58 protein-coding genes and 2 pseudogenes (2 of these 60 cut by a window edge) are annotated in these 56,617 nt (G+C 42.5%); 46 read left to right on the forward strand and 14 right to left on the reverse strand.

Going from position 1 to position 56,617, the window contains the following annotated elements; translation table 11 throughout:
- The 25 genes and pseudogenes from C7457_RS03850 to C7457_RS03955 form a co-directional block, all read left to right on the forward strand.
- A protein-coding gene (locus C7457_RS03850) for an FAD-dependent oxidoreductase (protein ID WP_121170167.1) crosses the window boundary here: on the forward strand, window positions 1-477 show its final stretch. Its footprint begins 954 nt before the window's first position; the window shows 477 of its 1,431 coding nt (coding positions 955-1,431); its start codon lies beyond the left edge, outside the window; it ends in the stop codon at window positions 475-477.
- Between the two features lie 57 nt (window positions 478-534).
- Window positions 535-939, forward strand: coding sequence for a metal-dependent transcriptional regulator (locus C7457_RS03855; protein ID WP_121170169.1), 405 nt, complete (start codon window positions 535-537; stop codon window positions 937-939).
- A gap of 2 nt (window positions 940-941) precedes the next feature.
- Window positions 942-2,039 (forward strand): aminofutalosine synthase MqnE, encoded by a 1,098-nt coding sequence (mqnE, locus tag C7457_RS03860; RefSeq protein ID WP_121170171.1) that lies wholly within the window; start codon window positions 942-944, stop codon window positions 2,037-2,039.
- Window positions 2,032-3,153, forward strand: a complete 1,122-nt coding sequence (gene mqnE, locus C7457_RS03865; protein WP_121170173.1) for an aminofutalosine synthase MqnE — start codon at window positions 2,032-2,034, stop codon at window positions 3,151-3,153. The genes mqnE (C7457_RS03860) and mqnE (C7457_RS03865) overlap by 8 nt, the downstream gene beginning before the upstream one ends.
- Window positions 3,150-3,275, forward strand: coding sequence for a hypothetical protein (locus C7457_RS08965; protein WP_274540969.1), 126 nt, complete (start codon window positions 3,150-3,152; stop codon window positions 3,273-3,275). The genes mqnE (C7457_RS03865) and C7457_RS08965 overlap by 4 nt, the downstream gene beginning before the upstream one ends.
- A 254-nt stretch (window positions 3,276-3,529) precedes the next feature.
- Window positions 3,530-6,001, forward strand: a complete 2,472-nt coding sequence (gene ppsA / locus C7457_RS03870) for a phosphoenolpyruvate synthase (protein WP_121170175.1) — start codon at window positions 3,530-3,532, stop codon at window positions 5,999-6,001.
- A 2-nt stretch (window positions 6,002-6,003) separates the two neighbouring features.
- Complete coding sequence (locus C7457_RS03875) at window positions 6,004-7,020, forward strand: hydroxyacid dehydrogenase (RefSeq protein ID WP_121170177.1); 1,017 nt, start codon at window positions 6,004-6,006, stop codon at window positions 7,018-7,020.
- A 16-nt stretch (window positions 7,021-7,036) separates the two neighbouring features.
- Entirely contained in the window at window positions 7,037-8,275 is a 1,239-nt protein-coding gene (locus C7457_RS03880; RefSeq protein ID WP_121170179.1) for a glucose-6-phosphate isomerase, read from the forward strand.
- Complete coding sequence (locus C7457_RS03885) at window positions 8,229-9,179, forward strand: SAM-dependent methyltransferase (RefSeq protein WP_121170181.1); 951 nt, start codon at window positions 8,229-8,231, stop codon at window positions 9,177-9,179. The genes C7457_RS03880 and C7457_RS03885 overlap by 47 nt, the downstream gene beginning before the upstream one ends.
- Window positions 9,180-9,214: 35 nt before the next feature.
- Window positions 9,215-9,283, forward strand: a pseudogene (locus C7457_RS09010) (hypothetical protein); the annotation flags it as partial.
- 37 nt (window positions 9,284-9,320) lie between these two features.
- The gene (locus tag C7457_RS08915) at window positions 9,321-9,518 is read left to right on the forward strand and encodes a hypothetical protein (protein WP_245939574.1); all 198 of its coding nucleotides are present in this window, start codon (window positions 9,321-9,323) and stop codon (window positions 9,516-9,518) included.
- A pseudogene (locus C7457_RS08920) lies at window positions 9,519-10,201 on the forward strand (nucleotidyltransferase family protein); the annotation flags it as partial.
- The gene (locus C7457_RS03900; protein WP_121170183.1) at window positions 10,179-10,790 is read left to right on the forward strand and encodes a galactose-1-phosphate uridylyltransferase; all 612 of its coding nucleotides are present in this window, start codon (window positions 10,179-10,181) and stop codon (window positions 10,788-10,790) included. The pseudogene C7457_RS08920 and the gene C7457_RS03900, both read left to right, overlap by 23 nt.
- 132 nt (window positions 10,791-10,922) lie before the next feature.
- On the forward strand, window positions 10,923-11,063 hold the full coding sequence (locus C7457_RS08755; RefSeq protein WP_170137343.1) for a hypothetical protein: 141 nt from the start codon (window positions 10,923-10,925) through the stop codon (window positions 11,061-11,063).
- Window positions 11,060-12,484, forward strand: coding sequence for a glycogen synthase GlgA (gene glgA / locus C7457_RS03905; RefSeq protein ID WP_121170185.1), 1,425 nt, complete (start codon window positions 11,060-11,062; stop codon window positions 12,482-12,484). The genes C7457_RS08755 and glgA overlap by 4 nt, the downstream gene beginning before the upstream one ends.
- Entirely contained in the window at window positions 12,481-12,645 is a 165-nt protein-coding gene (locus C7457_RS03910; protein ID WP_121170187.1) for a Rho termination factor N-terminal domain-containing protein, read from the forward strand. The genes glgA and C7457_RS03910 overlap by 4 nt, the downstream gene beginning before the upstream one ends.
- The gene (locus C7457_RS03915; protein WP_170137344.1) at window positions 12,629-13,471 is read left to right on the forward strand and encodes an ROK family protein; all 843 of its coding nucleotides are present in this window, start codon (window positions 12,629-12,631) and stop codon (window positions 13,469-13,471) included. The genes C7457_RS03910 and C7457_RS03915 overlap by 17 nt, the downstream gene beginning before the upstream one ends.
- Before the next feature lie 32 nt (window positions 13,472-13,503).
- Window positions 13,504-14,430: an ACP S-malonyltransferase gene (gene fabD, locus C7457_RS03920; RefSeq protein ID WP_121170191.1), complete on the forward strand. Its 927-nt coding sequence runs from the start codon at window positions 13,504-13,506 to the stop codon at window positions 14,428-14,430.
- Between the two features lie 88 nt (window positions 14,431-14,518).
- A complete protein-coding gene (locus C7457_RS03925; RefSeq protein ID WP_245939575.1) occupies window positions 14,519-16,168 on the forward strand; it encodes an adenosylcobalamin-dependent ribonucleoside-diphosphate reductase in 1,650 nt (549 codons plus the stop codon).
- A gap of 8 nt (window positions 16,169-16,176) precedes the next feature.
- Window positions 16,177-17,835, forward strand: coding sequence for a clostripain-related cysteine peptidase (locus C7457_RS03930; RefSeq protein WP_121170195.1), 1,659 nt, complete (start codon window positions 16,177-16,179; stop codon window positions 17,833-17,835).
- Window positions 17,832-18,206 carry a hypothetical protein gene (locus C7457_RS03935; RefSeq protein ID WP_121170197.1) on the forward strand — a complete coding sequence of 125 codons (375 nt, stop codon included), beginning with the start codon at window positions 17,832-17,834 and terminating at the stop codon, window positions 18,204-18,206. Before C7457_RS03930 ends, C7457_RS03935 begins: the two co-directional genes overlap by 4 nt.
- The gene (gene thiL, locus C7457_RS03940) at window positions 18,193-19,146 is read left to right on the forward strand and encodes a thiamine-phosphate kinase (protein WP_121170199.1); all 954 of its coding nucleotides are present in this window, start codon (window positions 18,193-18,195) and stop codon (window positions 19,144-19,146) included. Before C7457_RS03935 ends, thiL begins: the two co-directional genes overlap by 14 nt.
- Window positions 19,143-19,910 (forward strand): undecaprenyl-diphosphate phosphatase, encoded by a 768-nt coding sequence (locus tag C7457_RS03945; RefSeq protein WP_121170201.1) that lies wholly within the window; start codon window positions 19,143-19,145, stop codon window positions 19,908-19,910. Before thiL ends, C7457_RS03945 begins: the two co-directional genes overlap by 4 nt.
- 9 nt (window positions 19,911-19,919) lie before the next feature.
- The gene (locus C7457_RS03950) at window positions 19,920-20,996 is read left to right on the forward strand and encodes a type IV pilus twitching motility protein PilT (protein ID WP_121170203.1); all 1,077 of its coding nucleotides are present in this window, start codon (window positions 19,920-19,922) and stop codon (window positions 20,994-20,996) included.
- Between the two features lie 6 nt (window positions 20,997-21,002).
- Window positions 21,003-22,220, forward strand: a complete 1,218-nt coding sequence (locus C7457_RS03955) for a type II secretion system F family protein (protein WP_245939576.1) — start codon at window positions 21,003-21,005, stop codon at window positions 22,218-22,220.
- Here the strand turns inward: C7457_RS03955 and C7457_RS03960 are convergent.
- Window positions 22,210-22,716, reverse strand: coding sequence for a GNAT family N-acetyltransferase (locus tag C7457_RS03960; RefSeq protein WP_121170205.1), 507 nt, complete (start codon window positions 22,714-22,716; stop codon window positions 22,210-22,212). The genes C7457_RS03955 and C7457_RS03960 overlap by 11 nt on opposite strands.
- Here C7457_RS03960 and C7457_RS03965 point away from each other — a divergent pair.
- A complete protein-coding gene (locus C7457_RS03965; protein WP_170137345.1) occupies window positions 22,682-23,938 on the forward strand; it encodes an MATE family efflux transporter in 1,257 nt (418 codons plus the stop codon). The genes C7457_RS03960 and C7457_RS03965 overlap by 35 nt on opposite strands.
- Here the strand turns inward: C7457_RS03965 and C7457_RS03970 are convergent.
- From C7457_RS03970 to C7457_RS03985, 4 genes are read right to left on the reverse strand one after another with little or no spacing between them, the layout of a single operon-like run.
- The gene (locus C7457_RS03970) at window positions 23,935-25,896 is read right to left on the reverse strand and encodes a sensor histidine kinase (RefSeq protein ID WP_245939577.1); all 1,962 of its coding nucleotides are present in this window, start codon (window positions 25,894-25,896) and stop codon (window positions 23,935-23,937) included. The two genes, C7457_RS03965 and C7457_RS03970, sit on opposite strands and share 4 nt — an antisense overlap.
- Window positions 25,889-27,502 carry an NAD(P)H-hydrate dehydratase gene (locus C7457_RS03975; protein ID WP_121170209.1) on the reverse strand — a complete coding sequence of 538 codons (1,614 nt, stop codon included), beginning with the start codon at window positions 27,500-27,502 and terminating at the stop codon, window positions 25,889-25,891. The genes C7457_RS03970 and C7457_RS03975 overlap by 8 nt, the downstream gene beginning before the upstream one ends.
- Window positions 27,503-27,519: 17 nt before the next feature.
- Entirely contained in the window at window positions 27,520-28,035 is a 516-nt protein-coding gene (def, locus tag C7457_RS03980; RefSeq protein WP_121170211.1) for a peptide deformylase, read from the reverse strand.
- Window positions 27,996-28,784 (reverse strand): sugar phosphate isomerase/epimerase family protein, encoded by a 789-nt coding sequence (locus C7457_RS03985; protein ID WP_121170213.1) that lies wholly within the window; start codon window positions 28,782-28,784, stop codon window positions 27,996-27,998. Before C7457_RS03985 ends, def begins: the two co-directional genes overlap by 40 nt.
- Before the next feature lie 63 nt (window positions 28,785-28,847).
- Between C7457_RS03985 and C7457_RS03990 the strand changes: the two genes are divergently transcribed.
- From C7457_RS03990 to C7457_RS04010, 5 genes are read left to right on the forward strand one after another with little or no spacing between them, the layout of a single operon-like run.
- Window positions 28,848-30,887: a hypothetical protein gene (locus C7457_RS03990; protein WP_121170215.1), complete on the forward strand. Its 2,040-nt coding sequence runs from the start codon at window positions 28,848-28,850 to the stop codon at window positions 30,885-30,887.
- A gap of 33 nt (window positions 30,888-30,920) precedes the next feature.
- A complete protein-coding gene (gene hisI, locus C7457_RS03995) occupies window positions 30,921-31,268 on the forward strand; it encodes a phosphoribosyl-AMP cyclohydrolase (protein ID WP_121170218.1) in 348 nt (115 codons plus the stop codon).
- The gene (gene hisE / locus C7457_RS04000; protein WP_245939578.1) at window positions 31,265-31,558 is read left to right on the forward strand and encodes a phosphoribosyl-ATP diphosphatase; all 294 of its coding nucleotides are present in this window, start codon (window positions 31,265-31,267) and stop codon (window positions 31,556-31,558) included. The genes hisI and hisE overlap by 4 nt, the downstream gene beginning before the upstream one ends.
- 4 nt (window positions 31,559-31,562) lie before the next feature.
- Entirely contained in the window at window positions 31,563-31,892 is a 330-nt protein-coding gene (locus C7457_RS04005) for a PocR ligand-binding domain-containing protein (RefSeq protein WP_121170220.1), read from the forward strand.
- Window positions 31,893-31,898: 6 nt separating this feature from the next.
- A complete protein-coding gene (locus C7457_RS04010) occupies window positions 31,899-32,774 on the forward strand; it encodes a GGDEF domain-containing protein (RefSeq protein ID WP_121170222.1) in 876 nt (291 codons plus the stop codon).
- On the opposite strand, the gene C7457_RS04015 is transcribed toward C7457_RS04010, so the two are convergent.
- Together C7457_RS04015 and C7457_RS04020 are read right to left on the reverse strand one after the other, a co-directional pair.
- On the reverse strand, window positions 32,758-33,099 hold the full coding sequence (locus C7457_RS04015) for a histidine triad nucleotide-binding protein (protein WP_121170224.1): 342 nt from the start codon (window positions 33,097-33,099) through the stop codon (window positions 32,758-32,760). The two genes, C7457_RS04010 and C7457_RS04015, sit on opposite strands and share 17 nt — an antisense overlap.
- Window positions 33,078-34,340, reverse strand: a complete 1,263-nt coding sequence (locus C7457_RS04020; protein ID WP_245939579.1) for a penicillin-binding transpeptidase domain-containing protein — start codon at window positions 34,338-34,340, stop codon at window positions 33,078-33,080. Before C7457_RS04020 ends, C7457_RS04015 begins: the two co-directional genes overlap by 22 nt.
- 61 nt (window positions 34,341-34,401) lie before the next feature.
- On the opposite strand from C7457_RS04020, the gene C7457_RS04025 reads away from it, so the two are divergent.
- Genes C7457_RS04025 through mnmH form a run of 3 tightly spaced genes read left to right on the forward strand, consistent with a single transcriptional unit; the run spans window position 34,402 to window position 37,178 of the window.
- The gene (locus C7457_RS04025; RefSeq protein ID WP_121170226.1) at window positions 34,402-35,457 is read left to right on the forward strand and encodes a DNA double-strand break repair nuclease NurA; all 1,056 of its coding nucleotides are present in this window, start codon (window positions 34,402-34,404) and stop codon (window positions 35,455-35,457) included.
- Window positions 35,447-36,160 (forward strand): class I SAM-dependent methyltransferase, encoded by a 714-nt coding sequence (locus tag C7457_RS04030; protein WP_170137346.1) that lies wholly within the window; start codon window positions 35,447-35,449, stop codon window positions 36,158-36,160. The genes C7457_RS04025 and C7457_RS04030 overlap by 11 nt, the downstream gene beginning before the upstream one ends.
- Entirely contained in the window at window positions 36,138-37,178 is a 1,041-nt protein-coding gene (gene mnmH / locus C7457_RS04035; protein WP_121170230.1) for a tRNA 2-selenouridine(34) synthase MnmH, read from the forward strand. The genes C7457_RS04030 and mnmH overlap by 23 nt, the downstream gene beginning before the upstream one ends.
- On the opposite strand, the gene C7457_RS04040 is transcribed toward mnmH, so the two are convergent.
- Window positions 37,157-38,167 carry an SPOR domain-containing protein gene (locus C7457_RS04040; protein ID WP_121170232.1) on the reverse strand — a complete coding sequence of 337 codons (1,011 nt, stop codon included), beginning with the start codon at window positions 38,165-38,167 and terminating at the stop codon, window positions 37,157-37,159. The two genes, mnmH and C7457_RS04040, sit on opposite strands and share 22 nt — an antisense overlap.
- A 110-nt stretch (window positions 38,168-38,277) precedes the next feature.
- On the opposite strand from C7457_RS04040, the gene amrS reads away from it, so the two are divergent.
- The 4 genes from amrS to C7457_RS04060 are packed head-to-tail and all read left to right on the forward strand — an operon-like array spanning window position 38,278 to window position 42,505.
- Window positions 38,278-39,285: an AmmeMemoRadiSam system radical SAM enzyme gene (amrS, locus tag C7457_RS04045; protein ID WP_121170234.1), complete on the forward strand. Its 1,008-nt coding sequence runs from the start codon at window positions 38,278-38,280 to the stop codon at window positions 39,283-39,285.
- Between the two features lie 41 nt (window positions 39,286-39,326).
- Window positions 39,327-39,785, forward strand: a complete 459-nt coding sequence (locus tag C7457_RS04050) for a YbhB/YbcL family Raf kinase inhibitor-like protein (protein WP_121170236.1) — start codon at window positions 39,327-39,329, stop codon at window positions 39,783-39,785.
- A gap of 18 nt (window positions 39,786-39,803) precedes the next feature.
- On the forward strand, window positions 39,804-41,069 hold the full coding sequence (locus tag C7457_RS04055; protein WP_121170238.1) for an MBL fold metallo-hydrolase: 1,266 nt from the start codon (window positions 39,804-39,806) through the stop codon (window positions 41,067-41,069).
- Window positions 41,066-42,505 (forward strand): hypothetical protein, encoded by a 1,440-nt coding sequence (locus C7457_RS04060; RefSeq protein ID WP_121170240.1) that lies wholly within the window; start codon window positions 41,066-41,068, stop codon window positions 42,503-42,505. Before C7457_RS04055 ends, C7457_RS04060 begins: the two co-directional genes overlap by 4 nt.
- Here the strand turns inward: C7457_RS04060 and C7457_RS04065 are convergent.
- The 5 genes from C7457_RS04065 to polX form a co-directional block, all read right to left on the reverse strand.
- A complete protein-coding gene (locus C7457_RS04065; RefSeq protein WP_121170242.1) occupies window positions 42,471-42,836 on the reverse strand; it encodes a hypothetical protein in 366 nt (121 codons plus the stop codon). The two genes, C7457_RS04060 and C7457_RS04065, sit on opposite strands and share 35 nt — an antisense overlap.
- A complete protein-coding gene (gene lpxC, locus C7457_RS04070) occupies window positions 42,823-43,746 on the reverse strand; it encodes a UDP-3-O-acyl-N-acetylglucosamine deacetylase (protein ID WP_121170244.1) in 924 nt (307 codons plus the stop codon). The genes C7457_RS04065 and lpxC overlap by 14 nt, the downstream gene beginning before the upstream one ends.
- Window positions 43,747-43,813: 67 nt before the next feature.
- Window positions 43,814-45,457, reverse strand: coding sequence for a radical SAM protein (locus tag C7457_RS04075; protein ID WP_170137363.1), 1,644 nt, complete (start codon window positions 45,455-45,457; stop codon window positions 43,814-43,816).
- Between the two features lie 103 nt (window positions 45,458-45,560).
- Complete coding sequence (locus C7457_RS04080; protein ID WP_121170248.1) at window positions 45,561-46,076, reverse strand: Hsp20/alpha crystallin family protein; 516 nt, start codon at window positions 46,074-46,076, stop codon at window positions 45,561-45,563.
- A 71-nt stretch (window positions 46,077-46,147) separates the two neighbouring features.
- On the reverse strand, window positions 46,148-47,875 hold the full coding sequence (gene polX, locus C7457_RS04085; protein WP_121170250.1) for a DNA polymerase/3'-5' exonuclease PolX: 1,728 nt from the start codon (window positions 47,873-47,875) through the stop codon (window positions 46,148-46,150).
- 42 nt (window positions 47,876-47,917) lie between these two features.
- Between polX and C7457_RS04090 the strand changes: the two genes are divergently transcribed.
- The 8 genes from C7457_RS04090 to C7457_RS04125 all read left to right on the forward strand — a co-directional run bounded on the left by C7457_RS04090 (window position 47,918) and on the right by C7457_RS04125 (window position 55,414).
- Entirely contained in the window at window positions 47,918-48,328 is a 411-nt protein-coding gene (locus tag C7457_RS04090) for a PaaI family thioesterase (RefSeq protein ID WP_121170252.1), read from the forward strand.
- Window positions 48,325-49,407: a hypothetical protein gene (locus C7457_RS04095; protein ID WP_121170254.1), complete on the forward strand. Its 1,083-nt coding sequence runs from the start codon at window positions 48,325-48,327 to the stop codon at window positions 49,405-49,407. Before C7457_RS04090 ends, C7457_RS04095 begins: the two co-directional genes overlap by 4 nt.
- Window positions 49,394-50,092, forward strand: a complete 699-nt coding sequence (locus tag C7457_RS04100) for a YggS family pyridoxal phosphate-dependent enzyme (protein ID WP_121170256.1) — start codon at window positions 49,394-49,396, stop codon at window positions 50,090-50,092. Before C7457_RS04095 ends, C7457_RS04100 begins: the two co-directional genes overlap by 14 nt.
- A gap of 14 nt (window positions 50,093-50,106) precedes the next feature.
- On the forward strand, window positions 50,107-51,114 hold the full coding sequence (locus C7457_RS04105) for a 3-dehydroquinate synthase II (RefSeq protein ID WP_121170258.1): 1,008 nt from the start codon (window positions 50,107-50,109) through the stop codon (window positions 51,112-51,114).
- A 9-nt stretch (window positions 51,115-51,123) separates the two neighbouring features.
- On the forward strand, window positions 51,124-51,435 hold the full coding sequence (locus tag C7457_RS04110; protein ID WP_121170260.1) for a hypothetical protein: 312 nt from the start codon (window positions 51,124-51,126) through the stop codon (window positions 51,433-51,435).
- 8 nt (window positions 51,436-51,443) lie between these two features.
- Entirely contained in the window at window positions 51,444-52,388 is a 945-nt protein-coding gene (gene rfaD / locus C7457_RS04115; RefSeq protein WP_121170262.1) for an ADP-glyceromanno-heptose 6-epimerase, read from the forward strand.
- 99 nt (window positions 52,389-52,487) lie between these two features.
- Complete coding sequence (locus C7457_RS04120) at window positions 52,488-52,859, forward strand: heat shock protein transcriptional repressor HspR (RefSeq protein ID WP_121170264.1); 372 nt, start codon at window positions 52,488-52,490, stop codon at window positions 52,857-52,859.
- Between the two features lie 20 nt (window positions 52,860-52,879).
- Window positions 52,880-55,414, forward strand: a complete 2,535-nt coding sequence (locus C7457_RS04125) for an ATP-dependent Clp protease ATP-binding subunit (protein WP_121170267.1) — start codon at window positions 52,880-52,882, stop codon at window positions 55,412-55,414.
- 21 nt (window positions 55,415-55,435) lie between these two features.
- On the opposite strand, the gene C7457_RS04130 is transcribed toward C7457_RS04125, so the two are convergent.
- Window positions 55,436-56,617 carry the 3' portion of an EAL domain-containing protein gene (locus tag C7457_RS04130; RefSeq protein ID WP_121170269.1) on the reverse strand. The gene runs 39 nt beyond the window's last position, so the window shows 1,182 of its 1,221 coding nt (coding positions 40-1,221); its start codon lies beyond the right edge, outside the window — the gene reads right to left on this strand; it ends in the stop codon at window positions 55,436-55,438.

Genomic DNA, 56,617 nt, shown 5'->3' on the forward strand with positions numbered 1-56,617 from the left:
GCAAGGTTAACAGTGAAGAGGGGAGGGGAGGCAGTTGTCCTTTATAGAGGTGAAGTTAAAGGGGTTAGAGCTTCTGACAAGGAAGTTAGGGACTCTTTAAAAGAAGGAGTTAAACTCTACACAGGATGTGAGCTTTTAAAGATTGAAGGGGGCAGAGCTCTCTTTTCTTGCGGCTCCTTTGACTTTGATTACATAGTTCCTGCTATCGGCTTTGATAGGGACTTGAGGTTAATAGAGTCCCTAAACGGTGACTTCGTTACAGGGGATGCTGCTTCCGGTATGACCACCGCCGTAGAGGCCATAGGTAGGGCAAGGGAGACTGCTTACAGAGTTTTAAAGAGTTTGGGCCTTTCAGATAGGGCTTGGTTTATGGAGGATTACTACGTTAAGGAACCCCAGACTATTAGTGGGGAAAACCTATTCGTTGTTTCTGAGAGTTCCCTGTGTCAGCACTGTGGGATGAAGGTAAGAAGTTAGTGGAACTTAACAAAATTAAGGCTTAAATTTCTAGTGAACGTTTAGAAAGGAGAGGAAATGGAAAGGGAAGATAAACTTGCTCCAAGGCTTGAGGATTACCTCGAAACTATTTACCTTCTGGAGAAGAAGAACAAAGTTGCAAGGGTTAAGGAAATCGCGTCTGCCCGTAAAGTTAAGATGCCGACTGTTACAGAAGTATTGAAGAGGCTTACTGAGAAGGGCTATATTGTTTATGAGCCTTACGGTTACGTTGTAACGACCGAAAAGGGAAAGGAGTACGCTGAGAAACTCTACTCAAAGCACAGAGTTTTAATTTCCTTCTTGAAGGACATTCTTGGTCTTCCTTACGATAAGGCAGAAAGGGAAGGGTGTCTCATTGAACACCACCTTTCAGAAGAAACGGTTAGGAAGATAGAAAAATTAACTGAGAAACTAAAAGAAATGGGCTTTAAAATGGAGTAGTTATGTTTGACTTTAGACTCGTTGAAGATAGAGATTTAATTCCTATAGCAGAGAAGATCCTTGAAGGAGAAAGGCTATCCTTTGAGGATGGAGTTAGGCTTTTTAGGAGCTCTGATATCTTAACGATTGGGAAGCTTGCAGATATCGTTAATAGGCGTTTAAACGGCAATTTCGTTTACTTTACTGTAAACAGGCACGTTAACCTAACAAATATATGTGTTGGAACCTGTAAATTCTGTGCTTTTAGGAAGAGGAAGGGAGAAGAGGGAGCTTATCAGCTTACTGTTGATGAGGTTTTAGAGAAAGTTAGAAATTCTGGTTTTATAAGGGAAGTTCACATTGTAAGCGGTCTTCATCCAGATTGGGGGCTAGATGATTACCTAGAATTTGTTAGGGCTATAAGGGAAGAATTTCCGGATGTGAAAATTCAGGCTTTTACTGCTGAGGAGATTGATTACTTTTCGAGGAAGGAGTCTGTTCCCTTGGAGGACGTTATAAGGGAAGTTGCAGCCTCTGGTGTTGATGCCCTTCCTGGTGGGGGTGCTGAAATCTTTTCTGAGGAAGTTAGGCAGAGGCTTTGTCCTGAGAAGCTTAGCTCTGAAAGGTACCTTTTAATTCACCGCATAGCTCACTCTTACGGTATAAGGAGTAACGCCTCTATTCTCTACGGTCATATTGAGAGTTATGAGGATAGGGTTGATCACTTGTTGAGGTTGAGGAAGCTCCAGGACGAAACTGGGGGTTTTATGGCTTTTATCTCCTTTGCTTATCAGCCGAAGAATACTCAGCTTGGAGGAAGTTATACAACTGGTTTTGATGACTTGAAGATGCTTGCCGTTAGCAGGCTCTTCCTAGATAACTTCCGTCACGTTAGGGCTTTTTGGATAACACTTGGGGAGAAGTTAGCTCAAACCTCTCTCCATTTTGGAGTTGATGACCTTGATGGGACCGTTGTTGAGGAGACTATTACCCGTTCTGCAGGTGCTGAAAGTTCATCTTACATGCCTAAGGGTAGGTTGGTAAAGCTTATTAAAGAATCTGGAAGGATTCCCGTTGAAAGGGATACCCTTTACAACGTTGTTGAGGTGATTGATGGGTAAGGTTTTAGATTTTGTAAGAGATAAGGAACTTTTACCTATAGCAGAGAAAGTTTTTGAAGGAGAGAGGTTATCTTTTGAGGATGGGGTTAAGCTCTTTAGGAGCTCTGATATTCATACTATAGGTTTTCTTGCCAATTTGGTCTGTGAGAGGAGAAGCGGTAAGTTTGTTTATTTTAACGTTAACCTTCACGTTACTCCGACGAACATATGCGTTGGAACTTGTAAGTTTTGTGCTTTTAGGAAGAAGAAGGGGGAGGAAGGGGCTTATCAATTAACTGTTGAGGAAATTCTTGAAAAGGTTTCTTCCCATAAGGAGAAGAATCCCGGTATAACTGAGGTTCATATAGTAGGGGGGCTTCATCCGGATTGGGGGCTTGGGGAGTACTTGTCAATAGTTAAGGCTGTAAGAGAGGCCTTTCCTGATGTTTATATTAAGGCCTATACAGCTGAAGAGATTAAGTATATTGCCGATAAGTCTGGTCTTTCTGTTGAGGAAGTTTTAAAGAAGTTAATTGATGCGGGATTAGGTTCTCTTCCGGGTGGCGGAGGGGAAATTTTTGCTGAGGGTATTAGGGAGAGGCTTTGTCCCGATAAGATAACTGGAGATGAGTATCTTGAAGTACATAAAACTGCTCATCGTTTAGGTTTAAAGAGCAATGCTACTATGCTTTTTGGTCATATTGAGAGTTATGAGGATAGGGTTGATCACTTGTTGAGGTTGAGGGAGGCTCAGGATGAAACTGGGGGATTTCAGACTTTTATACCTTTGGCTTTTCATCCTTTAAATACTCAGGTCGAAAATGCTAGTTATACTACCGGTTTTGATGAAATTAAAACTGTTGCCGTTAGTAGGCTTATGTTAGATAACTTCCCTCACGTTAAGGCTTACTGGATTATGCTTGGTGAGAAGATTGCTCAGCTTGCTCTTCAGTTTGGTGCTGATGATATTGATGGAACTGTTGTTGAAGAGGATATAACTCAGGCTGCTGGTGGAAGGGCCGGTCAGTATATTTCTAAGAATAGGTTAATAAGGCTTATTAAAGAGGCTGGTAAAGTTCCCGTTGAGAGGGATACTCTCTATAACGTTATTAAAGTTTACTGGGAGGAAGAATGAGTGAGAATGAGGTTTTGGGCATTTTTGTGACTATTGTTGCGATTCTTCTTCCTCTTTCCTTTGCAGTTTTGGCTTGGAAGCATACCCTTTCTGGAAAGAAAGGTAAGGGGAATAGTGGTTAGGTAAAGTTTTGTTTGGGGGCAGTTTCGTGGGAGGGGAATTTCAATTTTTATTTATTATATACCGTAAAATTTTTTAGTTAATTAAAATGTTTTCTTTTTCCTTTGTGTTTGTAGAAAGGATTGCAAATTTTTTGTTTTCCTGAGAGCTTTTGGGACGGCCGGAGATTTGGGGGATCATTCTTATTTACTATAAAATTTTTTGGTAAATTAAATTGTGAACAGCACAATCATACTAGGAAACCTTAGATATAATAATGAAAGTGGACACTAACAAAAAAGAGGAGGAAGAGGTGGAGAAGTCAGTCCTTTGGCTCGAAGAGGTAGGAATAGAAGATATCCCTTTGGTAGGCGGTAAAAATGCCTCTCTTGGAGAGATGAAGAGAGCTCTATCTCCAAAGGGGGTAAAAATACCAGATGCTTTCGTCATAACCGCCAATGCCTACAGGTACTTCATTAGGTTCAATAACCTTGAAGCGAAAATAAGAGAAATTCTTAAGGGCCTTAATGTAAACGACGTTGACGACCTTCATAGGAGAGGAGAAAAGATCAGGGAATTAATAAAGAGCGGAAAGTTTCCGGAGGACTTAAAGGAACTAATAAAAAGGTATTATAGGGGGCTCTCTGAGAAGTTTGGAGTAGAGAACGTTGACGTTGCCGTTCGTTCTTCAGCAACCGCAGAGGACCTACCAAACGCGTCCTTTGCCGGCCAGCAGGAGACCTTTTTAAACGTAAAGGGCATAGAAAATCTACTCAACGCAGTAAAGAAGTGTTTTGCCTCCCTCTTCACAGACAGGGCAATCTCATACAGGGAAACCTTTGGATTTGACCACTTTAAGGTAGCACTTGCCGTCGGAGTTCAGAAGATGGTTCGTTCAGACCTTGCCTCTTCAGGAGTCGGTTTTTCACTTGATACAGAGAGCGGTTTTAAGGACGTTGTTCTAATTACAGGTTCTTACGGGCTTGGTGAAATGGTTGTAAAGGGAGCAGTTACCCCGGATGAGTGGCTCGTATTTAAACCAACGTTAAAGAAGGGATTTAAAGCAATTATTGAGAAGAAGCTGGGTGAAAAGAATCAGAAAATGATTTACGGGGACAGTGAAAAAGAACCGGTTAAAGTGGTTCCGGTTCCTCTATCTGACAGGGAAAAGTTCTGTCTTTCAGATGAGGAGGTTCTAAAGTTAGCGAACTGGATATGTGAAATTGAAAACTACTACTCTGAGAAAAACGGCAGGTGGACTCCTATGGACGTTGAGTGGGCAAAGGATGGGGAAATAGGGGAGCTCTACATAGTCCAAGCAAGGCCCGAAACGGTCCATTCAAGGAAAGATTACTCAAAAATAGCAGTTTTCAAAGTAACAGAACCTCCGCAGGAGAGGAGGAAGAAAGTCTTAGTAGAGGGGATCGCTGTTGGGAGGAAAATTGCAGAAGGTAAGGTAAAAATTCTCATGTCGGTAGAAGAAGCAGGAAGGTTTCAGGAAGGGGACGTTCTCGTAACGGACATGACCGACCCAGACTGGGAACCGATAATGAAGAAGGCCTCCGCAATCGTGACAAACAGGGGAGGTAGGACTTGCCATGCGGCAATAGTTGCAAGGGAGCTTGGAGTTCCTGCAGTTGTTGGAACTGGAAACGCCACAGGAGTCCTAAAGGAAAACCAGTTCGTAACAGTTTCCTGTGCAGAGGGAGAAGTAGGGTATGTTTACGACGGGAAAATTGAGTACACCGTTGAAGAGGTAGATTTAAGGGAGCTCCCGAAACCCAAAACCCCAATAATGTTTAACATAGCAACACCTGAAGGAGCCTTTGACCTTTCATTCCTCCCAAACGATGGAGTTGGACTTGCAAGGGAAGAGTTCATAATAAACAACTACATCGGAATACACCCAAATGCACTCATTAACTTTGAGAAATTAAAGGAAGAGGAACCTGAAATTGCCCAGGAAATAGAGAGGAGAACGGTAGGGTACGAAAACAAAAAAGAATTTTACGTAGATAAACTCGCCTTTGGAATCGGAAAGATAGCAGCAGCCTTTTATCCAAAACCCGTTATAGTGAGGTTTTCAGACTTTAAATCGAACGAGTATGCAAACTTACTCGGAGGAAAGCTCTTTGAGCCGAAAGAGGAAAACCCAATGCTCGGATGGAGGGGGGCTTCAAGGTACTACTCTCCTCAGTTTTCAGAGGCCTTCGGACTTGAGTGTATGGCGATAAAGAAAGTAAGGGAGGAGATGGGGCTTGATAACGTAATAGTTATGATTCCCTTCTGCAGAACACCGGAGGAGGCAAAAAGAGTACTTGAAGTAATGGAGAAGTTTGGTCTAAAGAGGAGAGAAAAGGACTTGAAAGTCTACGTTATGTGTGAAATACCCTCAAACGTTATCCTTTTTGAGGAGTTTGCAAAATACTTTGACGGGTTCTCAATAGGTTCAAACGACCTAACACAGCTAACCTTGGGGGTTGATAGGGACTCCTCCTTGGTAGCCCACATATACGACGAGAGGAACGAAGCAGTTAAGTGGATGGTCTCAAGAGCAATTAAGGAAGGCAAGAGGGTCGGAAGGAAAGTTGGAATATGCGGTCAAGCTCCTTCAGACCACCCAGACTTTGCACAGTTCATAGTTAAGGAAGGAATAGACACGATTTCAATTAACCCAGACTCAATACTTGAAGTAATTAGGGCCGTTTACCAGATAGAGAAAGAACTCGGAATCCATAAGGGAGATTGAAGATGAAAGTTGCTTTCTTTGAGCTTGAAGGCTGGGAAGAGCCTATAATCAGAAGAGAACTTGAAGGAAAGGGATTTGAGATAGTTAAGTTGAGTAAAGAACCATTAAAGAGGAGTGACCTTCCCAAGTTAAAAGAAGTTGAGGCCATATCTGTGTTCATTTACTCAAGGATAGATAAAGAAGTAATTAAGGAGCTCCCAAACCTAAAGATAGTAATGACCCGTTCAACAGGCTTTGACCATATTGACGTTGAGGAGGCAAAAAGGAGGGGAATAGCCATCTGCAACGTCCCAGACTACGGAATGGAGACGGTTTCAGAGTACACGCTTATGCTGATTCTAGCCCTCTTAAGGAGACTTAAGAAAACGTTGGAGAGAACCTGCAGGGGTATCTTCTCAAGGGAAGGACTAAGGGGAAGGGAACTTGAAGGGAAAACCGTTGGAGTTATAGGAACGGGAAGGATCGGTTCAAGGCTAATTAAGCTCCTATCTGGATTTGATTTAAGAATCTTGGCTTACGATATTAAACCTAAGGAAGAGTTAGTCCGTAAGTACGGTGTTGCGTATACCTCTTTGGAAGATCTCCTTAAGGAAGCGGACATCGTAACTCTCCACGTTCCTTACCTTCCTTCAACCCATCACCTGATTAACAGGGAAAACGTTAAGCTGATGAAGAGGGGAAGTTACCTGATAAATACCTCAAGGGGAAGCGTCGTTGAGACTGAAGCTATAGTTGAGGCCCTTAAAGAGGGAAGACTTGAAGGAGTTGCTCTTGATACCTTTGAGGGGGAAGAGGTCTGGACGGAGGAGGAACTAATAATATTTAGGGGAGAAAAGGACGTATCTCCTGAAATCCTTAAGAAGGCGATTGAGAGTTTTTCGTTAACTCAGTTTGATAACGTTATCCTTACACCTCACAACGCTTATAATACAGAAGAAGCAATAGAGCGAATACTAAGAAAAACTCTCCAAAATCTAATTGATTTCAAAGAAAAAGGAAGGTGTAAGTATCCAGTATAAAACGGTTGGAGGAGGAATGGAGGTTATTTTTTCCGACGTTCAAGTTAAAAAGGAGGAGTTAGAAGAAGTTCTGGATAAAAGCGGGCTAAGGGAAATTGTTAACGAAAGGGAAATGCCCTTTACTAAGCTGATGGAAGATGGAGAAATAAAGGAAATTTTAGATGGAGTAAAAAGAATAAAGGAAAGGAGCTCTACCCTTGTAGTAGTAGGAATGGGGGGCTCTTCTAGGGGAGCAAAGGCAGTAAACGAAGCAGTAGGGAAGAACAATGGAAACTTAAAGTTCATTGATAACGTAGACCCCAATTTGATTAATAAAGTCCTGAATGAACTAAACTGGGAAGAGAGCTCCTTTGTCTTCATCAGTAAGTCGGGAAGGACACTTGAAACGGTTACCGCACTTAACCTTATTCTTAAAGAACTAAAAGAGAGGAAATTGCCTTTAGATCAAAGGTGTACCTTCATTGGAGATGCCGGAAACCCGTTTGAAGACCTTCCAAGGAAGTTCGGAGCTCCTTTCTTCAAAGTTCCAAAGGAGGTAGGAGGAAGGTTCTCAGTCTTTACACCTGTAGGGATTTTTCCCCTTGCCTTTGGCGGATACAGAGTAGATGAGTTTCTAGAAGGGGCAGAGGAAGTTGTAAGGGAACCTGAAGAGGCCCTTAAGTTGGCAGCAGCTAAGTTTCTACACTACAGAGACGGAAGGAATATTTCGGTTGCAATGCCCTACTCATCCTTCATGACTGAGTTTACAGAGTGGTACGTCCAACTCTGGGGAGAGTCGCTAGGGAAGAACGGGAAGGGACAAACACCACTAAAGGCAGTCGGGACCTCTTCTCAGCACGCAATACTTCAGCTCTTTGTAGACGGCCCTGATGACAAGTTCTACCAGCTGTTCTTCGTTGAGAGCTACGAGGTTGACCCGAAACTTCCTGAAGAGGTTGAAATCCTTCCATACCTATCGGGAAAGAGGATATCTGAGGTTATGGAAGCCGAGTTCTTAGGAACCCTTCACGCTTTAAGGAGCAGAAAAAGGCCAATAGTTACATTCAAGTTAGAGAACCTCAGCGAAAGGGAACTTGGAAGATTGATGATGTTTTACATGATAAGCGTTGTAGCAATGGGAAAACTCATGGGAGTAAACCCTTACGGCCAACCAGCCGTAGAGATAGGAAAGAGAGTTGCAAGGGAAATTTTATTAAAAGAAAGGGAAGATGGAGCTGGAAAAATGCAACTTGAAGGAGGTGGAGGAGTTAAATGAGGAACTAGTAAAAGAGCTCTTAAACGGAGCTCCTGGTGAAAGTGAGGCATCAGTTATCCTCTGGAACGGGAAAAGAGTCTGGGGGAAGGGGGATAAGTTAAAAATAAAAATTAAAACCCCTTGGAGTCTGAAAGAAGCTTTCAGAGAAAACTCAGACCTTTCTCTAGCAGAGAGCTACATCTACGGCCTGATTGATATTGAAGGAGATATATTCCTCCTTTTCCCGATAGTTGACTGGATTATTGATAGGGTTTCAAGTTTAAAAGAACGCCTTAGGCTCTGGAGGTTAATAAGGAAGCTTCCGGGGGAAGCAAAAGTAAAGAGATGCTGGGCAGAGGTTGACGGAGAGCTCCACAGTATTGAAAGGGACAAAAAGGCAATCCAGTACCACTATGACGTCTCTAACGGCTTCTACAAACTCTTCCTTGATAAAAACATGGTCTACTCCTGCGCCTACTTCAGAAGTTACGGGGATTCCCTCGATAATGCTCAGGAGAACAAAATTGACTACATCTGCAGAAAACTGATGCTGAAGGAAGGAGAGAAACTCCTTGATATAGGGTGTGGGTGGGGAGCTCTAATAGTTCACGCTGCAAAGAAGTACAGAGTAAACGCCGTCGAAATAACCTTAAGTGAGAATCAGTACAACTACGTTAGGGAAAGGATAAGGAAAGAAGGTGTTGTAGATAGGTGTAAAGTCCTCCCTACAGACTACAAGGAAGTAGATGAGTGGAACAGCTACGATAAGATAGTTAGCGTTGGAATGTTTGAACACGTAGGTTTAAAGATTGCTGGACTTTACTTTGAACAGGCCTTTAAACTCCTCAAAGAGAGGGGAATTTTCCTGAACCACGCAATAAGCTGCAACTACTACGAGTATGGACCCCCCCTTCCCGATTCATAAGGAAATACGTATTTCCCGATGGAGAACTCCTACCAATTTACCTAACTCTCAAAAAGGCTGAAGAGGCAGGATTTGAAGTAAGGGACGTTGAGTCTTTAAGGGAACACTATACGCTAACTCTAATCCACTGGGTTAGAAACCTTGAAAGGAACAGAGAAAAGGGCAGTAGAAATCGCCGGGGAGGAGCGCTACAGGATCTGGAGGCTCTACATGTCGGCGAGTGCATACCAGTTCATGACAAACAGAGTTGGAGTGTATCAGAGCCTCTTTGTAAAGCCTGATAAGAGCGGTTTCTCCGGATTTCCACTAACAAGAGAACACCTTTATGCGGGAGGATAGATGAAAGCCGTAGTAATGGCAGGGGAATTTGGGACGAGAATCCAGCCCCTTACCTACTCAAAACCAAAGTCCATGCTTCCAGTAGTAAACATTCCTATGATGGAACACATAATAAGGCAGCTGATAAGCCTAGGTATAGAGGAATTTGTAATACTCCTTTACTACAAACCGGAAGTAATAAAAGAGTACTTTGGAGACGCCTCTAAATTCGGAGTAAAAATTAACTACGTTCTTCCTGAAGCAGACTACGGCACTGCAGGAGCTGTAAAGAAGGCTGAGAAGTACCTTGAAGAAACCTTTATAGTGGTAAGTGGAGACGTTATAACCGATATAGACCTTAGGGCAGTTGTCGGTTTCCACGAGTTTAAAAAGTCTAAGCTAACAATAACCCTAACTTCAGTTCCGAATCCCCTACAGTTCGGTATAGTGATAACCGACAAGGAAGGATAGTAAAGTTCCTTGAAAAACCAGGCTGGGGAGAAGTTTTCAGCGATACGATTAACACGGGAATATACATAATTGAACCTGAAATCCTTAAGTTTATTCCTCCAAACATTCCCTTTGACTTCAGTAAAGACCTATTTCCCCTTTTAATGGAAGAGGGAATAGAACTCTTTGGGTTTAAGGCCAACGGTTACTGGAAAAACGTTGGAAACCCGGATGCCTACAGAGAAGTCCACAGATAGAGATCCGGAAACTGAACCAAACCAGCTAGGTTGGAAAGTAAGAGTAATACCAAACAAGTACCCGGCCTTAAGGATTGAAAACAGCCCAGAGAGAAAAGGCGTATGTATCTATGACACTGTAGGGGGATTTGGAGCCCACGAAATTGTTATAGATACTCCCGATCACTTTAAACACCCCCACAACTTTACCGTTGACGAAATGAAGTTGCTCCTGTTTACCTACAAAGAGAGGATGTCAAGCCTTTATAGAGACTTGAGGATAAAGTATGTACTGGTCTTTAAGAACTACGGAAGGGAAGTAGGAGCATCTCTTAGTCACTCCCACTCTCAGATTATTGCAACACCACAGATACCTGAAAAAGTAGAAAGGGTAGTTGAACAGTCAAGGAAATACTTCAGGGAGAAGGGAAGGTGTTACCTTTGTGATGAGATAGGTTTTGAAGTTAAAGAGTTAAAAAGGGTAGTTTATGAAAATGAAAGGTTCATAGCCTACTGTCCCTTTTACTCACTCTTTCCCTTTGAAGTAAGGGTAGCCCCGAGAAATCACCAGAGCTCCTTTACCCAAGTTGGAGAAGAAGAACTTTAGCAACTCTCAGATTGCCTTTTAAAGGTCCTTAAAAAACTCTATAAGACCCTAGTAAACCCTCCCTATAACCTATTTATACATACAAGTCCGCCTTTCAGAGAAGACCCAAGAAGGCCGAGCTACTTTACCGGAATGGACAAGCTCTTCCACTGGTACATAGAAATCGTACCGAGGATAACTATACCTGCAGGGTTTGAGTGGGGGAGCTCCTACTTCATAAACCCGACAACTCCCGAAACTGCAGCTAAGTTCTTAAGAGAGGTGATCCTATGAGAGTCTTATTTGCCTCAAGTGAAATATATCCCTTTGCAAAAACCGGAGGCCTTGCCGATGTGTCCTACTCCCTTCCTAAGGCTATAAAAGAGTTTGGCATTGAGGTTTCAACGATAATGCCGTACTACAAGTGCGTAAGGGAAAAAGGCCTTCCAGTAAGGGAAACTGGAGTAGAAGTAAAAATTAACCTTGCCGGAGAGGAGTACAAGTTTGAACTCTTAGAGCTCAAAGATAGTCTTAACCACTACTTCCTCAAAAACGACAGGCTCTATAACAGGGACTTCCTATACGGAACACCTTCAGGAGACTATCCCGATAACGATCTAAGGTTCGGGGGATTCTCTAAAGCTGTAGTTAAACTAGTTGAAATGGGAGAAGTTAAGGCTGAAATAGTTCACTCAAACGACTGGCAAACTGCCCTCATTCCGGTATTTATAAAGAGGAAGGGACAAAAGGCTAAGACCCTTCAGACAATCCACAATCTGGCCTATCAAGGTATTTTTCCACCTGAAACTCTTGAAAAGTTAGGACTAGGCTGGAAAATCTTTAACATGGAAGCCCTTGAGTTCTGGGGGAAAGTTAACTTCCTTAAAGGAGGAATAGTTTTTAGCGACGCAGTTAATACTGTAAGCCCTACGTATGCAAAGGAGATAACAAAGCCTGAGTTCGGGTTCGGCCTTGATGGAGTCTTAAGGAAGTACAGTTACAAACTGTTTGGAATACTCAACGGCATTGACTACGAAGTGTGGAACCCAGAAACCGATCCTTCAATATACAGGAAATACTCAGAAGCAACGGTTGAAGAAGGAAAGGAATTTAATAAAGAGATGTTCGTTAGGGAAACGGGGCTTAAGAGTAAAGCTTTGCCTCTCTTTGCCTTTATTGGCAGGTTTGCAAAACAGAAAGGAGTTGACTTAATACTGGATAGCTTAGAGGAAATGTCAAAACTAGAGGCTAACTTTGCAATTTTGGGATTTGGAGATGAGGGCTACAACAGGGCCTTTGAGAGTATAAAGGGTAAGTATCAAAACGTTTGGGTAGAAGTAGCCTATAACGAGGAACTCAGCAGGAAGATGTACGCTTCAGCAGACTTCCTCCTTATGCCATCCCTCTTTGAACCCTGCGGGCTTAACCAGATGATTGTAATGAGGTACGGAACTATTGTCGTTGCAGGGAAAACCGGAGGTTTAGCAGATACGGTAGTTGACGTTAACCAGCCGGGAGGTTACGGTTTTCTCTTTGAAGACTTTAGCGCTAAAGAGTTATTAAACACAATTAAGAGGGCTATAGAGCTCTACTACCAGAAAAAAGAAGAAATGAAGAAAATAAGAAGGAGGGTTATGGAACTTGACTTCTCATGGAACAGTTCAGCTTTAAAGTACATAAGGCTCTATGAAAACCTAATTGAGGGGAAAGTATGAAAAGTTGGAAATTAGAGGAATTAAAAAGTTTAAAGAAGAAGGAGTTCTACAGTATAGCCAAAGAACTGAAAATAAGGGGAAGGGGGAAGATGAGGAAGTCGGAGCTCCTTGAAGCAATAGCAAAAATTTTTGGGAGGACTGGCCTTGCCCTTAGGAATTGACGTAGGAGGAACCTTCATAAAGCTCTTTGACGGTAAAAGGAGAGAAAAGATAAGAACACCCCAAGGGTACACGGAGCTGTTAGAGTCTCTTATTAACATAATCGGTGAGGAAGAAAGGGTAACAGTCGCCGTTGCTGGGCTAGTAATTGAGAAAGAGGGAATCATTGAGGAATCGCCAAACCTTCCGTTCCTTAGGGGAAAGGAGTTAAGGAGAGACTTAGAAAGGAAAAGTGGAGCAAGGGTAAGACTTGTAAACGATGCAACTGCTGCAGCCTATGGAGAGTTTGTAGAAGGAAGCGGGAGGAATTCTGAACTATTCATATGTCTAACCCTTGGAACTAGGCTTGGGGGAGGAGCCGTAATTAACGGCAAACCCCTTGAGGGGGTTAAGAGAGTAGCTATGGAGGTCGGCCATACGACAATCTGTTTAAACGGCTGGCCCTGCCACTGCGGAAGGAGGGGGTGCCTTGAAGCTTACGCTTCATCGTACGGCCTTGAAAGGCACTACTTCCTCCTAACTGGAAAACAGAAGAGCTCGTTTGAAATAATAGAGGAAGCAAGGAAAGGTAAAGAAGGAGCTCTAGGAGCCCTTAAAGAGCTTTCTAAATACCTCTCTGTTGGAATAACAAACCTCCTCCACACCTTTAACCCTGATAGGTTAGCTCTTTCTGGTGGTATAGTTGCAAACTTCCCAGAAATTGTTGACTGGTGTAAAGAGGAAATTGAAAGAAGAAGCTTTAAACCTACCCTTTCAGGATTTAAGCTGGTAAATACCGAGCTTGGTGAGTTCAGCGGAGCGATAGGTGCCTTCTTTTTCCCTTACTGATAAAATTGGGTAAAAAGGATAGGAGGTAGAAGGTGCCTGTTGCTTTCATTTTTCCCGGTCAGGGTTCACAGTACACCGGAATGGGAAGGGAAATCTACGAGGCTTTTCCTGAGGCCAGAGAGGTCTTTGAGGAAGCCTCTGAAGGAGCCAAGGTAAATATAAAAAGGCTATGTTTTGAAGCTCCTGAGGAGGAGTTGACGTTAACTTACAACGCCCAACCTGCAATATTTACTGTAAGCATGGCGGTTTTAAGGGTTTTAAAGAGCAACGGCTTTAGTGAAAAGCCTATTCTGGTTGCAGGCCACTCACTAGGCGAATTTTCAGCTGCAGGAGCTGCAGGAGTCTTCAGCGTTGCTGAAGGAGCTCTCCTCGTTAGGAAGAGAGGAGAGTTCATGCAGGAGGCAGTTCCAGTAGGAAAGGGAGGAATGAGTGCAGTTATAGGACTTCCTGCAGAGGAAATTGAAAAAATTCTAAATGAGGTTAAAGCAGGATTCATTCAAGTTGCAAATTACAACGCTCCAGAGCAGACAGTCATATCTGGGGAGATACCCGCCTTGGAGGAAGCCGAAAGGAAGTTAAAGGAAGCCGGAGCTAAGAGGGTAATAAGACTTCCAGTATCGGCTCCGTTTCACTCAAAACTCATGGAACCTGCAGCAGTTAGGCTACGGGAGCTAATGGAGGAAGTTGAGTTTAAGAAGGCTGAAATCCCTATTCTTAACAATGCAGACGTTAAACTAATTGAAAGCCCCCAAGACGTTAAAGACTCTTTCTACAGGCAGGTCTTCTCGCCCGTTAGGTGGGTTGAGGACGTAAGGAAGATGAAGGAACTTGGGGTTAACAGGGTCTACGAGATTGGACCAAAGAACGTACTAAAGGGACTCATTAGGAAAATTGATAGGGAAATTGAAGTTATAAACGTTGAAAAACCCAAAGACATTGAAAAACTTCTAAGTAGCTAGGATTTAAGGAATGGAACCCAAAATTCCAGAAAAAGTCTATCCTATCTTAAAGGCTAGGTATTTGAGACCGGGGGAAACTCCCCGGGAAATGTTTGAAAGGGTTGCAAGGGCTGTTTCCCAGGCGGAGCTCCTATTCGGCCCAGCTTCAAAGGCAAGGGAGTGGGAGGAGAAGTTCTTTGAGGTAATGGTTAACCTGGAATTCCTTCCAAACTCACCAACTCTGATGAATGCAGGGACTCCCCTTGGACAGCTTGCGGCCTGTTTCGTCCTTCCGATTGGGGATTCAATTGAGGAGATCTTTAACTCACTTTCCTTAATGGCAAAAATTCAGAAGACCGGGGGAGGAACGGGCTTCTCTTTCAGCCACTTAAGACCAAAAGGAGATTTAGTAAGGACAACAAACGGAAGAGCTTCGGGCCCAGTTTCCTTCATGAAGGTCTTTGACTGCACAACAGATTCTATAAAGCAGGGGGGGAAGAGGAGAGGCGCAAACATGGGAGTCCTCTCAGTTAACCACCCCGACATTGAGGAGTTTATAACCTGCAAGAGGGATAAGAGGAGCTTTCAGAACTTCAACATATCGGTTTCGTGTCCCGACTCCTTCTTTGAAGAGGTTAAAAGGAACGGAGAGGTTGAGCTTATAAACCCTAGGGACGGTAAAGTCTGGAGGAGGGTAAGTGCAAGGGAGCTCTTTAATTTGATCGCCGAGTCGGCGTGGGACTCTGGAGACCCTGGAATTCTGTACATTGATGAAATTAATAGGCACAACCCTACACCAGAAATCGGAATGATTGAAGCCACAAATCCGTGTGGGGAAGTTCCTCTCCTACCTTACGAAGAGTGCAACTTAGGTTCTATAAACCTATCAAAGCTGGTAAAGAACGGGAAAGTTGACTGGGAAAAGTTAAGAAAGCTTGTTGAAGTTGGAGTAAGGTTCCTTGACTGCGTAATAGACGTTAATAGGTACCCCGACCCGAGAATTGAGAAGATGGCGAAGGGGAACAGGAAAATCGGCCTTGGAGTAATGGGATGGGCGGAGCTCCTAATTGCCCTCAAAATCCCATACAACTCAGAAGAAGCTCTAAAGCTTGCAGATGAACTAATGGGTTTTATTAACAGAGTTGCATTTGAAACTTCCTGTAAGCTCGCAGAGGAAAAGGGAAGCTTTCCAAACATAGAAAAGAGTATCTATAGGGGAAAGAGGGTAAGAAACGCCACAAGAACGAGCATTGCCCCAACCGGAACGATCAGCATGATAGCTGGGACAACTCCAAGCATTGAACCTCTATTTGCCATAGCTTACGTAAAGAGAGTCCTTAACGGGAAACCTGTAATTACAGTTGATCCCTTTTTCTTAAAGTACGCCGGCCACCTTTTAACTAAAGAGGAAATTATAGAAGTCGTAAGGACTGGAAGTATCCAAGGGATAGGTAGAATTCCTGAGGAAATAAAAAGAATTTTCGTAACCGCCCTTAATATCCCCCCTGAGTGGCACGTTAAAGTTCAGGCTGTTTTCCAAAAGCACGTTGACAACTCGGTATCAAAGACGGTTAACATGAGAAAAGATGCAACTGTTGAAGACGTTAAAAAAGTCTTCATGCTCGGATACAAACTAAAGCTAAAGGGAATTACTATCTTTAGGCAGGGGTCAAAGGAAGGAGCAATAGAGTTTGGGATAAAAGAGGGGATAAAGCCAGAAGACTTAATAAAGTTTCCTCCCTGTAGCTGTGAAAGGTAGGAGGTAAAATGAAAAAAATAATGAGCACACTCTTCCTTTCCCTTTTTATCTCTTCCTGTGGAGGAGGAGGAAGCGGTAGTTCCTCAGGAAACTATACTGTTGAGGGAAAGTTCATATCTAGCTACGTTCAGGGACTAAAGGTATGTACTAAGGACATGAAATACTGCACACAAACTGATAGATACGGAAATTTCTCAATCAAAAGTACAAGTAAAACTCCAGAAGTTGTCTTCTTCATAAGGGACGTTGAGCTGGGAGAATACTCTCTTAAAGAAAACGGAGAAACAGTTACACCCTTTAAGCTCTCCAAGGATAACCAAGTAGGAGATGCTATAGCAAAAATAATTCACGCCCTTGGGAACGACACAGATGGAACTAAAGAGTTAATAGACCTATCTAACATCAAGGTTGAAGCTAACCCGAATATTGAATCAATTTTATCTGCAGTTGAGAGTAAGGAGGACTTTACTCTAAACGTAAATGGAGGAAATTATTTAGTAAAAGTCTCCTTTCCTGAAGGGAAACCTCAGGTTGAACTGTGTAAAGAAGGTAAGTGCACTCCCGTTAACTATAGGCAGTGGTTAGTACTGATTTTAATGGCTGCAGATAACGACTTAAATAAATATGCTTACGACGACCTAGATGAAATATCTCAAGTTAAGTTCAACCCGCAAGTTAAAGTTATAGCTGTAGCAGACCTGTACGGTCGAAGTGGAACTATAGTAGGAGAATCATCAGAAGAAACCGGGGAATTTGAAACGTACCAGTCTTCTAACGAACTTAACACCGGCTCAGGGTACACAGTTAGAGAGATAGTTAAAACCTACGAAGATAAATATCCTTCACCAAAAGTTGCTCTGATATTCTGGGACCACGGAGACGGATGGAGAAGTTCAAGATTTGCAGCAATTGATAAAACAGACAACAGTTACCTCTTTATGTACAGGTTAGTTAACGCTCTAAAGGAGCTTCAGAGGGAAGGTTACAAAGTTAACTTCATAGGTTTTGACGAGTGTTTAATGGGAATGGAGGAAGTCTTTTTTGACGTTGGGCAGTTTTCAGACGCAGTTGTAGCCTCAGAAGCCCTTGAACCTGGTGCAGGCTGGAACTATACCTACTTATTTAGAAAAATCGTTGAAAACCCATCTGTAGACTCTTACCAGTTTGGGAAATTGGTCGTAGATGCTTACAGGGAAGCTTATAGAAATCAAGATCAAAAAACGATAATTCTTCTAAGTAAAGAAGAGATTGAAAAGTTAACAAGTGCAATTAATAAGCTCTACTACAGGCTAAGTACTGAAAACTTTCAGTATTTCTATCAGGCAAGGGAAAACTCAGTAGTAGTTTCCGACAACCAAAATCAAACCCTCTACCACGTAGACCTTTACTCATTTGCAAACCAACTAAAAGATAAGTTTTCAGAAGCTCAGGAGATTACTTCAATAATAGAAAACGCATATAAGTTCTTAAATGATCCCAATTTAAAAGGAATCTCAATCTACTTTCCCCCAACTTCAGAATCCGACGATTCATATCCTTGCTATTTGCTAGATAGACCGAGTACAGAAGTAATCTGCTTTGAAGATCCCGATTACTACAACCCGTTTGCAGTTAACCTCTGGGACGATTTTCTAACTAAATACTATTACCTGCTGGAGGATAAGTGAGGACCATCTCGGTTATAGGCCTAGTAACTATCTTTCTTTTCTCCTCCTGCGCTTCAGTAAAGGTAAGTGGAGAGACAAGAGTTAGATTGATGAAAATTGGAACAATTGAGAGAAACTGTGAAAGCCTTAAAGGGAAGAAGGTAGTGATAAGGGCAAAGTTTATGGGATGGAACTGCCCAAAGGACTGCAAAAACCCTGGAATAACGCGCTCAGATACCTGTTTTGTTGACTCAACTGGATGTATCTACGCAGAGGGTTTGGCAGGGGATCTTTTAACAGAAAGGGGAAAGGAATACTTGGTTAAAGCTATAGTAATGAAGGGGAAAAATACTTGTTACTTAAAGGTTTTAGGTAAAGATGAGGTTAGGTGAATTTGAACTTATAGAAAGACTCTTAAAGGAGCTCCCCCTTCCCTCAAAAGAGGTAGTTGTACCTGCAGGTGACGATACTGCCGTAGTTGAAATTGGAAAAGGGAAGTATCAGCTATTAACAACAGATGCCCTTGTAGAGGGAAGCCACTTTAAACTTAAGTGGAAAGAAGTTTTAGAGGATCTCTTCTTCCTACTTGGGAAGAAGCTGGTAAACGTGTGTGCTAGTGATGTTGCCTCAATGGGAGGGATTCCCAAGTTAGCCCTGATAAACTTAGGAACTCCAAAAGAAATTGGAGAAAAATGCTTAATTGAGATCTATAGAGGGATAGGTAAAGCGGCAGAGGAACTCAAAATAAGCGTAATTGGAGGAGACACGGTAAAGTCTAAAACTCTCTTTTTTGACATGGCTCTCATAGGGGAGAGCTCCGGCTTTATGCTTAGAAGTTGTGCAAGACCGGGAGATTTGGTAGGAGTTACCGGAACTTTTGGTGATAGTAGAGGGGGACTGGAGCTTCTTAGTAGAGGAAAGATCAGCCCAAAGTACTTAATAAATAGATTTCTATCACCGCAGGCTAGGATAAGGGAAGGGAAAGAAGCACTAAAGTTAGGAGTAAAGTGTGGAACAGACGTTAGCGACGGCCTTCTATTTAACATCTGGACTATTTCAGCTAGCTCCAGAGTAAGAATTGATGTTGAAAGAGAAAAGATACCGATATCTCAAGAACTAATAGATACATTTGGAAGAGAAAAAGCTTTAGAGTTTGCACTCTACGGAGGAGAGGACTATGAGCTGGTAATAACTTTTCCGGAAAAATTAACCGCAAAGTTGGAAGAACTGGGATTTAAAGTTATCGGAGAAGTTAAGAAAGGTAGTGGTGTCTTCCTTGACGGTAAAAAGGTAAAAGTTTCAGGTTACGATCACTTTAAGGAGGAAAAATGAACATAGTTGATTCAATAATCCTCGGAGTCGTTGAGGGAATAACGGAGTTCCTACCTATATCTTCAACCGGACATATGATACTCGTAAGTAAACTCCTCGGCCTTCAGCAGAACTCTTTTGAAAAAATCTTTGAAATAGTAATTCAACTCGGAGCCATACTGGCAGTTGTCTTTATCTATAAAGATAGGTTAATAAAGAGCATTGAACTGTGGAAAAAGCTCTTAGCTGCATTTATCCCTACAGGAATACTGGGACTCCTATTTCACAAATTCATAGAGGAAAAGCTCTTTAATCCTTTCGTAGTCAGCGTTATGCTCATAGTATGGGGTATCGTCTTCATAGTGGTGGAACTCCTCTACAAAGAGAAAGAACATCACTTGAAAGATCCTGAAAAGATAAGTTACTTAAAAGCAATAGGTATAGGCCTGTTCCAGTCCTTAGCAATGATCCCGGGAACTTCACGCTCGGGATCAACTATAATTGGAGGAATGCTTTTAGGAATGAAAAGGACCGCAGCAACCGAGTTTTCATTCTTACTTGCAATTCCTACAATGTTGGCAGCAACCGGATTTGAACTTATGAAGAACTTCCACTCTATAAACGCTAATAACAGTATAATGCTCTTAGTTGGCTTCTTAACTGCTCTTATCTCAGCATTTTTAGCAGTTAAGTGGCTCCTAAACTACATAAAGAATCACACGTTTATACCTTTTGGAATTTATAGAATATTAGTAGGAATTACTTTCCTGCTCTTTTTTCTATAGGGAGGAAATATGGCTGTAAGCATGCTTCAACTCCTTAAAGAGGTTGTTGAGAGAAAAGCTTCAGATCTCCACATAGCACCTGGAAGTCCACCGAGAATCAGGATTTTAGGAGATCTTGTCCCTCTAACAGAGTATGGAGTCCTCAGCGCAACCGATACAAAAAACTTAATATACAGTGTTTTAACCGACGCACAGAAAAAAAAGTTAGAGGAAGAGTTAGAACTTGACTTTTCGTTTGGTATAAAAAACATTGCAAGGTTTAGAGGAAACGCATACTTCCAGAGACAAAGCTTAGCAGCTGCTTTTAGGTTAATTCCCTTTGAAATTCCAGACTTTGACTCCTTAGGACTTCCTCCAGTAGTAAAAAACTTTGCCCACAAGGATAAGGGATTAGTTTTGGTAACAGGACCTACCGGCTCTGGTAAGTCAACTACTTTGGCATCCCTTATAAAGATCATTAACGATACCTATCCTTATCACATAATAACGATAGAAGATCCTATAGAGTTCGTGTATAACCACAATAAATCCTTAATTACACAAAGAGAACTGGGTAGTGATACTAAGAGCTTTGCAAGGGCGCTAAGGGCTTCCCTACGTGAAGATCCCGATGTTATCCTCGTCGGTGAGATGAGAGACCCTGAAACAATCGAAGCTGCCCTTACAGCGGCCGAAACTGGACACCTGGTCTTTTCAACCCTCCACACAAACTCAACGATTGAAACGATCAACCGTATAGTTGACGTTTTTCCTGCCGAAAAGCAATCACAGATAAGAACTCAGTTATCCTTCGTTTTAGTCGGAGCAGTTGCTCAGAAACTCCTCAAGAGGAAGGACGGAAGGGGAAGGGTAGCTGCTGCGGAAGTCTTCATTCCAACCCCAGCAATTAGGAACCTAATAAGGGAAAACAAACTTCACCAGATTTACTCTATGATGCAGACAGGACAGGCTTCAACGGGAATGATTACGATGAACCAAAGCCTTGCAAAGCTTTGTGTAGAAGGTATAATAGATATAGAGGAAGCTAAGAAGGTCTCTCCAGACGTTAAAGAACTGGAAACCCTTATAAGAGCTTATTCAACTTAGGTAAAAATGATGGCTATTTATAAGTACGTGGGAAGAGACGTCCTTGACAGGAGAAAAAGAGGAGTTATTGAAGCTGATAACCCTGAAATTGCAAGGGAAATTCTCCTTGGAAGGGGGGTAGTTGTAATTGAAAAGCTAACTGAGGATAGATCTATCTTAAACAAGGAACTCTCTGTACCCTTCTTAAACAGAGTAAGTTTAAAGGACATATTAGTATTTACAAGACAACTCTATGCGATGGTTCATGCTGGAATTCCTTTAGTTCAAGCACTAAGGATAATAAAAGAGCAAATCCCAAATAAAACTCTTAAGAACATTGCCGAAGAGATGGCCTCATTTATTGAGGAAGGAGGAAGGTTCTCAACAGCCCTTTCAAGGCACAAGAGCGTGTTTGGAGACCTGTACATTTCAATGATAAAGGCAGCTGAGGAAGCCGGAACCCTTGAGGAAACTTTAAAAAGGCTCTCAGAGTACCTGGAAAAGGTGGAGAAACTAAGGGGAAAAATTAAAAGTGCAATGTTCTACCCTATTTTCGTTTTAATAGTAGCTTCTATAATTATCACTGGAATTTTAGTTTTCATAATACCTACCTTCCAACAGCTCTATGCCGATTTGGGAGGAGAGCTCCCAGCCCTCACCCAACTTGTAATTAATGTAAGTAATTTCCTTAGAGATTACATAGGTTGGTTCATACTATTTCTAGTAATAGCTACTGTTGGACTCATTCAGGCTAGAAGAATACCTAAGTTCAAGTACTTAACCGATTATGCTCTTCTAAAAATGCCCATTTTAGGGGAACTAATTTTAAAGGGAAGTATCGCAAATTTTGCAAGAACTCTATCCTCTATGATTTCAAGTGGTATTAACATACTTGATGCCCTCCAGATCTCAGCTGAAACCTCAAACAACGAAGTTATAAAAGAGGCAATACTTGATGTTAAATCTCAGGTTGAAAAAGGTGTAAACCTATCAACTGCCCTATCAAAACACCCAATTTTTCCACCCATGCTTATTAACATGGTAGCAATCGGAGAGCAGGCCGGAAACCTTGATGAAATGCTAAGCAAAGTTGCCGACTTCTATGAAGAGGAAGTTGATAGAACCGTTGATGGTTTAACTTCCCTTATTGAGCCTCTCATGATCGTTTTCATAGGAGGAATAATCGGAATAATTATAGTTGCAATGTACTTACCAATCTTCAAGATTGGAGAACTCATAAAGTAGTGGCCTCAACCAAATGCCACAAAACCTGGTCTTCGTAGTAGGAGTTGAGCTCCCTAAATCCCCACTTTTTGAAATTCTTAAGTGCCTTTGAGTGCACGTCAGCCCTGTAGGGAGGAGGAGCTAGAAGGCTAAAAGCATTTAAGAGGGCCTTTCCTAACCCTTTTCCCCTGTAGGAAGGTTTAATAAAAATGTCATAAATATAACTGTACCCCTTTAACTTCCTTCCATAAAGGAAGCCAACAGGCTTTCCTACACTTTTAAGGATGAGGAGGTAGGAGTTGGGCTTTGCCTTATAGTTTTTATAGTAATCAAGGGCCTTATACTTTTGCTGATAGATAGAGAGCCCTTTCTCTGGGTTTCCATAGACTTCCCCGAGGAACTCTTTAAGGAGAGGAAAAAAAGATTCAAAGTCTTTCATATAATACCACCTTTCAATCTCTATCCCCTCTGGGAGGGATAAAGTGAACTTGGAGCTCCTCAAACTCACCTTACCCATTCTCCTCTCAAACTGGATTTACGCTATCCAGAGCTTCGTAATCCTCCTTTCCGTTTCAGGCCTTGGCAATAATGTTATTGCCGGAGTTGGTTTTGCATCCACTCTGGTCTGGCTCCTTTACGGAATTGATGAGTTGGTCTACAGCGGAATAGCCGTTCTGACAGCTTCAAATTTAGGAGAGGGAAAAAGAGTTGGAAGGTTCGTCTTCTACGGTATGTTCCTCTCAACCATAATTTCACTTCCAGTTTACCTATTTGGAGAAGAACTTCTAAGCTCTTTCCTAACTCTTTTCAACGTTAAGGGAAGAGCCCTTGAAGCAGCCATTAACTTTGTAGAACCTATAGTTCTGCTCCTTCCAATTGTTTTAACTACTAACAGCTTAAATGCAGTATTTAACGGGGCTGGGAAAACGAAGGAGCTCTTTTACGGCAGTCTTCTGGTTTTCACCCTTAACATAGCCCTCCTCCCCATTCTCGTTCCCAAACTGGGTGAGAAGGGTGCAGGATGGTCTGTTGCCGTTTCTGAATCAGCCGCTTCCCTTTACTACTTAAGTAAAGCACTAAAAAGTTTAGACTTAAATCCTTTCAAAGACTTAAAGTTCTCTTTTAAGGAGATAGGTGAAATTGTAAGGGTAGGATTCCCTGCTGGAGTTGAAGAAACTATATCATCACTCTCTTACAACGTCTTTACCGGCCTTGTAGCAATCTGTGGAACACAGGCCCTAGCTGCCTTTCAGATTGGACTTAAAGTTGAAGGAATAGCAGCTGCTGTAGGTTTTTCCCTACTTGATGCTTCTATCCCTTTCATAGGTCAAGCAAGAGGGGAAATCTTAAAACTAAGATTAAAAGAGCTGGTGAAAACTTCCGTCAAAATAGGAGTTATAGTGGGAGCTCTCCTCATCCTTTTATCCTATCCGGTACTCCTTCTCTTTAACGTTGAAAGTGAGGTTAAGAGGCTAAGTTTCTTTTACCTCTTAATTGCCGGAATTTCAGAGCCCTCCTTTATCCTATCAATGGCATTGACTGGAACCTTGAGGGCGCTAAAGAAGACTGAAGTTGAGGCTACAGTTAACGTGGTAAGTTTCTGGCTCTTGAGAATTGCTCCATCGTGGGCTGTTCTGAAGTTCCTAAAATCGCCCCTAGTTCCCTGGGGCTTTATGGGAGGTGAAACGATCCTGAGAAGCCTTATTCTGCTGAGAACCGTAAGAAGGTACTTAAGTTAAAAGGGGAGCTCTATAACGAAAGTATTTTTATCAACCGTATAGATCTTTCCGCCGTGGTCATCAACTATCTTTTTAACAATTGAAAGGCCTAATCCCCAACCTTCTTCCTTGGTTGAAACGTAAGGGTTAAAGAGTTTATCCATTATCTCTTCTGGAATTCCTGGACCGTTATCCTTGAAAACAACAAAGACTTTTCCATCCTTATAAGTAGTGGAAACTTTAACCTCCGTGGCTCCAGCGTCTATACTGTTTTTAACAAGGTTTATAAGGACTTCTCTAAAAAGGCTCTTATCTAAGGGAATCTTAGGTATGTCTTCAAGCTCAAAAACGAGCTTAATTTCCGAGCTGTACGGTTCTAAAGTGTTCTTAATAACTTCGTTTAGGTCCGTTAACCTCTTCTCTGGAAGGGGAAGCCTTGAGAACTTCCTAAACTCATCAATTAGCCTCTTTATAACCTCAACCTCCTCAAGGATTGAATCAACGGCTCTATCAACGATTTCCTCAATCTTTGGGTTTTTTCTCTTTAGTTGCCTCCTTATTCTTTCGGCGTTAAGCGTAATGGGAGTAAGGGGGTTCTTTATCTCGTGGGCAATTCTCCTTGCAACTTCCCTCCAGGCCTCAGCTTTCTTGGCCCTTACAAGGTCTGAAACGTCCTCTATTATTAACACCCTATCCTCTATCTCCGGAGGAGAAATTAACTCAACAGTCAAGAACTTCTCTCTCCCGTTAATCTCCTCCCGGACTTCCGCCTTTCCCTTACCCTTCTCAACGAGCTCCCTTACCGCTTTTAATAGAGAGGGATAGTAGGCAAGGAGCTCCCAGATTGGAAACCCCTTTCGCGACTTGCTAAGGTTAAAAAGCTTCTTTGCTCCCTGATTGCAGGAAATAACGTTTCCTGAGTAGTCAAAGGTAATTATTGCAGGAGAGATTGCGTTTAAAACCTCCTCAAGGTACTTCCTGTTCTCCTCAAGGTTTTTCTTTAAGTTCCTCAGCTGTTCCACCATCTCGTTAAAGGCGTGAATTACGTGCTTGAGTTCGTCTGTTGCCTCCTCTTCAGGGATTTTTACCGAGAGCTCCCCTCTACTTATCCTCTGGGTAGCCCTGTATAGGGCCTCTATCGGAATAGATATCCTCCTTTCAAAGTAGCGGGCAAACCAGAGAGCTCCAAAGAGAACGGCAAGTCCCATAAACCCAAAAGTTACCGTATATACAGTCTTTATGGGGGTCTTATAGGTAACCAAAGTTTGGTAGTTTGAGTGGAGCTCCCTAATCTTTGAAATCTCCCCAAAGAGTTTATCCGGAATCCTTTTTGAGACGCAAACAAAAGCTTTCCCCTTTCTCTTACAGAGAACCAGCTGTTTTGAACTATCATCTAAGAAGAAATACCTGTCAAACTTCTCAATCTGAGAAACTTCCCTTTTTGAGAGTGGAAAATCTCCCACCCTGTAGGTACGCCCATCTTTCCTGAAGAAACCGTCAATTCCGTAGGCCTTAAGAGTGTAAGGGTAGATCCTCTTCCTTGCCCACAGCTGGTCAAGGCGCCTTTCAAGGTCTTTAGCGGTAAATTCAAGGAAGTCCTTAACTGTGTTGCTTGAAGTTTTAACTATACGGCTAACCTGAATCCTCAAGAGCCTATCAAGGCCTTTATTTACAATCCCTGAAGATAGGAATATTGAAAAAAGAGCAGGCCCTAGAACCAGAAGGAGAAAAGCTGTAAATATCTTTATCCTCAGGTTCGTCTTAAACTGGGGAAAGAAGAAAAGGGCAAGGTTCCTTATGAAGAAAACGAACAGAACGGTAAGAACTATTAAGATCAGGGCAAAGAGGACGTGAAAAATAGGATTGTTCAAGTAAAACTCCCCCGCCAAGGAGGAGACAAATGAGACTCCAAAGTAGCCGACAAAGAGTATTACGGCAAGAAGCACAAGTGCAAATAGAATCTTTCTCTCGCTATCCACCTACAATCTCTCTCAGAGAGGTTACAAAAGCAAACTTCTCCTTTCTACCCTCCCTTTCAAATTCCTTGACTTTCTGAACTGCACGGGGAAGGTAGTTAATGAGGTCTGTAGCTACAAGTGATTCCTGAGAGAGCTCCTTGCTTACAATATCCCCTGCAAGGGAGTGGAGGTAAACCCCAAACTTTGCAGAGTCTTCAGACTCAATTCCCATTCCAACAAGAGCTCCAACAACTCCGGCCAGGACGTCTCCGGTTCCCGCCGTGGCCATTCCAGGGTTTCCGATTATGTTGACGTAAGTTTTACCTGAAGGCGTTGAAATAACTGTTCTTCCGCTCTTTAAAACTAGAGTTACTCCAAAGTGAACGGAGAAATCGGAAGCTACTTTCGTTAGGTCTTTTAGAATCTCCTCCTTAGAAAGGCCTGAAATCCTTGAAAATTCTCCGATATGTGGAGTAAGTATAACGGGTTCTTCCTTAAGCTTCAAAATCTCAGGAGATTCGGAAAGACCATTAATCCCATCGGCATCTATAACCATAGGGAGTTTACACTCCTTAACGAACTCCCTAACCAACTCGTAAGTTTCAGGAGAGTTTCCAAGACCCGGTCCGAGAACAACTGAGGAGAATTTACCTTTCTCTACTACTGAAAGGAGTTCCTCCAGGGAATCTATACCCAAAAAGCCCTTTCCATCATCCTCAACTGGAATTGTCATCACTTCTGTAAGTTTATTCTCAAAGACATCGTTTAAAGAGGAAGGGACAATGGCTGTAACAAGACCTGCTCCGCTCCTCAAGGCAGCTTGGGCTGCCATTACTGGAGCTCCAGTTTTACCCTTTGAACCTCCTATAACTGCAACGTGCCCGTAGGTATACTTGTGGCTCATAATTTCCCTAATCGGATAGGTAAATGCAACTTCATCAACGGTCAAGAGGAACCTATCCGGCCCAAGGAGGTTTGGAACATCCTCAGGTATTGATATATCAACGACGAAGACCTCACCAACGCTGTAGCAGGCCGGAGGCATAACGTGGGCCACCTTAGGAAAGGCAAAAGTAACCGTGTAGTCTGCCTTAACGTGAGGGCCTATAACCTGGCCTGTATCGGCGCTGAGGCCTGAAGGAATGTCAATCGAAATAACAGTCTTATTTAGCCTATTAATAAAGTCTACAAGTTCAGCGTAAAATCCAGAAAGGGGTTTTGAAAGGCCCGTTCCAAAGAGCCCGTCAACTATGAAATCACACTCCTTAGCAAAAGTGTAGAGTTCAAAGAGCTTTTCCGTTGAATCTACCACGTGTACTGGAACTGGAAGGGCAGAAAGGATTTCTGCGTTCTTCTTTGCATCTCCTTTAAGTTCTTCAACGGGAGCGGTCAAAATAACCTCAACGTCGTAACCCATGTTGTACAGGTTCCTTGCAACAGCAAGACCGTCTCCCCCGTTGTTACCCTTCCCACAGACAACTAAAGCAGAACTTCCCTTAACTCTATCGTATATAACTTCACAGACACCCCTTGCAGCGTTCTCCATTAAAACGATTCCAGGAATTCCCAGAACTTCAATGGTATGGTTGTCTATCTCCCTCATCTCAGCTGAAGTTAAAAGCCTCATCTCCTCCCTCCTAAAAACTATTTTTTAAGTTTCCTCTTAAGCTTTTTGTACTTCTCAAGGGCCAACCTCCTCTGTAAAGGAGAGAGCCTATCAATAAAGACCATACCGTTCAGGTGGTCTAACTCGTGCTGAAGAGCCCTGGCTAAAAGACCTTCTGCTTCCATTTGAAACTCTCTTCCCTCAAGATCCTGAGCCTTTATAACTACTCTTTTTGCCCTTTTAACCTTCTTCCAAAGGCCGGGAAGTGAAAGACATCCCTCTTGAGCAACGTCCTTTCCTTCAGAGTGGATTATTTCAGGGTTAATAAATACCAACTTCTCCTTTCCTTGACCCTCTTTACCCGAGTTAAGGTCAACGATAAAAACTCTCTTTAATACCCCGACCTGATTGGCCGCAAGCCCAACCCCTCCCTTTTTATACATAGTATCAAACATATCTCCAACGAGCTCTCTCAACTCTGAATTAAAGTCCTCTACCCTTTGAGCCTCCTTCTTTAGGACCTCATCGGGGTAGATTCTAATTTCCCTTTCCATTTAAACCTCCTCAAAGCGTCAAGGCTTTCCCTTACGTCGCTAACCGCCTTATTTTCAAGGTTAAATATATATTCAGAGTTAACGATTTCTAATAAGTTAAAGAGTTCCTCAAAGTTAAAATTCCCCGAATCTAACGGAGCGTGTTCGTCTTTCTTTCCATAGTTGTCGTGAAGGTGAAACTCGTAAATCCTATCCTTAAAAGTGCCTATCCACTCAGAGAGGGGAACTTCAGAAAAGAGGTTTAGGTGACCCGTATCTATACAAACCCCTACCTTCGGAGGTAGCTCCTTTAAAAACTTCTTCAAGTTCTCAGGATTAGTATCAAAGACGTTCTCAAGGGCTATCTTCCCGTCAAACTCCTCAGCAACCATTTTGAAGGTCTCAATAGCCCTTTTAAACCAAACCTGATAGTAAGGAGCTACCTTTAAAGGGTGAAAACCTGTGTGAAAGACAATAACTTTAGCTTCAAGGACCTTAGCAACAGAGACAGCCTCAAGGAAGCGCTGCCTTGTTGCATCAAGAACGTAGGAGTCAAAAGCTCCCGGGTTCAGGTCAAGGAAAGGAGCGTGAACGGTTAAAGCTCTACCTCTAACCTTATCCTTTAAAATTCCAAACTCCTTGTAAGTAAAGGTATCAAGGAGTTCTGAAGTCAACTGAACTTCAACTCCTATTCCCAGTGAAACTATCTCCTCTACAGCACTTAGTCCCTCAAGGAGGGCTTTACCTGAAACGTGACCAACAATTTCCATAGTTTCTCCCTTTAATCGTAAAATTAAAATATTAACTCAGCCTTAAAGTAAACAGGAGGAAAAATGAAATCAACTCCGCTGGTACTTGCCCTCCTAATTCTACCCTCAACAGCAAACGCCCTTAACGTCTCCCTTGAAAGCTCACTCTACAAGGTAAAACTTAAGGGCAAGTACCGGAGGGAAAACGGCTACGAATTCTGGAGGGGGGAAAAGAGCGGTAGCCTCTACAGACTACTCCTTGAGGATGAAGTAAGAATGAAAAACGGAGATTACTTTAAACTATCAGTTACCAGCGGGACAACAAAAGCCCCGTACGTCAACCTTTTTACCGCCGATTCAGACAGGCTCTTTAACGGCGGTGTAAGGACCTTCACAGTTAGAGAGCTCTACTTCCACAAAGAACACTTCCTCCTTGATAGTTTAAGCTTAACCGTTGGTAAGCAGCCCTTTGAAATAGATAACTTCCTAAAGGATTACCTCTGGGGAGGAAAGCTTACCTACACAACCGGAGGAGGAGTAAAAGTTACCTGGAACCAGATTGCAGGCTATGAAAGAAAATACCTCCTCTTTAACGACGATGAGGAGGACGACATTGACGTTTTTGACGTTAAAATTGAGAAAGATTGGCTGTCCTTAGGGTTTTACAGACTGTCCGACGCAAGGGGCAAAAGGTCTGGAAAGTCTAAGAGCGGAGCTACATTATCCATCAAAGGAAAAGGGACAAGGATAACTCTAACGACTCAAAACGGAGAAAAGTCCCTCTACGGAGAGATAAAAATAAAGGGAATCAAACTTGAGGGAGGTTATGCAGGGAAAAACTTTACCTCTTACGGATTTAAAGAGGGAGTAAATGGAATTGGTCTAATCTATAAACCTTCTTTTAGGAACTTAAGGTTTTTAAAGGAAGAATTAAACTTAGGCCCTTGGAACCTGTACGGACTCCAAGTTGAAAGCTCAGACGGAGATTTTATAGGAAACGAGTTTGGAGTTGAAGGAGAAAGACCCATAAGTAAAAACCTAGCCCTCTTTGGAAAGGTGGCTCTGGGAAGCCATAACTCCTACGCTTTAATGGGAGGTATAAGGTGGAGCCTTAATGGGTTCAAGTTTAAAGACGAGCTAACCTGCGTTAACGTTGAGAGTCTGTTTACACTTCAGGGAGAGTATAGCGACTTTTCTAAGAGAGCCTACACTACCCAGAGCGAGTATGAGGACTACGCTACCGCTAAACACGTCGGTTTTTGGCACTCAACCTATAAGTTAAAGCTTACCGGGGACGACTTTAAAGTTAAAGTCTCCACCGGAAAGAACTCAAAAATTGACTACCTGATTTGGGGTAATACTGCCGATAACAACTTTTACCAAAGGGGACACGGTAAGGAGTGGCACTTAGAGGAGGCCTGGATAAGGAGAGAATTTCTTAGATTGGGCCTAATGGAAGTCAAACTAAAAGGGTTCATAGATGAGAACTTAGCCGGAGCAGAGTTAAAGTTAAAGGGCTTCTCTTTCTACGGCCTGCTTGAGAGTAACAAGCCTAAAGAGGGAGGAAGTAAACCTATTAAATACCTTGGCACCAAGTGGAAAAAGGAAAGGACTGAGATCTACCTCCTTTACAGAAAGGGAGAGGGATCTACCTCAACCGGTGGAATTTCCTACGGAAACGGCAAGTTTGAAGGAGGAATTCTCAGACAGTTCAAGGCCGGTGATGACGGGTGGGGAGGATTTCTAAGAGTAAATGGAAAGGTTATGAGCTGGAGCTCCCAAGCTGAGTACAGACTCTACTCAAAGGAGTTTAAAACCTTCGGATTAAAAGAGTACTTCTGGAACGAAGGTTTTATCTACAGGCCGGGAGAGGGGAACTTAAGAGTACTAAAGCTTACTGCTAAAAGGGGCTTTAAGACAGGCTACAGGAAATTTGATAAGTTCGCTCCAAAGTTAAAATTCTTCTACTTGAAACTAAACAGGTTTTCCGGAAGCTACATAGGAGAGGAAGGAGGGTTTACCCTATCAATAAATCCTGGAACTAAATGTCAACTTTCATTTATCGGCTCCGTTGGTAATAATAGTTCCTACTACGAAGGAGTTGCCTTTAAAGTGAAGTGGTAGGTATAATCGGTCTTAAACGTAAAAGGAGCTGTGATGCTTCAGGTGAACGAGGAGAACTTAAGAGTAGTTGACTTTGAAAAGGGTGGCGGTTTAGTTCCCGTCGTCGTTCAGGACGCTTCAACGAAAGAAGTTCTCATGGTTGCCTACGCCAACAGAGAGGCCCTTGAGAAAACCCTAAAGACAGGTTTTGCCCACTACTACTCCCGGTCAAGGAAAAAACTCTGGAAGAAGGGAGAAACTTCAGGGAACGTCCAAAGGGTCAAAAAAATACTTGTTGATTGTGACGGAGATACGCTACTGTATGTAGTTAATCAGGAAGGAGTTGCCTGCCATACCGGTGAATACTCCTGTTTCTTTAGAACTGTGGGGGAGGAAAAGTGAAAGGAGATATAGGAGAAGTTTTAAAAGAGCTCTATAAAGTTATTGAGGAGAGGAAGAGGGAGCTCCCCGAAGGCTCCTACACTGCAGAACTATTTAAAAAGGGAGAAGACAGGATACTCCAGAAAGTTGGGGAAGAGGCTATAGAAACCATTTTGGCACTAAAGTCGGGGAATAAGGACGAGGCCGTATATGAGGTTTCAGACCTTTTATACCACCTTTTAGTAGCCTTAGTTAAAAAGGGAATAAAGCTTGACGATATTGGAAAAGAACTCAAAAGAAGGATGAAGTAGTTAAATGGAGAAAGGAAAACTAGAGGACTTCTTCTCTCCTGAGGAGATAGGGAACTTACTCAGGAAGTTCTCTTCGCCGATAAATGCCTCTTCAATGGTCTGGAACCAATCGGGAAAGTTGGTTTACTACGATTTTGTTACACCTTACTGTAAGGAGATATACTCTGCTGCTCCTAGCAGGTGTGAAGAGGATAGGAGAAAGAGGTTTAAAAGGGCACTGAAGGAGAGGAAACCTTTCGTCCACAGGTGCTTTGCTCAAAAGATTAACTACTTAATACCTCTCATAGTTAAGGAAAAGGAAAGGGAAGTCTTTATAGGAGTGGCGGGGGGATGACTGGGGATGTACGGACTTTCCCGGCGGGAAATAGAGAGGATAAAGGAACTCTCTAAGGAGCTTAACTTAGACTTTAACCACCTCCTGCAGCTTGCAGAGGAGGACCTAAAGTTTGGGTGTCAAAGGAACCTAACCCCTGCTCCACTAAACGTTAATAAAAAAAAGCTTTTACTATTTCAAAGCAACCTCTTCCTTAACGCATTTAAAAGGCACCTTCAAATAAAGAAGGGTAACTTCTCTGCTAAAACGGTGATAATCCTAGAAAAGATTGAGGAAATTATTGGAGGATGCCTCAAAGAAAAGGAACTTCCGGTAGATGACCCAGAGGTAAAAATAGTGCTGGAAGCTCTAAATGACCTAATTAAATCGGTAGATTTTAGGGTTAACTACATAGTTCCTAGACAGGTGAAATACCTTGCCTATAGAGACCCTTTAACGAACGTATACAACCGCCACTTCCTAAGGGAAGTTGTTAACAGGCTTTCTTCAAAGAAAGAAGAGTTTCCCATAGGCATAGTCTTTATTGATATGAACAACTTAAAAAAGGTAAACGACACTCTGGGCCACAAAATGGGGGATTTCTACATACAGAAAATGAGTGAAGCCATTGCCTCCTCTGTGAGGCAGTCGGATTACATATTTAGGTTTGGAGGAGACGAGTTTATCGTTTTAGTTCCAAGGTTAAAAGAGAACGCTTTAGACAAGATAGTAAATAGGATTAGAAAAAACATTGAACAGATAAACACAAAAGAGGAATTAAACCCTCCCCTTTCGGCTTCCATTGGGATAAGTATATGGAAGAGCCCGGAAGAGCCCTTCCAGAAAGCCTTGGAACAGGCAGACTTTAAAATGTACGCAGAGAAAGTTAACGACAAACCATAGGTCCTAAGGGTTTACCTCCGAGGAGGTGGAAATGGATGTGATAGATTTCCTGACCTCCGTCCCTGTTACAGTTAACTAAAACCCTATAACCGCTCTCGTCAATCCCGAGTTCTTTAGCAATCCTCTTAATCACTAGGAAAATGTGGCCTATCAGTTCCTTATGCCTTTCTTCCAAATCGTTAACAGTTGGAATGTGCTCTTTCGGAATTACCAGAATGTGGACTGGAGCTTGAGGATTGATATCGTGAAAAGCCATAACGAGGTCGTCCTCGTAAACTACTTTTGCCGGGAGCTCCCCCTTAACTATCTTACAGAAGACGCACATTTGACACCTCCTTCCTCATTTTTCACTAGTTTAGCAAAGGTTTCAGCAGCAACAGCCCCAATTTCATATCCGGATATGTAGTAAAGCCAGTTGTTAACAGCAAGGCTTGAAAAGGCTACATTTTTGTTCCCTAAAGAGAAAAAGCCGGTAAACCACTCACACCTCCCCTCAGGATAACTCCTCTCAGTTAAAGTCCCAGACTTACCTCCAATTACTAACTGGGAATACTTAAACTTAAGCCTCCTAAAGTACTTCCTGTTTGAAACTGTTCCAACCTTAACTGTCAGCACCATCATCTCTTTAATTTCTTTGGCAGTTTTTTCTGAGATAACTTTCCTTACGGGCTCAGGTTTAAACTCAAAAACCTTTCCGCTTCTTAGATCAACTACCTTGCTAACCAAGGTAGGCTTTAACATCAAACCTTTGTTCACTACAGTTTGAGCTATTAAAGCCTCATGAAAAGGGCTAGTCCTTGTATCTCCAAGACCTGCTGCAGTAAGGGCAAGTTCATAGTCGTCAAGAGGAGGTCTTAGAATACCCCAAGGGAAGTTGTAGGAAGTGTCGTTAAACCCAAACAGTTTTGCGTACTTTAGTAGGTTCTCTTTACCGACCAACCTACCTAAGTTCCCAAAGAAAGGATTTGCAGAAGTAGCAAAGGACTGGCTAAATTTCCTCTTTAACTGTAGCCTACTGTTAAGCCAGACAGAGGGTGAACAGGAATCACCAACTCCTCCACAGGTTAAAACAGTGTCTGGAGATGCAACTCCAAGGTCAAGGGCTGCAGCTGCCGTTACGATCTTAAAAGTAGAAGCGGTAGGGAAAGAACGTTTAACTGTAAGGTCGGGATACTCAAGGCTTGAAACCGCAGCAAGAACCTTTCCGGTACTTGGCTCAATCGCAACAAAGGCTCCGTACTTTACTTTAAACCTCTTAAACTTTTCCTCTAAGGTCCTCTGAAATTCAGGGTTAACAGTAAAAAAGACCTTGTAACGTCCGTTTGAGTAAACGTAAGAGGCTCCCTCTAAAGTTGCTTTCTTAAAGAGGGAATACTGAAACATAAAGTCCCTTTTTAAGTCTTTAACAAGTTCAGGCTCTTTCTCTTCTGTAGGTATAAGTAGACTCTCTTTTAGTTGTTCTTCCCTTAGAGAATCTTCATTGCCAAACGTCTGATTCATCAAAAAGGAGAGGCCTGAAAGTAGAAACAGTATTAACAGAAGAAGAAAGAGTTTCCTTTTCTTCAACCTTAACCTCCTTGTCCTGTCGCCTTATAATATAAACCTCTTAAGGGAAAGGAGAGGTAAGATGAAAATAAAGAGTTTCTTAATTGAAGTAGCCCTAAAGAAGAGGCATTTAGTTAAAGTTCACCAAGTTCCCGTAAAAGAACTTGAGGATAGGGTCAGAAAAAGGAAAATCTGGATAGATAAAATCCCTGAAGGGGAACCTATTCATCTACTCTCTGCAGTTGATGGAAGTAGAAATAAAAAGACCTACGCCGGCTATGTAGTTTACGCAGTCGGAGGGTGTTCGGTAAGGTTTAAAGAAGGCGTAATGGATGGGGAGGATTACACTGCAGAAATAGATCTATTAAAGCCGGAAGAGTACTCCGACTCAAGGTTAAGGGTTCTAATGGGCATAGTTGAAGCAAAACAGGCACTCAGGGAAATAGAAAACTCTTCAGAGGTTGTCCTTTTAGACGGTTCAATAGTAGGGGATTTTCTAAGGCCAGTCGTCTTTAACACTGAAATAAGCGATAGAGGAAAGGAGTGGGCGCTTAACTCCTTTGAAAAGTTAAAGGAGAAGTTTGATTTAAACAGGATAAACTCAAAAGATTTCTACGGTGAGGCTGAAGGGAGGTTTTCAGGAAGAGAGTTCCCGGTAGTAGTCGGTTTCCTTGAATATTTGGAGTATCTCTACAGCTACTACAAGCTAACGGAAGAGGGTAAGGGAAAAATAATTTCCGTTTCAAAACGTTCAAATTCCTGGAGCTACAAACTTGACCCTATACTTCCAGACATAGCAGTTTTAAACCTTATAAATCTACCTCCGGGATACTCCCAACCTTATAAGTCAGACTTAAAGGATAAGAAGTTTTCCTTTCCGGGGGAGTTTGAGGAGCTCCTATCTGAAAAGGAATTTACAACTTTCTACTTTAAACTTAAAAGGGGAATCTACAAGTGCGAAACCGATATGGATGTTGAAGATGCGCTAAAAATCCTTTCCTACTACGAAGTGGACGGTTACCCATTTCCCTTAAAGGAAGCCCACGTAAGAGTAAAAATAACTAACGAAGATATTGAGGAAATCGTAAAAATACTTAGGCACAGAGGAATAACTGGGAGGGAAGCCCTTGGAGAGTAACCCGTTTCACGGAGAAAAGGCTTTCAAGTATGATCTTTTCTTTAAAACTCCCTATGGAAAGGAAGTAAAAAGGCTTGAGGGAAAGCTCCTAAGAGAAGCATTAGAGGAGTTTAAACAGGGAGAGCTCCTTGAAGTTGGATGTGGAACCGGTATCTGGATAGAGTACCTGAGGGAATTCGGCTTTAAAGAACCTGTAGGACTTGATATCTCTAAGGATATGCTAAAAGTGGCAAAGGTTAAGGGGTTGAAAAAACTCGTAATAGGAAGTGCCACTTTCCTACCTTTTAAAGACAACTCCTTTGACGCAGTTTACTTTATGACCAGTTTAGAGTTTATAGTTGACAGGAAGAGGGCTCTCCTTGAGGCGGCCAGAGTATCAAAGAAGGCTGTTGTAGTTGGCTTTCTCAACTCCTACTCCCTTTTAAACCTATCAAGGAAGGTAAAGTCCCTCTTTAGAGAGAGCGTTTACTCAGGCATAAGTTTTCTAACTAGAGAGGAGTTAGAGAGACTTGCCAGATGGGTAGGAGGAAAGAGTAACTGTGCACTAAAGCTAGAAAGTTTTAAAACAACTCTTAATTTTTCTGTTGACGGTTTTGTAAACCCCAAACTTGAAGAGATACTGGGAGAGAACTTACCTTTTGGAGGATTTGGACTAACAAAGTTCAGGGTGATAAAGAGAGATGGAGCTGGTAAGGGAGATTGAGTTTGAAGAGGCCTACAGAAAAGGCTTTGCATTCGTAGACGTTAGGACGAAAGAGGAATTTGAAGAGTTTAGAATTCCGAGAGCCTACAACGTCCCCCTCTTTACGAAGGAAGAGAGGGAAAAAGTTTCAGAAGTTTACTACAGAAAAGGGGAAAAGGAGGCAAGGCTTTACGCCCTTGAGGTAGTTGGACCTAAACTTCATAGGATAGTTAAGGAAATTAAAGAGATAAAGGAAAAGGAGAAGAACGTTGTAGTTTACTGCTGGAGGGGTGGACTAAGGAGCCTTGCAGTTGCAGCTATTTGCAACCTAACAGGAGTTCACGTTTTCAGATTAAAAGGAGGGTATAGGGCATTTAGAAACTACATCCTAAAAAGAATGGAAGAAATCTTAAAGGATAAAGAAGTTATCGTCCTCTACGGGCCGACCGGAGTTGGAAAGACTAGACTTTTAAGAGAACTTAAAGGGGAAGGTTATCCCATTATTGACCTTGAGGGACTTGCAGGTCACAGGGGTTCTGTATTTGGAGGAATAGGTCTAGAACAACCGAGCCAGAAAATGTTTGACTCCCTTATCTGGAAGGAACTTGAAAACTTAAAGGATAGCCCTTTAATAGTCGTTGAAGGAGAGAGCAGGAAGATAGGAAAACTCTTCATCCCTGAACCCCTCTGGAAGAAGATGAACGAAGGTATCAAAGTACTGCTGGAGCTCCCCTTAGAGGAGAGGGTAAAGATCTCAATGGAGGACTACGGAGTAAGTAGGTTTCCAAAGGAAGTCTACTTAGAAGCCCTCAAAAGGATAAGGAAACTCCTTGGGGGAGAAAAGTACAAGGAGATAAAGGAACTAATAGAAAGGAAAAATTACCCTAAAGCAGTAAAAGAGCTCATGGTTAACTACTACGATAAACTCTACAGCCGTTCAATCCCCCAAACTCAAATTAAATTAAGATCCAAAAGTTATGGGGAAGGAAAAGAGAAAGTAAAGGAACTCTTAGATAATTACTTATGGAGTTCTGGATAAACCCACCTATTTGGTTTATAAGCACACTTCCTTAAAAAAGCATCTTTTACTCTCTCTTTAACTTTTTCTAAACTTTCCTTTGCTTTTTTCTTATCTTCCCAGAAACCTATTCTAAGAGTGTAGATATTATTTATTTTTTCAACCCTTACGTCAGGGAAAGAGTAAAAATTTCTCGTAAATTCTATCAGTTTAGTCGGTTTCCTATCACTTGCAACTTGAATGCAGTAATAGCTTTTATTCTCCTTTAAGGCAGGATTAGCTTTATCTTTTTCCTCCTTATCCTTAAGCTTTCTTTGTAAAGAAGTATCCTCTTGGAAGAATTCAATATTGGGTAAAAACTTATCTGATTGATCTAATCTGTTATTTGGCTCTGATATATTAAAATCAGAAATATCTTCCTCTTTGTTCTGCAACTTTTTATTAGATTCTTTAAACTTTGTCTCTTTTGAAGAATCAACATGGTATACAATTGTTACTGGTGAATTTTCTTTAAAGAAAACCTCCTTTATTCCTACAATGGAAGATATGAGAAAGGAGGTAAATAAACCAATTCCCAATAAGGAAACTTTTTTAATTTTCCTATCTATATTAGCCCTCTTGTATAAGGATAAAAGTTCTTCCCTCACTTCTTTATCTTGAGTGTAGTTCATAAAATCACTCGGAATCGATATAACTCTCTTTAACAAATAATTCCCAATTAAGAAACTTAAAAAATCTTCTTGATCTTCCGTTAGATTAACAAAACTACAATGTAATACCTTATCCCCTTTATCCTCACACTGAAGAGTAATATTTTCAATTACGATTTCATTATAGCCATCGTACGGAAAAACAAGACTTCCCTTTAAATTTCCTTCTTTTGCTAAATTCAAGAGTAAATCTGATCTTTCAACAATTACTCCTTTTTTTCCTAACTTTAGAATTTTTATTCGCTCTTCTCCTACTTGTAAGTAGGAAGGAATAGGAAAAAATCGCTCTTTTTCCCCCATGGTAATCTCCACTTGTATAGTGTAGATTTTTTATTTTACTAGAAATTTATTTGAGCATTCTACATTTTATATAGTATATAAATTATGAAAACACAACACTGGAGGGAGAGATGCCTACATTAACTGCAAAGTACTGGGAACCTCTTGAGGGGGGCAAAGTAAAGTGCACTTTATGTCCAAGAGAGTGCACCATACCCCCTAGAGGAAAGGGCTTCTGTCTAGTAAGGCAGAACAAAGATAGAAAGCTTGTAACAACAGTCTACTCTGAAATTACATCGGCAAACTACGACCCCGTTGAGAAAAAACCCCTCTACCACTTCCATCCCGGAAGGGTTATCTTCTCAATCGGGACAAACGGCTGCAACCTAGACTGTAAGTCCTGTCAAAACTGGGAAATAGCCAGACAGGATACTCCCCACATCAGACAGGTCTTTACTCCCGAAATGGCAGTAGAGTACGCAGGAAAGTACGACTCGGTAGGTATAGCTTACACGTACAATGACCCAATTATATGGTTTGAGTTTGTAAAGGACACTGCAGAAAAAGTTAAAGAGGCAGGACTAAAGAACGTTATGGTAACTAACGGAAACATCAACATTGACGCTTTGAGGGAGCTCCTACCCCTGATAGATGCTTTTAACGTTGACCTTAAGGGAATGGATAGAGAGTACTACCTCAAGTTCTCTTCCTTCCCGAACCCGAACGTTTGGAAAGTCTGTGAAGAGATAAAGAAGGCGGGAAAACACCTTGAGCTAACGAAACTCATAGTTCCAGGATTTGACGAATTCACTCCAGAGTACTTTGAGAGGTTTGCAAAGTGGGTTGCTGAGAACCTGGGAAGAGAAGTTCCTATGCACTACTCAAGGTTCTTCCCAGCCTACAAACTCCTCAACACTCCCCCAACCCCAGTTGAAGTTATAGATATGGCCTATGATGTTAGTAAGGAGTACCTCTACTACGTTTACGTCGGAAACGTAATTGAACCGGAAAGGGAATCAACCTACTGTCCGAAGTGTGGAACTCTCTTAGTCAGAAGAGTTGGATATAACACAGAGGTCCTCTTCACTCCAGACGGCAAGTGTCCAGAGTGTGGAAGGCCCGTAGACTTCGTCTTTTAAAATGTTAAACTGAAGGAAGAACCGAAATTGTGAGGAGAGAGATGAGGATATTTAGCCCGGCTTTTGGAAATGGAGAGTACATACCAATTAAGTATACATGCGACGGAGACGACATATCACCTCCCCTCCTGTTCCTTGACCCTCCGGAAGAGACCCAAAGCTTTGCAGTTTTAGTTGACGACCCGGACGCTCCGGTAGGCGTATTTACCCACTGGATCATCTACGACATACCTGGAAACTTTGAGGGACTTCCAGAGGACGTCCCTCCAGCCCCAGAACTTGAGTATGGAATAAAACAGGGGATTAACGACTTTAACAGAATAGGCTACGGAGGTCCGTGTCCTCCGCCGGGAAGGCCCCACAGGTACTTCTTCATCCTCTTTGCCCTTGACATTCCCTCAACCGGATTGCCTCCTGGAGCTAGAAAGGAGGAGTTTCTAAGGGCAATTGACGGTCACGTCTTAGCTCAGGACGAACTTGTTGGACTTTACGGTAGATAGGGTTTAAATTTCCTGCTTATGGAAAACCTATTCATACCTATAGGCGGTGGAAACGAAATAGGGGCAAGTTGCTACTTTTACCAAATTGGAGAAGTCAAACTCCTCATTGACTCGGGGATAAGGTTTTCTAAGAGGGAGCCTTTCCCCGACTTTGAATTCCTAAAAGCCCTATCCCCTGAACTTGATGCAATTATAGTAACCCATGCCCACGTTGACCACTGTGGAAGCCTTCACGTCCTTTCAGAGCTCTACCCAGAAACACCAATCTACACTACCCATGAAACAGCTCAACTCCTTGCCTTGATGGTAGAGGATGCAGTAAAGGTAAGGTACATAAACGAAAGGAATTCACCAGACCTTTGGAGAGAGTATAAACTCCTTGACCAGGCACTCTCACGGATTGAAAGAAGGGACTTCTTTGACAGGATAAAGGTAAAGGACGTTGAGGTAGTCCTCTACCCTGCCGGCCACATCCTTGGAGCGGCTTCGGTGGCAATGTTTTACGGAGAGGGGAGTTTAGCCTTCCATACAGGGGACATCTCATTAACTCCCCAAGAAACCGTTGAAGGGGCAGTCCTTCCAAAGGGAGAGAGGGTAGAACTCTTAGTTAGCGAAAGCACTTACCTATACGCAAGGAAAAGGTTTAACAGGGAAAGGAGCGTTGAAGAGTTCTTTAAGAGCGTAAGGGAAACTGTTGAAAGGGGTGGGAAAGTCCTAATTCCGGCCTTTGCTCTTGGTAGAGCCCAGGAGATAATCCTTCTGCTCTCAGAAGGAATGAGGATTGGAGAGATTCCTCCGATAACCGTCTACGTTGACGGACTTGCAAAAGAGGTTACAAACATATACGAGAGCCTCCTTGAAAGGGAAATATTTAACTACTACGTACAGCCCGCTCCTAGCTATCCAGGAATAAGTTTTGAGGAAGCCTGTAGGGAAAATTTAAGGGAGGCAGACTGTATACTCTCTACCTCAGGAATGTTAATGGAAGGAACTCCCTCCTTTATCTATGGAAGGATGATATCAAGGTGGAGGAGGAGCTCTATAATACTGAGCGGATACATGGTTGAAGAAAGCTTTGGATACAAGCTCCTTCACGATAAAAGCGTGCTGAAAGAGTTTAAGTGTCAAATAAGAAAACACCACTTTTCTGCCCACTCAGGGGGAGATGAAATAAAAAAGCTGAGAGAGGAACTCTCTCCCAAAAAGTGTGCCTTTGTCCACGGTTATCCTGGGAAAAAAGAGTTTAAAGAGCACGCCCACAACAGGGAGGTAATCAGGTTTTGAGGCTCTACCTGGGCTATCCCGACTCTGTCGGTGAAAGTGAGAGATTTAGACTAAAAGATCTGTTCCTAAAGGAAGTTTCAGTAGACTACTCATCAGTCCCGGTTGAAGTAAAGAAAAAGCTACTTTCACTACTTGATAACGTTGACAAGAAGAGGTACCTCTTTCTAGGAGAAGTTCTCTACGACGGAATTGACATCCTAGAATTTGCACTCTTTGGAGTAAATGTAAGGGATTACGACGAGCTGGTCCTCCCTGGATACCTCTACGGCAAACCGACCCACCTGATAAAAAACCTCCTAAAGGATACCTTTGGAAAAAGGTTTCCTGTAGTATACGACTTCAACCTATTTGATAGAAACACTATTGTTGTAAACGTTGGATACACAAGGAGCTCCATATCTTTTGGAGGGAAGCTACTTACGGTAATATCCTTAGGTGAGTTTCACTTTATTGATTTCTTTGGAAATTACCTATTTAACAGGTTTTTAGGGGAGACTGGAATATCAAACGCAAAGTTAAGGAAAGAGGGAGTTAGGGGAGACATCCTTGACAAGTGTAGAAGTCAGGCCGCAAGGATTCTGTTTGGAAGGACGTCAAAGGTTGAAATTCCTCAGTTTAACTACTCAAGGCCTATTTCAAAAGAGGAAATTGACCTTGTACTCTCCCCTTTAACCGGTTCTGCAAACTACGGGGAATTAATTGAAAAGGCAGCCGATTTCTCAAGTGCAGTAGTTAACTCTCTCTACACTTACGAGGAACTCTTCAGGGAAAGGCCAAAAGTTAAGGACGTTAAGTTAATCGGCAGGCTCACTTTTCCCTTTGAAAGGAGCCTTAAGAAGATTTTTCCAATTAAGGTTGAGAAAGTAAAAGAGGAGGAACTACTTAAAAGGGGAATAGTTAACAAAACTTTTAAGGTAGTAGTTGAAAAGCCTTCCTTTAAGGCAGAAGTGCTAAAACTGAATCCACTACAAGTTGAAGGCGTAAAAGGGGGAATTAGGGAACTACGTCACTTTTTTAGAAGTAGAGACCCGAAAGGCCTACCAATCATTGAAAGACTTACAGAAGAGCTTAAAGGTAAAGAGCTTGAAGACTTTGCCTACGAACTAATTACGGTTATAAAAAGGAGCTCTTTTAGAAGGAAAGAGGAGGTAGCATACCTCAACCACTCAATTGCAGCACTTACAAGGTTGGAACTCCCCGAAAGTCTACTCAAAAAAGCAGTTAAAGAGATAGAGAGGAGAGCCTTTAACTGGCAACTTCCCTTTGAAACGAAAGTAAACATCCTCTATTTCTGCTACAGAAACAGAGAAAAACTAAGGGGAAGTAATCTTGAAGTCTTTCCTTTCCTAATGCTCACTTACATAAGAAATAAAAAAGTAACGGAAGGAGAAAAGAACTTCGTTAGAACTGTTTGCGAGAAGTTCTACCTGAGCTGAGGTAATAGCAAGCAACCAGTGAAACCATTATAACTGAAGTGATCGTTAGAGCTAAGGAAAGTAAAACTAAGTAGGTAGAGTGAAACTTAACGAAAAGTAGGGAAGTAACTGCTCCGCCTAGGGAGAAAATTAGAAGGCTTTTAAACTTTCCCTCTTCAACTAAGAAGAAAACAAGGCTTGAAGCAAGGTTTAAGAAGAAGCACCTTAAGGAGAGAGTTTCAAACCTTACGTTAAAGGTAAGGTGGTAGTTAAGAAAGGGAACTGTAAGAATAATAACGATAAAAGCTATCGTAAGGGCTATCTGAAAGTAGTACTCATCAATCAGTCTCACAGAACCCTTCATCGGTTAAGAAATCAAGTCCCCTTTCTTCCCGATTCCTTTCAGGGAACTCTACAAGGTCGTAGAGCTTCTCAGAGTAAATTCTCTTGACTAAAGAAGCATTAAGGGCATGCCCTGTTTTATAGGCCGTTATCTTAGCCAAAAGAGGGTATCCTAAAACGTAAAGATCTCCAATTAAATCAAGAGTTTTATGGGCCACAAACTCATTCTCTAACCTTAAGCCCCCTTCGTTGAGGATGCCACAGTCGTCAACAACTATAGCGTTCTCTAAACTTCCTCCCCTGGCAAGGCCGGCAGCTCTTAAGGCTTCAACTTCCTGGTAGAAACAGAAAGTCCTAGCCTTTGATATCTCCCTAAAGTTCTTAAGGGAGTGTGTGTAAACCAGCCTTTGAAACCTAACCTTCTTGTAAGGGTGATCAAAGGAAATCGTGTTATCAACAACGAGGGTATGATGGGGCTCTGCAACTATCCTCTTATCCTCAAACTCTACAACTACTTCTTTCTTAAGTAGAGCGTATTTCCTCTTCCTAGAGAGCTCCCTTACACCTACTTCCTCAAAGAGATAGACGTAAGGGGCTGAACTGCCGTCAAGAATTGGAAGTTCCTCTGAGTCTAAGTAAACGAAGAGGTTATCTATACCGAAAGCAGAAAGGGCAGCCATAAGATGTTCAATGGTTTGAACTGAAACCGTTCCGTCTGAAAGGTTAGTTGCGTAAAAGAGCCTTGAAAGGTAGTGGGGAGAAACTTTTATTGAGGGAGCTCCCTTTAAATCTGTTCTTATAAAGACAATGCCGGTATCGGCTGGTGCTGGAACGAGCCTTACAGAGACTTTTTTTCCGGTATGAAGCCCTATTCCGCTGAACTCAACTTCCTGAGATAGAGTTCTCTGATATACCTGCATAGGAGCTCCCCAACTTTAGTTTGACTAATTATAGCTACCTTAAAAGCTTACTTATACCTAACTCTAATTAACCTTTTTGCAAATTTGCACTTCCTAGGCAGAGACCGCACACAGAACAGCCGGGAAAACAAGCAGGAGTAGCTTTCCTTTTATAAACGTTCTGGTATTCCCTCCAGAGGTAATCCTTCTTTATCCCGCTTTCCACAATCTCCCAAGGGAAGAGTTCGTCCCTCTCCCTCTCTCTAGTGTAGAGCTCCTCAAAAGGCAGACCCACCTCCTTTAGAGCTCTCCTAAAGTTCAAACCCTCCTTAACGGATCTCACAGCGGCAACTCCTAACCTCTCATCTCCCCTTGAGACAATAGCCTGAAGGACTGCATCTTTTACCTTCTCATAGGTTAGTTTAACGCCCGGTACTTTCCTAACCAACTTTGAAAGTCTCCTTATCTTCCTCTCTATAACGGACTTTGGATTTAAGCCGTACCACTGAAGGGGAGTAAAGGGTTTGGCTATTACCGGGTTAACCGATAGGTGAATTCCTCCCTTTACTCCCCTTTCCCTCCAGTAGTAAAGGCCTATCTCCCTAAATTTCTTCGTCATATCAACTATTGCTTCCACGTCCTCTTCCGTTTCACTTGGAAGCCCAATTAAGAAGTAAAGCTTTAGGTTTTCCGCCCCCGCTTCAAAAGCCCTCTCTGCAAACCTAAAGTAGGCCTCATCCTCCACCTTCTTATTTATTGCAAAGCGAAGCTCTTGAGAGCCAGCTTCGGGAGCAAGGGTAACAGTTTTTTGGCCAGACTCCTTTAAGATTTCAAAGATGTAAGGAGAAGTTGAAGAGGCCTTCAGCGAAGAGAAGGAAGCCTTTACGTTATACTTTTTGAGTATCCTGTAGAGCTCCTCCATCTTTGAGTAATCACTAACACCTGCACCTATTAAACCAACCCTGTCAACGTAGTTTGATGCAATAGCTATTTCCTCCTCAACAACCTCTATCTCCTTCTCCCTATAGGGCAATCCCATGTAAGATGCAACGCAGAACCTACACTTCTCTATACATCCCCTGTTTAGTTCTATGAGGAACATCTCCTTAAAGGCGGTCCCTTCTGAAATGAAACAGGAGTGGCTAGGAACTTCCGGAAAGAGGGGAGAACGTAATATCCTCTTTTTAGGTCCTTCAAAGAAGGATACTTTAAGGCCTTCATATTTGAAAGTGTAATCCCCCGAAATCAGGACATTATCAAAGTCGGATAGAGTCTCTAAGTTAGGTCTATTCCTAAAAGCTGAGATAACTTCCTCTAACCTTCCTTCAGCCTCACCTAGGTAAATGGCGTCAAATATGGGAAGGAAAGGGGAAGGGTTGTAGAAAAGCCCTATCCCTCCTCCCAAAAGGAGGGGAGCCTCTTTTCTCTTCTCCCTCAAAGGTTCAATTCCCCAGGAACTAAGCAGCTTAATAACTTCAAATAGGTGGTTTTCGTAAGTAACGCTAAAGGCAATAACGTCAAACTCAGTAGGGGAAAGTGATAGGAAGAAGGACTGGTTGTAATCTGAGAAAATAAGGTCGCAGGAGACGCCCTCAATTGAGTTTAGGAGGGTATATATCCTGTGAACAGCAAGGCTTGAAAGGCCTGCTTTTTCAGGCCCCGGATAGGCCAGGAGAACTTTTAAATCGCCAGGCTCTAAAACTAAATGGGAACACTTCCTTACTAATAGCAGACAGAACCTCCTTCTTAGAAGTGATTCTCAATAAATCTAATCTATCCAAAGAAAAAGAAAAGGCCCGCTTTGAGCGGGCCTGGAGTTGGCTTTTAAGAGTAAATTACTTTTCCTCTTTACCTTTATCCTTACCCTCTTCCTTCTTCTCCTCAGGCTCCTTAACGATAATCTTAACCTCCTTCCTTGCAGACGCGGCTTTAGGAAGGCGGATTTCAAGAACTCCTCTATCGTAGTAAGCCTCAATTCCCTCTTCTTTAACCTCTACAGGTAGCGGAATAACCCTTTGGAACTCACCGTAGAAGGTTTCACTAAAGAAGACGTTATCCTTCTCCTCTTTTTCCTCTTTCTTCTTAACTCCCCTGATAATTAGGTAGTTACCGCGAACTTTAACGTCAATGCTGTCCTTATCAAGACCTGGCATTTCAGCCCTTACAACGATTTCATCTGGAGTCTCATACATCTCAATCTTCGGTTCAAAGCCCATTTCAAAGCCCGGGAGCTCCCTACCAAATCCCCTCATCATCTGTTCCATCATACGTTCCATTTCCTGCATGTAACGGAACATATCCTCAAAGGGGTCAAATCCTCTCCTTCCTCTTCCGAAGAATCTTCCAAACATCTCTCCCTCCTTAAAAAAGTTTTGAAATTTTCTCTAAATTTTATTTTAGGTCCATAAAAATACCTTTGCAACTACTTTACTCCAAACTTCCTCCTCTTATCCCTTACAAACTTCTGAAGGCTCCTTAAAATAAGGGTATTTATAACGTCCTTACCTTCTACCCAACCCCTCCTGGCCGTTCCTACACCGAGCTTAATCATCCACATGTGATCTACGTGGTGGGAATCTGTATTTATTACCAGCTTAACGTTAAACTTCTTAGCCAATCTACAGTGAGCATCCTTCAGGTCTAAACGGTTGTAGTAGGAATTAACCTCAAGGGCAGTTCCAGTCTCCGCTGCCGCCTTCATTATCCTTTCAAGGTCAAGGGGATAGCCTTCCCTCTGGCCAATAATCCTACCGGTGGGATGGGCTATTGCATTAACGTAAGGGTTGTTTATTGCCTTTAGTATCCTTTCTGTATTGTCCTGGTTAAACCTTGAGTGAATAGCCGCTATAACGAAGTCAAGCTGAGAGAGAATCTCATCGGGATAGTCAAGTGAACCGTCTGGAAGGATGTCAACTTCAGCCCCTTTCAGTATCTTAATCTTCCCCGAATACTTCTCATTTAGCTTATCTATCTCGTAGTTCCTCCTTAGGAGGTCTTCTTCACTAAGTCCATTTGCAACCTTTAGGCTCTTTGAATGGTCAGATATTGCAATGTACCTGTAGCCCATTTCAATGGCCTTCTTAACGTAGTCCTCAATCGTTGAAGCTCCATCGGACCAGTTGGAGTGGATGTGAAGGTCTCCCCTTATTTCATCGTAACCTACCAAGTTGGGTAATTTGTGCTCAAGGGCTGCCTCAATCTCCCCAGTATCCTCCCTAATCTCAGGAGGAGGAGTATCCATACCTAAAGCCGAGTAAATCTCTTCCTCAGTCTTCCCGGCAATCTTCTCCTCTCCTTTGAAGAGGCCGTACTCGTTCAGCTTATAACCTAGCTTTAAACAGATAGTCCTTAAGTGGATATTATGGGCCTTTGATCCTGTAAAGTACTGAAGGGCTGCCCCATAGGAGTCTGGTTCAATAACCCTTAAATCAACCTGTTCTCCCTCCTCAACTATAACCGTTGCCTTTTTAGTTCCCTTCCACAAGACTTCTTTAACGTTGGGAAGGTTAACGAAAGCTTCTATTATCTCTAGGTTGTTCTTTCCGCTAGCAAGGATATCAATGTCTCCAACTGTTTCCTTCATCCTCCTCGTTGAACCACAAACTGAAATCCTCTCAACTGCAGAGTGTTCTTTAAGTTGATTAACGATCCTATCTGCAATAAAGACGGCAACTCCAAGGAGTATTCTCCCTCCGCTCTTTTCGTAGAGCTCTATGCCCTTCTTTATCTTCTCAACCTTCTTCGGGCCAAAACCGGGAAGTTTGAGTAAATCCCCCCTCTCAATGGCCCTCTTTAGGTCCTCAATACTCCTCACTCCAAGCTTTTCATAGAGGAGCTTTACAGTCTTTGGACCAACTCCGGGTATATCAAGGAGGGTGAAGATCGTATCCGGAACCTGCTGTTTTAAGCGCTCAAACTCCTCAATTTTACCGGTCCTGAGAAACTCAAGGATTTTAGCCTGTAACCTCTGTCCAATTCCCGGAAGTTGAGAGAGTTTTCCCTCCTTAGCAAGAACCTCTATATCCTCAGAAAGATCCCTAATTAATCGGGCTGCATTCCTGTAAGCCCTTATGTGGTAGGGGTTATCTCCCATAAACTCAAGGATATCTGCCCACTTATCAAATATGTCTGCAAGTTCTTTATTCTTCATCTCTCCCTCCTAACCTAATAACTATTTTATAATCAATGTGCAATGAAGGGTGAAGAGCTACTCAGGGATAACTACTGTTTCGTCTGTGGTAAAGAGAACCCAAAGGGAATGCACCTAACCTTTAAGCGCGAAGACGGGAAGGTTTATGCCAGGTTCTCACTTCCTGAGTACTACCAAGGGTACAACAGAGTAATTCACGGAGGCATTATCTCACTCATTCTTGACGAAGCAATGGCTTACCTTCAGAGCTTAAAAGAAAGGTTCTTGACTGGAAAGTTGACTGTAAAGTTTCACACTCCCCTGCTCGTTGAGGAGGAAGTTGAAGTTGAGGCCTGGGTTGAGGAGGAAAGGAAAAGGGTTAAGATAACTAAAGCGGTTATGAAAAAGACAAAAAGCGGCAAAAAAGTCGCCGAAGCTGAAGCCATTATGTTCGTTTTGAAGGAGAAAGAATGAGGAAGTCCCTACTCTTTACACTCCCACTCCTCCTTACAAGCTACAGTGCATTTGGACAGGGAAGTTTAAAAGTTCTAACAGAAGCCATATCTGTAAGGGAAGTACCTAACGGAAACCTAATTGAGACTCTAAATAAAGACCAAGAGCTTCCCCTGAGGAACCTCCTTGGATACTGGGGAAGGAGTGAAGGAGGTTGGTTAAACTGCGACTATACAGACTTTAAACTTCCCCTCTTTAATAAGACTGGAGAAATTGAACTAACCGTTGCAAAAGCCTTAGAAGACGGAGAGAGGATAAAAAAGGGGGACGTTATAGTAGTTTATAGGGAGCTCCCCCAATCAGTAATAGGCGTTTTTAAGGAAGAACCTCTTGAAGTAGGAAAAGATAGAGTTTCAGTTGAGAGAGATACCTTTGACGTAGTAGTAGCCAACTTCCCGATTAAACTCTACGATAGTTTTGGAAATCAGGTTGAAGTAAGGGCTGGAATTCCTCTCCTTAAGAACTCTACAGGTTATCTATTCTCAGGTCACTTCTGGGAGAGGGCTGAGAGGGTAGATAAAAGAGTTGAAGTAAACAGGGAGGAACTCCTCAAAGAAATTAACAGACTTATAGACATATTCAACAGCGTTAAGCTCTCATCCCCCCTAAGCAAGAGGTTAGGCTACTACGTTAAAACTCTACCTGTTAGAAGTGAAGACCTTCAGCTAGAAGAAACCCCTACAGGAACCGGTGCTTTCCTTAAGCTCAGATACCAGTTTATAACTAAAGATGGAAGGAAAATTAGGGGAAGGAAAACAAGGCTCTTCCTAAAACGTTCAAACTTTGAGTTCTGGAAGAAGTTAACGGAGAAACTCTTTAACTCAGGAGTAAACAAGTTCGTTGAGATAGACGTTTACAGGTTTAATGGAAACGGAGGATTTGAAAAGGGTGGATTTGTAGCTTCAAGCTACCACAACTTTAGAGAAGGAAAAATTAAAGACTACGAAAGCTTCGTTGAAAACTCAGAGTCAAACCTTATTGAAGACCTGTGGTTCTTCGCAGACCAAGTTTATGAGAGGTTGGAAGGTGGGGACGATTAAGGAGAACTTAGACAGGATAAGGGAAGAGATAGAGAAGGCTTGTCAGAGGGTCGGAAGGAGCAGTAAAGAGGTGAAGGTTTTGGCTGCAACGAAAACCAGAACTCCGGAGGAAATTTTAGAGGCATACCAAGCCGGAGTTAGACTGTTTGGAGAGAACAGAGTTCAGGAAGCAAGGGAAAAAATACCCCTATTAAGGGATAGAATGCCACAGGCCCAGTGGCACATGATAGGCCACCTTCAGACGAACAAGGTAAAGTACGCTGTAGAGCTCTTTGACTGGATAGAGACTGTGGATAGGAAAGAACTGGTTAATGAGCTTGTAAAGAGGTTAAAGAGGACAGGTAGGGAAAAAGTAAGTACACTTATAGAAGTAAAACTCTCTCCTGAGGAGAGTAAGCACGGCTGTCCTCCAGAAAAGGTTGAGGAGCTCCTCTCGTATACTTTAGAGTTTCCGGAAATTGAAGTTCTCGGATTTATGACGGTTCCACCATACTACGAGGAAGTTGAACTTGTAAGGCCCTTCTTTATAAGGTTAAGAGAAATCAGGGATAGAATGGAGGAAAAGTTTAAAAGGAAGTTTCCAGAGCTCTCAATGGGAATGAGCCACGACTTTGTAGTAGCGGTTGAAGAAGGGGCTACAATTGTAAGAATTGGAACTGCTCTCTTTGGACCCAGGAGATACTAAAGGAGGTTATGAAGATGAAAAAGGAGTTAATAGTAGCTATAGAGAATCCAGAGGATAAGAACGTCATAACTGCTGCTTTAGAGAGTGGAGTCTCTGCAGTCCTTACAACAAAGGAAGGAATCAGTGAAAAGGTTAAGAAGCTAGCAAGGGTAAAGACAATTGCACCTGATGGAGACTTTAAACTGGGGGAGGAGTTCGTAATCGTTGAAATTAAAGGAAAGGAGGACGAAGAAAGGGCTGCACAGCTTTTAAAGCAGGGAAAGAAGGTAATAGTAAAGACCACAGACTGGACGATTATTCCACTTGAAAACCTTTTAGCACAGGGGGATGAGGTTTACGCCTGGGTTAGGAACTCTGAAGAGGCCAAAACAGCCCTCACAATACTTGAAAAGGGAGTAAAAGGAGTAGTCCTTGAAACGAAGGACGTTAACGAGATAAAGGCAACCGGTCAAGCTATAAGTCAGGCAGGAGAGAAAGTAAAGCTTGAAGTTGCAAAAGTAAAGAGAGTTAAACCGATAGGCATGTGTGATAGGGTCTGTATAGACACGTGTTCTAACATGACAAGGGGAGAGGGTGCTCTCGTTGGAAACTCATCTGCTGGAATGTTCTTAGTTCACGCAGAAACAGAGAGCAACCCTTACGTTGCGGCAAGGCCTTTCAGGGTTAATGCTGGAGCTGTCCATATGTACGTAAGACTTCCGGGAGGAAAAACGAAATACCTGGCCGAGATAGAGAGTGGCGATGAGATAATGATTTACAACTACAAAGGAGAGGGAAGAATTGCCTACGTCGGAAGGGCAAAGGTGGAAAAGAGACCTATGCTACTCATAGAGGCAGAAACTAAGGAAGGAAAGAAAGTTAGCGGAATACTCCAAAACGCAGAAACCATAAGGTTAACGAGGCCGGACGGAACCCCGATATCAGTCGTTGAACTTAAAGAAGGAGATGAAGTTTTGGTCTACACAGAAGAGCCTGGAAGACACTTTGGTATGAAAGTAAAAGAGAGCATAGTTGAAAAGTAGAGGTGGAAGATGAGTGACGAGTTCTTCAGAGAGTTAATGGCAGATGCTTTAGGGAAAGACCCTGAAGAGCTAGGAAAAATTTTAGGTGAGCCCCAGAAAATATGCGACGTCTTTGTTCAGAGGGTTTACCTTGATCAGGAACTTAAGCACTTTGAGTGGGGGGTTTCTGTTCTAAGGTTCAACGGAGACGAGCTTGAAGAGAGTGCAACTTACGCCATCTTCCACAGCTGGAACCTTGCAAGAAAGTATGGAAGAGCCCTCAAAGAGTTCTTTGAGAGTAGAGGCTACGAAACCCACCTAAAGGGCGAGCTTGGGGACTAGGAGGTAGTATGAAAGTTTTAGTTACCGGCGGTGCTGGTTTTATAGGTTCCAATTTGATCTTAGAGCTCCAGAGGAGATTTCCAGATTGGGAACTCTTCGTTCTAGACGACTTCTCAAGTGGGAACTTTAAAAACCTTATAGACTTTGAAGGGGAAGTAATAACCGGTTCAATAACAGAACCAGAGACTATAGAGAAGTTAAGGAAGTTAGGACTCAAGGCGATCTTTCACCAAGCTGCAAACGTTAACACAACCGATACGAACCAACGCAGAATGATGGAGGTTAACTGTGAAGCCTTTAAGGAGATATTAAAGGTTGGAAGGGAAGCAGGCGCTCCCGTAATCTACGCCTCCTCTGCAGCAGTCTACGGAAACACATCTCCGCCAATGAAGGTAGACCAAGGACTAAAGCCTGAAAACGTTTATGGCTACTCAAAACTTGCAATGGACAGGGTAGCTTTAAAGTTTATGAGGGAAAACCCCCAAATTCCCGTAGTAGGCTTACGCTACTTCAACGTATACGGCCCCAGGGAAGAGCACAAAGGGAAGATGGCAAGTATGGTCCTACAGCTTACAGTCCAGATACTAAAGGGTAAAAGGCCGAGGCTCTTTAAGTGGGGAGAACAGAAGAGGGACTTTGTTTATGTGGAAGACTGTGTTGAAGCCAACATAAAGGCCTTTGAAAGTGGAAAGAGTGGAATAGTTAACGTAGGTACAGGGAAGGCAAGAAGCTTTAACGAAGTAGTGAAGATAATAAAGGAAACTTTGGAAACAGACGTTGAAACCGATTACTTTGATAACCCCTATGACTTCTACCAGAACTACACTGAAGCCGACTTAATAGAAACAAAGGAAATCCTAAATTGGGTTCCCAAAACCCAGATAGAAGAAGGTATTCCTAAGTACGTAAAGTGGATAAAGGAGAATGTCAACTGGGAAAAGCTCCCCTACTAAAGGGGAATCTGCCCACTCCTTAAAAAATTGTTTTAAGTTAGTTGACATTTTCCTTTAACTAAGATAAATTGATAGTAAAGACCTATAAAGGAGTGGGCGGTGATTGATAAAGATACCCCAGTCTACATGATAAGTATCGTTGCAAAGATTGCTGGGGTCCATCCTCAAACCTTGAGGTTTTACGAAAATGAAGGGCTTATAAAGCCCTCAAGAACCCAAGGAAAGACGAGACTCTATTCGGAAAGGGACCTAGTGAGAATTAAGAGGATCGTCTCCTTAACCAGGGAGAGGGGAGTTAACGTTGCGGGAACCCACGTCATATTAAGGCTTGAAGAGGACCTTGAAAAACTCTTCAGTGCAATGGCTCAATCACTCAGTGAGGAAGCTAGGGAAACAGTCCTTTCCCTGCTAAGAGAGCTAGACTTTGAAGAGCTTGATAGGGAAAAACTTATTGAAATACTAAACAAATAAACTTAAAGAGGAGGAGAGAGATGAACATCTGGGATGTATTAAGTGGAAGGGCTAAAGATGCCATTCTCCTTTCACAGGAAATTGCAAGGCAGCTTGGAGAGAGGTACGTTGATACTGAACACCTCTTACTCGCAATGGTGGAACTTCCTGGTTCACCTATCCTTGACATCCTAACAATTGCAGGGTTTGACCCAGTTAGGGCAAAGAAGTTCATCAGGGAACAGGTAGATAGGGTTGGAAGGCTAGGTTTAACTAGTGGTTACGGTAGCTATGAGGAAATCTACATCACTCCAACAATGAAGAAGGTCTTTGACGCTGCCCTTGACATAGCCCGCCAGATGAAGGCAAGAAGTGTTGACCTTGAACACCTGCTGCTCGCATTCTACGAAGTGCCTGAAAGTATGGCGTACAGAATTCTACTCAAGCTCGGACTTGAGAAGGACGAGGCTGTTAGAGCCGTTAAAAAGTACAGAGAAGGTAGGGCTAAAGTTTCAAGGGAAATTGGAGCAAAGGCCAAAAGGGGTGGTAAACAGTTACCAGAAGTTCTCAGGAAGTTCGGTATTGACTTAACCGGCCTTGCAGAGGAGGGTAAGCTTGACCCAGTAATTGATAGGGAAAACGAAATTAAAAGGGTTATCCAAATACTTTCAAGGAGGACGAAGAACAACCCAGTCCTCGTTGGTCCTGCTGGAGTTGGTAAAACGGCAATCGTTGAAGGGGTTGCCCAGAGGATTGCAAACGGAGAGGTTCCAGAGAACCTCAAGGATAAGAGGATCGTTGCCCTTGATATGGCAGCATTAGTTGCCGGAACTAAGTATAGGGGTGAGTTTGAGGAAAGACTCAAGCAAGTTCTTGATGCAGTTAAGGAAGAGGGCAACATCATACTCTTTATTGACGAACTCCACACAGTTATAGGTGCAGGGGCAGCAGAAGGAAGTATGGATGCTGCAAACATAATGAAGCCAGCCCTCGCAAGGGGTGAAATAAGGGTAATAGGCGCAACTACAACTGATGAGTTTAGGAAGTACATTGAAAAAGACCCTGCACTTGAGAGAAGGTTTGCTCCAGTTTGGGTTGACGAGCCAGATATAGAAACTGCAATTAAAATGCTTAAAGGTCTAAGACCTAAGCTTGAAGAACACCACAACGTTAAGATCACAGACGATGCCATTGAAGCGGCAGTTAAGCTATCTAAGAAGTACATCCAAGGAAGGTACCTTCCTGACAAGGCAATTGACGTACTTGACGAAGCCTGCGCAAGGAAGAAGATAGAGGCCACCTACAGCTCTCCAGAGCTGAGCGAATTTAAGGATAAACTCCACCAGCTCAGGGCTGAACTTGATGAAGCTGTTAAGAAAGAGGAGTTTGATAAAGCCGCAAAGCTTAAGAAGGAGATTAAGCAGATTGAAGAGAAGATCAAGGAGCTTGAAGAGAAGATAGAGAAGAGCAAGGAGACGGGTGAGGAGAAACCTGTTGTAACTGCTGAGGACGTTGCTGAAGTTATATCTGAAATGACTGGAATTCCTGCGTCTAAACTTCAAGAGGAGGAGATTCAGAAACTCCTTAGGATGGAGGAGGAGCTCCATAAGAGGGTAATCGGTCAAGAAAGGGCAATAAAAGCGGTCTCTGAAGCTATAAGGCGTGCAAGGGCAGGCCTTCAACCACCTAATAGACCTCTTGGTTCATTCCTCTTCCTTGGACCAACTGGAGTTGGTAAGACTGAACTTGCCAAGGCACTTGCAGAGTACCTCTTTGGTGACGAGACTGCAATGATCAGACTTGATATGTCTGAGTACATGGAGAAGCACGCAGTATCAAAGCTAATTGGTGCACCTCCAGGATACGTCGGCTACGAGGAGGGTGGACAGCTAACAGAGGCGGTTAGGAGGAAGCCTTACTCAGTTATCCTCCTTGACGAGATTGAAAAGGCTCATCCTGATGTATTTAACATTCTCCTCCAAATCCTTGACGATGGAAGGTTGACAGATGCTAAAGGTAGAACAGTTGACTTTAGCAACACAGTGATAATAATGACCAGCAACGTTGGTTCAGAGTATCTAATGAACTTGTCAAAAGAGGAGTTTGAGAAGAACTACGACAAGATTAAAGAGCAGATTATGGAAGAACTCAAGAAGAGGTTCAGACCTGAGTTCCTCAACAGAATTGACGAAATTATCATCTTCCATCCGTTGGCTGAAGAGGAGATTAAGAGGATCGTCGACCTCCTCATTGCAAAACTCAACAAGAGACTTGAAGAGAGAGGAATTAAGATTAAGCTTACAGAAGAGGCTAAGACTGAGCTTGCCAAGAGAGGTTACATCCCTGAGTTTGGCGCAAGGCCATTAAGAAGAACTATTCAGAGGGAGATTGAGACTCCCCTTTCAGTTAAGATACTTGAGGGTAGCGTAAAAGAGGGCGATACAGTAGTGGTTGACTACGATAAGGAGAAGGGCGAGTTCACCTTTAAAGTTGAAAAGGAGGAGCTTCCTCCCAAAGAGGCAAAGATAAAGACTGAAGGTGAAGAGGAAAATAAAGAGGAAGAAAATGAAAAGTAAGTTTCGGGGGCCTTTGGCCCCTTATTCTATCTCTACCCTAACTTCCTTTGGTTCAGGTTCAGGTTTACCTATAAAGTAACCCTGCCCTAAAGAAACCCCAATTGCTTTCATTAACCTGTAAGTCTCTTCATCTTCTATAAATTCGGCAAGGGACCTTATCCTGAAAGCCCTAGCTACTTCAACTATTGATTTAACAATAGTTAAATCCTTTATATCTTTAGCAGCATTCCTAATGAAGGCTCCATCAATTTTCACAACGTCAGCCGGGAGTTTTTTAAGGTACATGAAGTTAGAGTAACCTGCACCAAAATCGTCTATGGCAATACCAGCATTAAACTCCCTAAACAGGTTAAAAATACTTATAGCTATACCTTCCTGCATCAACTTTTGAGACTCGGTAACTTCAAAAATGACGTTTGAGAGGTCAAGTGAGTAAGTTTTTGCTATCTGAAATATGTTGGTCAACTCTCTAAAGAAGTACTTCATTGACAGGTTAAAGAAAAGTTTATAGGAACCAAAATACTTAATAGCATTTAGGAAAAGTATTTTATCTATCTCAGGAGTCAAAGCCAGAGAATCTGCTACTGAAAAAACGTAATCTCCTCTGAGAACCTCATCGTTGTAGAAAATTCGCGATAGAACTTCATAGCCAAAAACCCGACCAGTTCTGAGAGAAACTATTGGCTGGAAGTAAGGACGAACGCTCTCTTTCCTAATTGCCTCTATGAGCTTTTGCCTTACTTCCCTAAACCGCTTAGTGTCACGAACGACAAAATTTCCGTAAAAGACTATCGTATTTTTACCTTGATATTTAGCTGTATACAGAGCATCTTCAGCCTGAGAGTAAATATCCTGGTATTTATCCTTACCGCTGCTTACTCCACCACTTAAAGTAACCCTTATAAATTCATCTTTAAGTTTGAACTTTATTAAACGAACGTGTTTATTAAAAACCTCTTCAATTCTTACTTTAGGAACGTCATCGTAGAGGACAACTGAGAATTGATTCGCTCCCGTTCTACCGATAAAGAAGTTAGTAAAGTACTTAGAGAAAGTCCTTTTAATGTGGCTACCTGTAGCCTTTATTACAGAATCACCGATACGGTATCCGTGGGCGAAGTTAACAAACCTAAAGTCGTCTATATCAAAAATGGCAATAATTACACCGGTGCCAAGGTTTATTTCCTTAAGGTGAGAGAAAAA

This window comes from Thermovibrio guaymasensis, from assembly GCF_003633715.1.
GTDB classification, from domain to species: domain Bacteria; phylum Aquificota; class Aquificia; order Desulfurobacteriales; family Desulfurobacteriaceae; genus Thermovibrio; species Thermovibrio guaymasensis.

Excerpts from the sequence above, each read along its gene's own strand:
- C7457_RS03855 (WP_121170169.1), top strand. The coding sequence starts at position 535 with ATGGAAAGGGAAGATAAACTTGCTCCAAGGCTTGAGGATTACCTCGAA.
- mqnE (WP_121170171.1), top strand. The coding sequence starts at position 942 with ATGTTTGACTTTAGACTCGTTGAAGATAGAGATTTAATTCCTATAGCA.
- mqnE (WP_121170173.1), top strand. The coding sequence starts at position 2,032 with ATGGGTAAGGTTTTAGATTTTGTAAGAGATAAGGAACTTTTACCTATA.
- C7457_RS08965 (WP_274540969.1), top strand. The coding sequence starts at position 3,150 with ATGAGTGAGAATGAGGTTTTGGGCATTTTTGTGACTATTGTTGCGATT.
- ppsA (WP_121170175.1), top strand. The coding sequence starts at position 3,530 with ATGAAAGTGGACACTAACAAAAAAGAGGAGGAAGAGGTGGAGAAGTCA.
- C7457_RS03875 (WP_121170177.1), top strand. The coding sequence starts at position 6,004 with ATGAAAGTTGCTTTCTTTGAGCTTGAAGGCTGGGAAGAGCCTATAATC.
- C7457_RS03880 (WP_121170179.1), top strand. The coding sequence starts at position 7,037 with ATGGAGGTTATTTTTTCCGACGTTCAAGTTAAAAAGGAGGAGTTAGAA.
- C7457_RS03885 (WP_121170181.1), top strand. The coding sequence starts at position 8,229 with ATGGAGCTGGAAAAATGCAACTTGAAGGAGGTGGAGGAGTTAAATGAG.
- C7457_RS03900 (WP_121170183.1), top strand. The coding sequence starts at position 10,179 with ATGCCTACAGAGAAGTCCACAGATAGAGATCCGGAAACTGAACCAAAC.
- C7457_RS08755 (WP_170137343.1), top strand. The coding sequence starts at position 10,923 with ATGGACAAGCTCTTCCACTGGTACATAGAAATCGTACCGAGGATAACT.
- glgA (WP_121170185.1), top strand. The coding sequence starts at position 11,060 with ATGAGAGTCTTATTTGCCTCAAGTGAAATATATCCCTTTGCAAAAACC.
- C7457_RS03910 (WP_121170187.1), top strand. The coding sequence starts at position 12,481 with ATGAAAAGTTGGAAATTAGAGGAATTAAAAAGTTTAAAGAAGAAGGAG.
- C7457_RS03925 (WP_245939575.1), top strand. The coding sequence starts at position 14,519 with ATGTTTGAAAGGGTTGCAAGGGCTGTTTCCCAGGCGGAGCTCCTATTC.
- C7457_RS03930 (WP_121170195.1), top strand. The coding sequence starts at position 16,177 with ATGAAAAAAATAATGAGCACACTCTTCCTTTCCCTTTTTATCTCTTCC.
- thiL (WP_121170199.1), top strand. The coding sequence starts at position 18,193 with ATGAGGTTAGGTGAATTTGAACTTATAGAAAGACTCTTAAAGGAGCTC.
- C7457_RS03945 (WP_121170201.1), top strand. The coding sequence starts at position 19,143 with ATGAACATAGTTGATTCAATAATCCTCGGAGTCGTTGAGGGAATAACG.
- C7457_RS03950 (WP_121170203.1), top strand. The coding sequence starts at position 19,920 with ATGGCTGTAAGCATGCTTCAACTCCTTAAAGAGGTTGTTGAGAGAAAA.
- C7457_RS03955 (WP_245939576.1), top strand. The coding sequence starts at position 21,003 with ATGATGGCTATTTATAAGTACGTGGGAAGAGACGTCCTTGACAGGAGA.
- C7457_RS03960 (WP_121170205.1), bottom strand. The coding sequence starts at position 22,716 with ATGGGTAAGGTGAGTTTGAGGAGCTCCAAGTTCACTTTATCCCTCCCA.
- C7457_RS03975 (WP_121170209.1), bottom strand. The coding sequence starts at position 27,502 with ATGAGGCTTTTAACTTCAGCTGAGATGAGGGAGATAGACAACCATACC.
- def (WP_121170211.1), bottom strand. The coding sequence starts at position 28,035 with ATGGAAAGGGAAATTAGAATCTACCCCGATGAGGTCCTAAAGAAGGAG.
- C7457_RS03985 (WP_121170213.1), bottom strand. The coding sequence starts at position 28,784 with ATGGAAATTGTTGGTCACGTTTCAGGTAAAGCCCTCCTTGAGGGACTA.
- C7457_RS03990 (WP_121170215.1), top strand. The coding sequence starts at position 28,848 with ATGAAATCAACTCCGCTGGTACTTGCCCTCCTAATTCTACCCTCAACA.
- hisI (WP_121170218.1), top strand. The coding sequence starts at position 30,921 with ATGCTTCAGGTGAACGAGGAGAACTTAAGAGTAGTTGACTTTGAAAAG.
- C7457_RS04005 (WP_121170220.1), top strand. The coding sequence starts at position 31,563 with ATGGAGAAAGGAAAACTAGAGGACTTCTTCTCTCCTGAGGAGATAGGG.
- C7457_RS04010 (WP_121170222.1), top strand. The coding sequence starts at position 31,899 with ATGTACGGACTTTCCCGGCGGGAAATAGAGAGGATAAAGGAACTCTCT.
- C7457_RS04015 (WP_121170224.1), bottom strand. The coding sequence starts at position 33,099 with ATGTGCGTCTTCTGTAAGATAGTTAAGGGGGAGCTCCCGGCAAAAGTA.
- C7457_RS04025 (WP_121170226.1), top strand. The coding sequence starts at position 34,402 with ATGAAAATAAAGAGTTTCTTAATTGAAGTAGCCCTAAAGAAGAGGCAT.
- mnmH (WP_121170230.1), top strand. The coding sequence starts at position 36,138 with ATGGAGCTGGTAAGGGAGATTGAGTTTGAAGAGGCCTACAGAAAAGGC.
- C7457_RS04040 (WP_121170232.1), bottom strand. The coding sequence starts at position 38,167 with ATGGGGGAAAAAGAGCGATTTTTTCCTATTCCTTCCTACTTACAAGTA.
- amrS (WP_121170234.1), top strand. The coding sequence starts at position 38,278 with ATGCCTACATTAACTGCAAAGTACTGGGAACCTCTTGAGGGGGGCAAA.
- C7457_RS04050 (WP_121170236.1), top strand. The coding sequence starts at position 39,327 with ATGAGGATATTTAGCCCGGCTTTTGGAAATGGAGAGTACATACCAATT.
- C7457_RS04055 (WP_121170238.1), top strand. The coding sequence starts at position 39,804 with ATGGAAAACCTATTCATACCTATAGGCGGTGGAAACGAAATAGGGGCA.
- lpxC (WP_121170244.1), bottom strand. The coding sequence starts at position 43,746 with ATGCAGGTATATCAGAGAACTCTATCTCAGGAAGTTGAGTTCAGCGGA.
- C7457_RS04080 (WP_121170248.1), bottom strand. The coding sequence starts at position 46,076 with ATGTTTGGAAGATTCTTCGGAAGAGGAAGGAGAGGATTTGACCCCTTT.
- polX (WP_121170250.1), bottom strand. The coding sequence starts at position 47,875 with ATGAAGAATAAAGAACTTGCAGACATATTTGATAAGTGGGCAGATATC.
- C7457_RS04090 (WP_121170252.1), top strand. The coding sequence starts at position 47,918 with ATGAAGGGTGAAGAGCTACTCAGGGATAACTACTGTTTCGTCTGTGGT.
- C7457_RS04095 (WP_121170254.1), top strand. The coding sequence starts at position 48,325 with ATGAGGAAGTCCCTACTCTTTACACTCCCACTCCTCCTTACAAGCTAC.
- C7457_RS04105 (WP_121170258.1), top strand. The coding sequence starts at position 50,107 with ATGAAAAAGGAGTTAATAGTAGCTATAGAGAATCCAGAGGATAAGAAC.
- C7457_RS04110 (WP_121170260.1), top strand. The coding sequence starts at position 51,124 with ATGAGTGACGAGTTCTTCAGAGAGTTAATGGCAGATGCTTTAGGGAAA.
- rfaD (WP_121170262.1), top strand. The coding sequence starts at position 51,444 with ATGAAAGTTTTAGTTACCGGCGGTGCTGGTTTTATAGGTTCCAATTTG.
- C7457_RS04125 (WP_121170267.1), top strand. The coding sequence starts at position 52,880 with ATGAACATCTGGGATGTATTAAGTGGAAGGGCTAAAGATGCCATTCTC.